Source organism: Janthinobacterium sp. GW821-FHT03C08, assembly GCF_059420905.1.
The window spans coordinates 288,769-346,439 of record NZ_JBWKUP010000004.1 but is presented as its reverse complement, the minus strand read 5'-3'; the positions used below and the strand labels follow the sequence as shown (position 1 = coordinate 346,439).

The window sequence follows — 57,671 nt, the reverse complement described above, 5'->3', positions numbered from 1 at the left end:
CCATGGTCGCCACGCAATACTTTCACGTGCCCCGCTTCCGGCTGGCGCTGGAGCGGGCCGGCATCGCCGTCAGCGGCAACGTGCATGCGCCGTATGTCGAACTGCGCGACCTGTATTCCGTGCCGCGCGAGACGGTGGGCTATGCCGTGTATTTCGCGCGCCACTAAGAGTACCTAACATAACCTACTGCGCGTCGCGATTTGCGGCCTCCGATGCTCACTGTGCATTCGCACAGCTGCGCTTCTCAGCCGCAACTCACTGCCGCTCGCTACGGTTCTGTTAGGCACTCTAAGCACCCATTCTTACTCGCTCCAGTCGCGCGAGCGCTCCACCGCCCGCTGCCATTTATGCAAGCGCGTCAGCCGTTCGTCGGCCGCCATGGCCGGTTCGAATCGGCGTCCCACCTGCCACTGGGCGGCGATTTCTTCCTGCGAGACCCAGAAGCCCACGGCCAGGCCCGCCAGGTAGGCGGCGCCCAGGGCCGTCGTTTCCGTCACCACGGGGCGCACCACGGGCACATTCAAGATGTCGGCCTGGAACTGCATCAGCATGTCGTTGCGGGCCGCGCCGCCGTCCACGCGCAATTCCGATAACGCAATGCCCGCATCGTCCTGCATGGCCGACAGCACGTCGACGTTCTGGTACGCCACGCCTTCGAGCGCCGCACGCGCGATGTGCGCCTTGCCCGTGCCGCGCGTGATGCCGATCAGGGTGCCCCGTGCGTACGGGTCCCAGTACGGTGCGCCGAGGCCCGCGAAGGCGGGCACGAAGACCAGGCCGCCCGAATCGGGCACGCTGGTGGCCAGCGCTTCCACTTCGGACGAGTCGCGGATGATGCCGATGCCGTCGCGCATCCATTGCACGGCCGCGCCCGCGATGAAGGCGCTGCCTTCGAGCAAGTAATCGGTTTGATCGGCGTCAACGCCCAGGCTCCAGCCCACCGTCGTCAGCAGCCGGTTTTTCGATGGCAAGGGGCGCTTGCCCACGTTCATCAGCATGAAGCAGCCGGTGCCGTAGGTATTCTTCGCCATGCCCGGTTTTAGGCAGGCCTGGCCAAACGTGGCGGCCTGCTGGTCGCCCGCGATGCCGGCGATCGGCACGGCCACGCCCAGCAGGTCAACGTAGGTGTGCGCGGCCACGCCGCTCGAGGGCACGACGTCGGGCAGCAGCGAGGCGGGAATATCGAGCAGCGCCAGCAGATCCGTGTCCCATTGCAGGGTATGGATGTTGAACAGCATGGTGCGCGCCGCGTTGCTCGTGTCCGTGATGTGGGCGCCGCTCATCTTGTAGATCAGCCAGCTGTCCACCGTGCCGAAGGCCAGCTCGCCCCGCTCGGCGCGCGCGCGGGCGCCGTCCACATTGTCGAGCAGCCATTTGAGCTTGGTGGCGGAAAAATACGCATCGAGCACGAGCCCCGTCTTGCGCTGGATCATGTCCGCCTTGCCCTGCTCCACCAGCTGTTCGCAAAAGGCCGCGTTGCGGCGGTCTTGCCAGACGATGGCGTTGGCGACGGGCTCGCCCGTGGCGCGGTCCCACAGCACCGTCGTTTCGCGCTGGTTGGTCACGCCGATGGCGGCCACGTCGGAGGCCGCCACGCCGCTGTCGCGCAAGACCTGCCGCAGCACGCCCTCTTGCGACGCCCAGATTTCGCCCGCGTCATGCTCGACCCAGCCCGGCTGGGGGAAAATCTGGCGAAATTCGCGCTGCGCACTGGCGTGCGGCCGGCCCGCATGGTCGAACAGGATGGCGCGCGAACTGGTGGTGCCCTGATCTAAAGCAAGTATGTATGTGGTCATGGTCGCTACTACGTCGTTACAGTGAAAGGGGCACGGACAAGCGGCCGTGCCCCGGGAAAGCGGCGGCAGGAGTTTACACGACTACCTGACCTTGCCCTCTTTCCATGCCTGCAATAATTTATCGTAGGCAATCGTTTCGCCCTTCGGCTTTTCATTCGCCAGCTTTTTCCATGGCGCGTGCTGGTCCGACAGATACTGGTTCGGGTCGCCTTTCGGATTGAGCTTGGGCGCGCACGCCTTCATGCCGGCCCGCTGCAGGCGCGCCATGACCTGGTCCATTTCCTCGGCCAAGTTATCCATGGCGGCTTGCGGCGTTTTTTCCGCCGTGATGGCCGTGGCCACGTTTTTCCACCACAATTGCGCCAGCTTCGGATAGTCGGGCACATTGTTGCCCGTCGGCGTCCACGCCACGCGGGCGGGGCTGCGGTAGAACTCGATCAAGCCGCCGTATTCGTTCGCGTGTTTCGTGAAGTAATCGTGGCGGATGTCGGAATCGCGGATGAAGGTCAGGCCGACGATGGATTTCTTCAGCGACACGGTTTTCGAGGTGACGAACTGCGCATACAGCCAGGCGGCCGCCTTGCGGTCGTCCGGCGTGGACTTGAACAGGAACCACGAGCCGACGTCCTGGTAGCCGTTCTGCATGCCCTCTTTCCAGTACGGGCCGTGCGGCGACGGCGCCATGCGCCATTTCGGCGTGCCGTCCTTGTTGACCACCGGCAAGCCCGGTTTCGTCATGCCGGCCGTAAATGCCGTGTACCAGAAGATTTGCTGGGCGATTTCACCCTGCGCCGGCACGGGGCCCGATTCCGAGAAATTCATGCCGTTCGCCTGCGGCGGCGCGTATTTCTTCATCCAGTCGATGTATTTCGTCAGCGCAAAGACGGCCGCCGGGGAATTGGTGGCGCCGCCGCGCGACATCGAGGCGCCCACGGGCGTGCACTTGTCGGCCGCCACCTTGATGCCCCACTCGTCGATGGGCAGGCCGTTCGGAATGCCCTTGTCGGCCGCGCCCGCCATCGACAGCCACGCATCCGTAAAACGCCAGCCCAGCGACGGATCTTTCTTGCCGTAATCCATGTGGCCGTAGACTTTCTTGCCGTCCAGCTCCTTCACGTCATTCGTGAAGAAGTCGGCGATATCTTCATACGCGGACCAGTTCTGCGGCACGCCCAGTTCATAGCCATACTTGGCCTTGAACTTGGCTTGCAAATCCTTGCGCGCGAACCAGTCGGCGCGGAACCAGTACAGGTTGGCGAATTGCTGGTCGGGCAACTGGTACACCTTGCCGTCCGGCGCCGTGGTAAAGCTGATGCCGATGAAATCCTTCAGGTCCAGGCCGGGATTCGTGAATTCCTTGCCCTTGGCGGCCATGTAGTCGGACAGCGGTTCGACGGCGCCATAGCGGTAGTGGGTGCCGATCAGGTCGGAATCGGAAATCCAGCCGTCATAGATGCTCTTGCCGGACTGCATGGACGTTTGCAGCTTTTCCACCACGTCGCCTTCCTGGATGATGTCGTGGCGCACCTTGATGCCCGTGATTTCCTCGAAGGCCTTGGCCAGGGTCTTCGATTCGTAGACGTGGGTGTCGATGGTTTCCGAGACGACGGAAATTTCCTTGATGCCCTTGGCTTTCAGCTTGGCGGCCGCATCGATGAACCATTTCATTTCAGCCAGCTGTTGCTGCTTGTTCAGGCTGGATGGCTGGAATTCCTTGTCGATCCAGGTTTGCGCCTGCCTGGCGTCGGCCAGGGCCGCGTTCGACACGAGCATGGCCGCAGCCGCGAAGACCGTGAACTTCAATTTCATCGTGAATCTCCTTTTTAGTTGTCATCCGGCCTGCGGTGGCGGGCCGGTATTCTCATCTACGACTTATCCCCAACGCATTACCACCAACAACACTACAAAACTGATGCCGGCGCCTATCGCCTGCTGCATTTCCGTGAACCCCGCCCAGGCCAGGTTCACGTACGCCGCCGTGAGCAAGCCGATGAACAGGCGGTCGCCGCGCGTCGTCGGCATCGGCAGGAAACCCTTGCGTGCTATGCTGGGTGAACGGATTTGCCAGATCGTCATGCCGGCCAGCATGAGGCCGATGCAGATGAAAAAGACGGCCACTTCCGGCGTCCACGCCATCCAGCCGAACAAGCTGGCGGTGCTATCCGTATTGTTTTCCATGTCACACCCTCCCCATGGCAAAGCCCTTGGCGATGTAATGCCGCACGAACCAGATCACCAGCGCGCCGGGCACGATGGTGAGCACGCCGGCCGCCGCCAGCACGCCCCAGTCCATGCCGGCCGCCGACACCGTGCGCGTCATGGTGGCGGCGATAGGCTTGGCATTGACGGAAGTCAAGGTGCGCGCCAATAACAGTTCCACCCAGCTGAACATGAAGCAGAAGAAGGCCGTCACGCCCACGCCCGACTTAATCATCGGCAAGAAAATCTGGATGAAGAAGCGGGGGAAGCTGTAGCCGTCGATATACGCCGTCTCGTCGATTTCCTTCGGCACGCCAGACATGAAGCCTTCCAGTATCCACACGGCCAGCGGCACGTTGAAGACCATGTGCGCCAGCGCCACGGCCAGGTGCGTATCCATCAGGCCCACCGTCGAGTACAGCTGGAAGAAGGGTACGAGGAAGACGGCAGGCGGCGTCATGCGATTGGTCAACAACCAGAAGAACAAGTGTTTATCGCCGACAAAGTTATAGCGGGAAAAAGCGTAGGCTGCAGGCAAGGCGACCGTGACCGACATGACCATGTTCATTGCCACGTAGATCATGGAATTGAGGTAGCCGCTGTACCAGGAGCGGTCGGTAAAAATCGTGTGGTAGTTGGCGAACGTCCATTGCTGGGGCCACAAACTCAAGACGCCCACGATTTCCTCGTTGGTCTTGAGCGACATGTTGAGCATCCAGTAGATGGGCAGCAAGGAGCCCAGCAGGAAGATGGCGAGGATGGCACGGCTGATTTTCTTGTGCATCATTTCTGGTCTCCCGTGCCGACGCGCTGCATCCACGTGTACAGCACAAAGCAGAACAGCAGGATGATCAGGAAGTAAATCAATGAAAACGCCGACGCCGGCCCCAGGTCGAACTGGCCCACGGCCTTTTGCGTCAGGTATTGCGACAAAAAGGTGGTGGCATTGCCCGGTCCGCCCCCCGTCAGCACGAACGGTTCCGTGTAGATCATGAAACTGTCCATGAAGCGCAGCAGGACGGCGATCATCAATACATTGCGCAGTTTCGGCAGCTGGATGTAGCGGAACACGGCCAGGCGCGAGGCGCCGTCGATGCGTGCCGCCTGGTAATACGCGTCGGGAATGGCGCGCAAGCCCGCATAGCACAGCAGCACGACCAGCGGCGTCCAGTGCCAGATATCCATCACCATCACCGTCAGCCAGGCGTCGAGCGCATTGCCGTTGTAGTTGTAGTCAAAACCCAGCTGGTTCAGGGTATAGCCCATCAGGCCGATGTCGCCGCGGCCAAAGATTTGCCAGATGGTGCCCACCACATTCCAGGGGATCAGCAAGGGGAGCGCGATCAGCACCAGCGCCAGCGACGCCTTCCAGCCATCGGCCGGCATGCACAGGGCAATCAGGATGCCGAGCGGAATCTGGATCGCCAGCACGGAGGCGGAAAACAGCAGCTGGCGCAGCAAGGCGCTGTGCAGGTCGCCGTCGAGCATGACCATGCGGAACCACTCGGTGCCGACGAAAACCTTTTGCGTGGGACTCAGAATATCCTGCACGGAATAGTTGACCACCGTCATCAGGGGCAGGATGGCGGAAAAGGCCACGCACAGCAGCACGGGCAGGATCAGTAGCCAGGCGCGGCGGTTGTTATCGGTTTTACCGTTATGTATCATCAGGCCACCCGCTTGTCGTTGACGTAGAACAAAGTGCGCTGCGGCGGAAAACGCAGCCGCACTGCATCGCCCACCACCGCATCGATGGCGCGCAGCTTGGCGGCCACGGTGGCGCCGCCCAGCTGGAATTCCGCCAGGTAATGCGTGCCCATGTTGCGCACGGCCGTCACCGTGGCGTCCAGGCAGTGATTGCTCCCCGCGCCGCCCTCGCCCGCCTTCACGCATTCGACGAACTCGGGCCGCACGCCCAGCGTGATCCTGCCTTGCGCGCCAGCCAGGGCCGCGCGGGCGGCGGCGGATACGGCCAGTAGCTGTCCCGCCACGCGCACGCCGCCATCGTCCAGGGTGCCATCGAGCAAGTTCATGCCCGGGTTGCCGATGAAATAGCCGACAAACGTGTGCTCGGGTTCCTCGAACAGGGCTTGCGCGCTGCCCGTCTGCACCACTTCGCCCTGCGTCATGACGACCACCTGGTCGGCAAAGGTCAGCGCTTCCACCTGGTCGTGCGTGACATAGATCAAGCTCAATTTCAGTTCGTGGTGGATTTCCTTCAACTTTCTGCGCAGCAGCCATTTCAAATGCGGGTCGATCACCGTCAGCGGTTCGTCGAACAGCACGGCCGCCACGTCGGGGCGCACGAGGCCGCGGCCCAGCGAAATCTTTTGCTTGGCGTCCACGGACAAGCCGCTGGCGCGCAATTTCAGGTCGTCCGTCAGTTCCAGCATCTGCGCCACCTGCTGCACGCGCTTGCGCACTTCGCTCTCTTTCCAGCCGCGATTGCGCAGCGGAAACGCCAGGTTGTCATGCACGGTCATGGTGTCGTAGATGACGGGAAACTGGAACACTTGCGCGATATTGCGTGCTTCCGTCGGCAGCTGCGTGACGTCCTTGCCGTCGAACAGCACCCTGCCATGCGACGGTTTCACCAGACCGGAAATAATGTTGAGCAAGGTCGTCTTGCCGCAGCCGGACGGCCCCAGCAAGGCGTAGGCGCCGCCGTCGCGCCACGCCATGCTCATGGGCCGCAGCGCATAGTCGGCGGGGGCCGACGGGTTCGGTTTGTAGGCGTGGGCCAGATCCACCAGTTCGATGCGCGCCATGTCACGCTCCTCCTTGCGCAGGAGCAAACACTAGCCCGCCATCGTCGCCAAAGATCAGCAAGGCATGGGGCTGGCAATACACGGTGCAGGCGCTGCCGATCTCCAGGTCGTGCACGCCGCCCAGCTGCGCCACCAGGGCCAGCGCGCCCCGGCGCGCATGCACATAGGTTTCCGAGCCGCTGATTTCGGCCAGGTCCACCGTGGCTGCGATGGGCACGTCGCCGTCGGACTGGGGAGATAAATGCAGACTGTGCGCGCGCACGCCGAGGATCACGTCGCGCCGCTCACCGAGGCGCGCGCGCTGTTCGCGGCTCAGGTGGATGGCCAGGCCGTCCGCCGCCTGCGCCACGCCGTGGCCATCCACGCGCGCGGGGATCAGGTTGATGGGCGGGTCGCTGAAGGTGCGCGCCACGGCGATGGAATTGGGGGCGTTGAAGACGTCCAGGGTCGGTCCCTGCTGCAGCAGGCGTCCCTCGTGCAGCACGGCCACGTGGCCGCCCAGCTGCAGCGCTTCCAGCGGTTCCGTGGTGGCGTAGACAACCGTCGTGCTGCCGCTGGAAAACAGTTCCGTCAGTTCGCGCCGCAATTCCTCGCGCAGCTTGTAGTCGAGGTTGACGAGCGGCTCGTCGAGCAGCAGCAGGGACGCATCCTTGATCAGGGCGCGCCCCAGCGCCGTGCGCTGCTGCTGGCCGCCGGACAGTTCCCCGGGCGTGCGCTGCAAATACGGCGTGATGTGCAGGCGCTCGGCCAGCGCCAGCACTTTCGCGCGGATCTGTTCCTCTGGCACCTTGCGCAAACGCAAGGGAGAAGCGATATTGTCATAGACGGTGAAGGCGGGATAGTTGATGAATTGCTGGTACACCATGGCCAGGTTGCGGCGGCTGACGGGCACGCCCGTCACGTCGACGCCATCGGCCGCCACGCTGCCGCCGCTGGGCTGGTCCAGGCCCGCCATGACGCGCATCAAGGTCGTCTTGCCCGCACGCGTCGTGCCCAGCAGCACATTGATGGCCCCTGGCACGAGGGCCAGCGACATCGGATACAAATACGTTTCAGCACCTTGCTTCCTGCTGATATTTTCCAGTACCAGTTGCACGCGCTTCTCCTCCTGTGATGTATCCTCGTGCCGCGCCGCGCCCTCTGCGGGGCGCGGTCGCCAGCGTCATCTTTTTTATCGTGGCCGCTTACGACGGCAAGGGATGCTGCGACAGCCAGGCATCGAGCCTGTCCGCCGTCCCGCGCGGCAGGTGCAGGCCCAGCTTGGAGCGCCGCCACAGGATATCGGCCGCGCTCACGGCCCATTCATGGCGCCGCAGATAGTCCACTTCCGCCCCGTACAGGCCGGCGGCGATTTCCTCGCCCATGGCCGCCACGTCCGTGCGTCCGGCCAGCAGCACGTGGATGCGCGTGCCGTAGGCGCGCGCATAGCGCGCCACCAGTGCCGCCGGCAGCCACGCATAGTCGCGCTGCAAGCCCTGCACGAACTGGCCGAACTCGCGCACCGACCGGTTCTGCGGCGTGCTGCTGAACAGGTCGCCGCCGGGCAGGCAGGCGGCGGCCGTCCAGGCCAGCCGCGCATTGCCGAGCAGCGGCGCCAGCAAGTCCAGTGCTTCCTCGGCCAGCTTGCGGAAGGTGGTGATCTTGCCGCCGAAAACACTGAGCAGCGGCGCGCCATCCTGGTCCAGTTCGAAACGGTAGTCGCGCGTGACGGCCTTGGCGTCCGCGGACGCGTCTTCCACCAGCGGCCGCACGCCCGCATACGTCCACACGACGTCTTCCGGATTGACGGGCTTGCTGAAATAGTAACTGGAAAGCTCGCACAAGTAACGCACTTCCTCGTCATCGATTTCCACCTTGCCAGCGTCACCGTGGTAGTCGAGGTCGGTGGTGCCGATCAAGGTGAAATCGTGCTCGTACGGAATGGCAAACACGATGCGGCCATCGGGATGCTGGAAGATGTAGGCATGATCATGCTCGAACAGGCGCTTGACGACGATATGGCTGCCCTTGATCAGGCGCAAATGCCGGTGCGGCGCGGCCGGCGCCGCCTGCCGCAGGAACTCGGCCGTCCACGGCCCGGCCGCATTGACGACGCTGCGCGCGCGCACGGCCAGTTCGCGCCCGTCGCCTTGCAGCAGGGTGGCCTGCCAGGTTGCGCCTGCACCCGCGCCATCGCGCCGCAGCGCCGTGCAGCGGGTGCGCGTCAGGATGGTTGCGCCATGGTCGGCCGCATCGAGGGCGTTGAGCACCACCAGGCGCGCATCGTCGACCCAGCCGTCGGAATACACGAAGCCCCGCCTGAACTGGGGTTTTAATGGTTTCCCGGCCGCATGGCGTGCCAGGTCGATGCCGTGCGAGGCGGGCAGGATTTCCCGCTTCGCCAGCATATCGTACAGAAACAGGCCGGCGCGTATCAGCCAGGCGGGACGCTGGCCCCTCGCGTGCGGCATGACGAAACGCAAGGGCCACATGATGTGCGGCGCCGAGCGCAGCAGCACTTCGCGCTCGACCAGCGCCTTGCGCACGAGGCCGAATTCATAGTATTCGAGGTAGCGCAGGCCGCCGTGTATCAGCTTGGTGGAGGCCGACGAAGTGTGGGCAGCCAGGTCGTCCTTTTCGCACAGCAGCACGGACAGGCCCCGCCCGGCCGCGTCGCGCGCGATGCCGGCGCCATTGATGCCGCCGCCCACCACCAGCACGTCGCATTCGACCGTGCCGTCCGCCGCCACTTCCACGCCCTGCCGTGCTGCCGCCATCGGAACTCCATCGCTGTGCAAGCACCGGCGCGCCAGGAAAGACTAGGCACCGCCGGCAACTGTCGTTAAGATCAGGATTGCTGTCATACGCATGCAATATGAATAAGGTTACGCCAGAATACGAACCCATAGCAACAGTTTTTCATCACTATTTGTTCGTTTTTGTTCGTTTTGATTGATAAAGAGACACGCCCATGATTTTGAATCCCCGCCAGCGCCGCCTGCTCGACGTCGTGCGCCAGAAGCTCACCATGTCCGTCGAGGAGCTGGCGCAGCAGCTGGACGTGACGCCGCAAACCGTGCGCCGCGACGTCAAGCAGATGGAGGAGGCGCGCCTGCTGGCCCGCTACCACGGCGGCGTGGGCTTGCCCTCGTCCGTGGAAAACATCGATTACAGCCAGCGGCAGGTGTTCAACAGCGAGGCCAAGCGGCGCATCGCTGCCGCCGTCGCCGCGCAGGTGCCGCACGGCTGTTCGCTGCTGATCAATATCGGCACGACCACGGAGGAAGTGGCGCGCGCGCTGGGCCGGCATGCAGGCCTGCACGTGGTGACGAACAACCTCAACGTGGCCGCCATCCTGGCCGACAACGCGGCCTGCGAAGTCATCGTGGCCGGCGGCGTGGTGCGCGGGCGCGACCGCGGCATCGTCGGCGAAGCCACCATCGACTTCATCCGCCAGTTCAAGGTCGACATCGGCATCATCGGCATTTCCAGCATCGACGAGGATGGCAGCCTGCGCGACTTCGACGCGCGCGAGGTGAAGGTGGCGCAAGCCATCATCGAGCAGTCGCGCGAAGTGTGGCTGGTGGCCGACCAGCATAAATTCGGCCGCAAGGCCCTCGTGCGGCTGGCCGACCTGGCGCAGGTGGACATGCTGTTTACGGATGCCCCGCCGCCGCCCCGCTTTGCCGACGTGTTGCGCGACGCGGGCGTGAAGGTCGTGGTGGCGGCCTGACAGGCGGCCTGCCAGCCCCGCTGCGGCCATAACGCCGCATGCTGTCGCGCGGGCAAGACGCCTTGTGTGGGCGGCCTCACGGAATGATATGAAATATTTATCAATTCGGCAAAAATGCTGTTACCATTGATGCAACATGCGTTATTGTTTTAATCTTCCTCTCCGGCAAGACGATTATTTGCCTGATATTGCTTTTTATGCACTTAAAGCAATAAAATGAAGAAAAATACATGACCCTCAAATGATTTCCAGTGAAAACAGTGTTAGAACTACCTCACGCAAGACGATTGTTCCCCAACAAACCACTCGACAGCAAGCGCGAAGGCCTGAACCATGCCGGCTGCGCCGCCCAGTGAAGGAAAAGAAATGAGCCATAATTTTGAAGCGGCCGCCACGCCGCAAGCCTCCCATCCCAACCGCGCTCCCGTCAGCGAACTGGAAGCGCACCTCGGCTACTGGCTGCGCTTCGTTTCCAACCACGTCTCCCACAGCTTCCAGAAAAAAGCCGAAGCCAACGGCGTGACCGTGTCCGAATGGGTGGTGCTGCGCGAAATGTTCCGCCTCGGCTGCACCTCGCCCACGGTGCTGGCGCAGGTGGCCGGCATGAGCAAGGGCGCCGTCTCGAAGCTGATCGACCGCCTGGAAAGCAAGGGCATGGTCAGCAAGTCCATCCTGCTGGCCGACCGCCGCCAGCACTCGATCGAGCTGACGACGGAGGGCGAGGCGCTGGTGCCCGTGCTGGCCGGCATGGCCGACCAGAATGACGAGGAATTCTTCGGCAAGCTGCCGCGCCAGTTGCGCGAAGACCTGCTCGAAGCGATGAAGGAAGTGGCGCGCACGCACCAGCTGAAGAGCGCGCCCCTCAATTGAGGACCTGCCCCGGCGCCTTCGCCGGGGAGCCACCTTGCCTGCGCCATCGCCTGCCCCAGGCGGGGCTGGCCGTGATCGGCTCCGCTTGCCTGTGCAATAATAGGGCCTGTCGTTTACTCGCGCAGCCCATACCGATGTAGTTTTCCCCTGCCAGCCTGCCCTCTCCCTGTCCGGCGCCGCCTTCGGCCTGCGCCTGCGTTTCCGCGCGCGACCGCTGCCGTGCCGCGCGCCGCATTTTTCTTTGGAAGTCCATGCCTGCACTCAGCCCGGCCGCTATCAAGGTCAATGTCCTGAGCGGCGCCACCGTCGCCCTCGCCCTCGTCCCGGAAGCCATCGCTTTCGCCCTGCTGGCCCACGTCAGCGCCCTTACCGGCCTGTATGCGGCCTTTTTCATGTGCCTGATCACGGCCGCGCTGGGCGGCCGGCCCGGCATGATTTCCGGCGCCACCGGCGCGCTGGCCGTGGTGATGGTCAGCCTGGTGGTCAGCCATGGCGCCGAATACCTGTTCGCCACCGTCGTGCTGATGGGGCTGCTGCAAATGCTGTTTGCCGCCTGCCGCCTGGGCAAGCTGATACGCATGGTGCCGCATCCCGTCATGCTGGGCTTCGTGAACGGCCTGGCCATCGTCGTCTTCATGGCGCAATTCGGCCACTTCAAGGTGCCGGACGCCAGCGGCGCGCTCACCTGGATCAGCGGCGCCCCGCTATGCCTGATGCTGGCCCTGGTGGCCGTGACCATGCTGGTCATCTATCTGCTGCCGCGCCTGACCACCGTCATCCCGTCCTCGCTGGCGGCCATCCTCGTGGTGGCCGGCCTGGTCTGGGCCCTGGGCCTGGAAACGAAGACCGTGGGCGACATGGGCTCGATCGCCGGCGGCCTGCCGCAGTTCCACGTCCCGCGCGTGCCGCTGACGCTGGAAACGCTGGGCATCATCGGCCCGTATGCGCTGATCCTGGCCACCATCGGCTTGCTCGAAACGCTGCTGACCCTCAACCTGATCGACACCATCACGGACACGCGCGGCAAGCCCAACCGCGAAAGCCTGGCGCAGGGCATCGCCAACGTCGTCAGTGGCTTCTTCGCTTCCATGGGCGGCTGCGCCATGATCGGCCAGAGCATGATCAATATCGGCAACGGCGCCCGCTCGCGCCTGTCGGGCATCGTTGCCGGCGTGCTGCTGCTGGGCTTTATCCTGTTCCTCTCGCCGTGGATCGAGAAAATCCCGCTCGCCGCGCTGGTGGGCCTGATGTTTGTCGTCTGCGCCAAGACCTTCGCCTGGGGCAGCCTGCAAACCCTGCGCAAGATACCCCGCGCCGACGCCATCACCGTGATCGGCGTGACCGTCATCACGGTGCTGACGGACCTGGCCGTCGCCGTGCTGGCGGGCGTGGTGTTTGCCGCCCTCGTCTTCGCCTGGCAGCATGCGCGCCAGATGGCCGCGCGCACCAGCACGGATGAACGGGGCTGGAAAGTCTACGCGCTGGAAGGCACGCTGTTCTTCGCCTCGACGGCCAATTTCGCGGCCCTGTTCCAGCCGAAGGACGATCCCCAGCACGTGGTGATCGATTTTGCCGGCGCGCGCGTCGTCGACCATTCCGCCATCGAGGCCATCGACGCGCTGGCGCAGCGCTACCAGCAGGCGGGCAAGACCCTGCACCTGCGCCACCTGAGTCCCGACTGCCTGGCCATCCTGGGCAAGGCGCGCCCCCTGGTCGAAGTCAACCAGCTGGAAGACCCGCACTACCGCGTGGCCGACAACCGCCTCGACTGAACGTCCCGGCGGCAAGAGTGAGGGGGCGGCGCCCACGCATCGGCTATGATGCTGGCCTGACCGTCTTCCAGGAATCCGCATGGCCCTGCACATCGAAACCCCTCTGCTCAACTCGCGCGCCCTGAGCCTGCACAGCGAGCGCGCCGTCTGGCTCAAGCTCGAAGCGCTGCAGCCGCCCGGCTCCTTCAAGATCCGCGGCATCGGCCTCGCCTGCGAGGAATACGCGCGCCGTGGCGCCAGCCGCTTCATCTCCTCTTCCGGCGGCAATGCCGGCATCGCCGTCGCCTATGCGGGACGCCAGCTGGGCATCCCCGTCATCGTCGTCGTGCCGGAAACGACGAGCGAACGGGCCAGGGCCCTGATCGCGCAGGAAGGCGCGGAAGTCATCGTCCACGGCGCCGCCTGGCAGGAAGCGAACGCGCTGGCGCAATCCATGCTCACGCCGCAAGACGCCTTTTTACACCCGTTCGACGACCCGCTGCTGTGGCAGGGACATGCCGGCATGATCGATGAAGTGGCGCGCGCGGGCGTGAAACCGGACGCCGTCGTGCTGTCCGTGGGCGGCGGCGGCCTGCTGGCCGGCGTGGCCGAAGGCTTGCAGCGCAACGGCTGGGACGACGTGGCCCTGGTGGCGGTGGAAACCGAAGGCGCCGCTTCGCTGGCGGCCGCCGTGGCGGCGCGCGAACACGTGGCCCTGCCCGCCGTGAGCAGCGTCGCCACCTCGCTGGCCGCGCGCCAGGTCTGCGCGCAGGCTTACGCCATCAGCCAGACGCGTTTGCTGCACAGCGTGGTGGTGTCCGACCGGGCCGCCGTCGAGGCTTGCCAGCGCTTCATCACCGACCAGCGCCTGGTGGTGGAACCGGCCTGCGGCGCGGCGCTGGCCGCCGTCTACGACAAGGCGCAGCAACTGGCGCCCTACCGCAACGTGCTCGTCATCGTCTGCGGCGGCGTCACGGCCACCACGCAGCAGCTCGACCACTGGAGCGCCACCCTGTAGCCGCCTATGCCTCCGCCTCGCGCAGCGCCACGCCGTCGCGGCCCTGTCCCTTGGCCGCGTACAGGGCCTGGTCGGCCAGGTCCAGCAGCTGCGCCGGCGTCAGCGCGCCCTCGCGGAAGATGGCGATGCCGACGCTGGTCGTCACCGGCAGCGGGCCGCCGGCCAGCGCGAAGGGCTGGCGGATGGCCTCGACGATCTTGGCGCCGATCTGGCGCACTTCGGCCGCGCCATTCACGCCTTCGAGAACGATCACGAATTCATCGCCGGCCAGGCGCGCCACCAGGTCGCTGGCGCGCACGCTGCGCACCAGGCGCGCGGCGAACTCCTTGAGCACCTCGTCGCCCGCCTTGTGCCCCAGGCTGTCGTTGATGGCCTTGAAACGGTCGATATCGAGATACGCCAGCGCCATCGGCGCGCGCGTGGCCCGCGTGCGCTGCATGCTCAAGTCCAGCTGCTCGTCGAAACGGCGCCGGTTGGCGATGCCCGTCAGGATATCGGTGGCGGCGGCGAACTGCAGCGCCGTGTGCACGGCCCTGGTCTTGGTGATTTCGTGGATCAGGCCATACACGCCTTCCACCGCGCCGCTCTCGCCCACATCGGGCACGTAACTGGTCTGGAAGGCGCGCTGGCCGGCGTCGCCGTCGCCGCCGATGGTGAATTCATAGTCGACCTCCTCGCCAGCGAAGGCGCGCCGCAGGTATTGCTCGCGCAACTGGTAGGCTTCCTCGCCCAGCACCTCGCGCATCGACTGCATCATGCTTTCCTGCTGCGACCTGCCGAACCATTTTTCAAACGTCGCGTTGATGAACTGGTAGCGGTGCTCGCGGTCGATATAGACGATCACCACGGGCACGTGGTCCGTCAGCAGTTTCAGGCGCCGCTCGCTGTCGCGCGTCTGCGCCTCGGCGATTTCGCGCTCGGCCACCAGCGAGTAAAAATCGCGGCTCAAGTCGCCGATCTCGTCGCGCCGCCCGATCTGCAGCGCCTCGATGCCGAGGCGCTGGCGGCGGATTTCATGCACATGGCGGCGCAACCGCTCCAGAGGCTGCAACAGGCGCAGCACCACGCGCCAGCCGGCCAGGCCCGCCAGCGCCGCCAGCAGCACGGCGGCCAGCAGGATCTTGCTGCGGATGGCGTGCAGCGGCGCGAACGCGTCGCGCATGGGATACACGGACGCCAGTATCCAGCCCGTCGAGGCGATGCGGTGGTAGGCAAACAGCGCATCGACGCCCTGCGCGGTGCTGCCCGTCAGCCAGCCCTCGAAACCCTGCAAGGCGCGCCGCGTGGGCACGCTGATGGGGCCATGCGCCTCGATATGCTGCATGATGCGCGACTTGTCCGGATGCTCGACGATGACGCCGTCGCTGGTCATGATGTACAGGTAGCCGCCCGTGCCGGGTTTCAGCGCGCCCAGGCGGCCCAGAAAATCGGGCTGGCGCAGGTTGACGCTGGCCGCCAGCACATAGCGCATGGCGCCCTGCGCGTCGAACACGGGCTGCGTCACCACCACCAGGGGCATGCCGGAAATGCTGCCGTTGAGCGGCGCGGAAATCACCGAGCGCCGGCTTGCCAGCGTCTGTTCAAAGTAAGGACGGCCCTTCACGTTCAGCCCCGCCTGCGCCTTGAAGGGGCTCACGCTGGCCAGCACGGCCCCGTCGATGCCGAGCACGCCGGCCGTATAAAACTCCTTGCCCAGCACCGTTTGCGCGGCCAGGAAATGCTGCAGGCTCGCGCCGTCGTGCGCGCCGCTGGCCGCCAGGCTGTCGGCGATGGCGCGCAGCACGTTGCGCTTCGCGTCGAGCTCCTCGTCGATGAAAACGGCGGCGCCGGCCAGCGACACGTACTGCTGGCGTCCCGTGACGTCGCGCATGCCGCGCTCGGCAACGGCCAGGGTGGCCAGCGCCAGCGAAGCCACGGCAGCGAGCACGAGCAGGAAGACGACCACGCTCATGCGCGCCTTCAGGCTGGCCGGCAGGCGCCGGCGCAGCCGCTTGTGCCAGGTCTTCACGGCCGCTGCCGCAGGTGCCGGCAAATGCGCTCGACCGCGTCGTCCAGCGCCAGGGTGCCCGTGTCCAGGGTCAGCGCCGCGTCCAGCGGCGCTTCGTAGGGCGCGGAAATGCCCGTGAACTGCGCGATGCGTCCCGCGCGCGCCTGCGCATACAGGCCCTTGGGATCGCGCGCCTCGCACACGGCCAGCGGCGTGCTGACGTGCACCTCGATGAAGTTCGCGGCGCCGACGATGGCGGCGGCCGTGGCGCGGTCGCTGCGGTACGGCGATATGAAGGCGGCGATGACGGTCAGGCCCGCCCCGTTCATCAGGCGCGCCACTTCAGCCGTGCGGCGGATGTTTTCATGCCGGTCCGCGGGCGTGAAACCCAGGTCGCGGTTCAAGCCATGGCGCAGCTGGTCGCCATCGAGCACCGTCACGGCGCGCCCCTGCCCCTTCAGCGCCTGCGCCAGCGCGAGGGCGATGCTGGTCTTGCCGGCGCCGCTCAAGCCCGTCAGCCAGACGGTAGGATGTTGTGCTGCTGTCATCACACTGCCTCTCTCTTGTAGAGCTGGCAATATAACAAAGCCGTGCGGGAAAGGACAGATTATCAGGCTGCGCTGCGCGCCTCCAGCAGCAACTGTCGTATCTCGGGCACGCAGGAGCCGCAATTGCCGCCCGCCTTGACGCAGGCCGTCACCTGCGCCGTCGTCTCCAGTTTTTGCCCGGCGATGGCCGCGCAAATGGTGTTGCGCCCCACGCCAAAGCACGAGCACACGATGGGCCCCGCGTCCACGCCCTTGCCGATGGGCTGGCCCAGCAGCACGCCGGCGCGATCAAGCGCATCCATCTGCGCATGCGCAAACAGGCTGGCCAGCCAGGCGCGCGACGGCAGGTCGGGCCGCGGCGAGACATACACGCATTGCGCGATGCGCCCCTCGTCCAGGTGCACGGCGCGGTACACGCCGGCGCTGGCGTCCGCGTAATCGAGCCAGTCGGCATTCTCGTCCGCCACGCCCAGCAGCGTGCGCGCCCAGGCGCCCAGGTCGGCGATGCGCTGGCGGCCCGCCAGTTCGTAGCGCAGGAATTGCTCGCCCTGGATGCGCGTCCAGTGCGCCACGCCATCGAGGGGCAAGGGCGTGCGGCTCAGCACAAACGCATGCCAGTGCACGCGGAACTGCTCGATGCGCACGGGCGTGTGCTTGAATTCCGGCTCGCCCGAGACGGGATCGACGACGGGGTTGACGACGGCGCCCACGCGCGCATCGGACGCATTCGCGTCGCTCCAGTGTATCGGCACGAAGACCTGGCCGCGCGCGATGCCGCCGCCATGCACCACCCGCGCCACCATGGCGCCCCAGGCGCTGGAGACGCGCGCCAGTTCGCCCTCGCGCACGCCGTACAGCAGCGCATCCTGCGGGTGGATATCGATGAACGCCTCGGCGACATGGCCCGACAGTTTCGCCGCCTTGCCCGTGCGCGTCATGGTATGCCACTGGTCGCGCACCCGCCCCGTGTTGAGGATCAGCGGATAGTCTTCATCGGGCGCGTTGCGCGGCGCGCGCGGCGGCGTCGGCACGAAGCGGGCGCGCCCGTCCGCATGGGCGAAACGGCCGTCGCCGAACAGGCGCGCCCGGCCCTGCGGCCACTGCTGCGGCGCCAGGCCATCGTATTGCGCTGCATCCAGGTTGTCCAGGCCCGCCAGGTTGAACAGGCGCGCCGTTTCCGCCCCGTTGCGGAAGGTCGACAGCCGTGCGTGTTCGGCAAAAATGGCCTGCGGCGCCGCGAAATCGAAGCCGTCATACCCCATGCGCCGCGCCACGTCGCACAGCACGTCCCAGTCGGCGCGCGCCTCGCCCGGCGCCGGCAGGAACGCGCGCTGGCGCGAGATGCGCCGTTCCGAGTTCGTCACCGTGCCATCCTTCTCGCCCCAACCCAGCGCGGGCAGCAGCACATCGGCATGGACGTTCGTGTCCGACTGCGCGCTGATGTCGGACACCACCACCAGTTCGCATGCATTGAGCGCGCGGCGCACCTGGTCGGCGTCCGGCATGCTGACCAGGGGATTGGTGGCGATGATCCACACGGCCTTGACCTTGCCCGCTTCGATCGCGTGGAACAGGTCCACGGCCTTCAGGCCCGGCTTGTTCGCCATGCGCGGCGAGTCCCAGAAGGTTTGCACGGTGTCGCGGTGCAGCGGATTGTCCAGTTCCAGGTGCGCCGCCAGCATGTTGGCCAGGCCGCCCACTTCGCGTCCGCCCATGGCGTTCGGCTGGCCCGTCAGCGAAAACGGCCCCATGCCGGGCTGGCCGATGCGCCCCGTCGCCAGGTGGCAGTTGATGATGCTGTTGACCTTGTCCGTGCCGGAGGACGACTGGTTCACGCCCTGGGAAAACGCCGTGACGACCTTGCGCGTGGCGGCAAACGCCTGATAAAACGCCAGCAGGGCCTGCGGGTCGACCTTGCACACTTTCGCCACCTGCAGCGGGTCGCCGCAGTCCAGGTGCGCGGCGGCCAGCGCTTCGTCGAGGCCACGGCTGTGCTGCGTGACGAAAGCGTCGGCGATTACGCCCTCCTTCGCCAAATGGCACAGCAAGCCGTTGAACAGCCACACGTCCGTGCCCGGTTTCACGGGCAAATGCAGGTCGGCCAGCTCGCAGGTAGCCGTGCGGCGCGGGTCGATCACCACCAGCTTCATCTCCGGCCGGGTTTCCTTGATGCGGGCGATGCGCTGGAACAAAATCGGGTGGCACCAGGCCGTGTTCGCGCCGACCAGCACCACCATGTCGGCCAGCTCCAGGTCTGCATAGCAGCCGGGCACGATGTCCTCGCCGAACGCCCGCTTGTGGCCCGCCACGGCCGAGGACATGCACAGGCGCGAATTGGTGTCGATATTCGCGCTGCCCACGTAGCCCTTCATGAATTTGTTGGCCACATAATAATCTTCCGTCAGCAGCTGGCCCGAGACATACAGGGCCACGGCGTCGGGCCCGTGCTCGGCTATGATGGCGCGCAGGCCGCCCGCCACCTTGTCCAGCGCGACGTCCCAGGAAGCGCGCTGCAGCACGCCATCGACGCGCACCTGCGGCTGCAGCAGACGGTTCTCCAGGCCCAGGGTGTCGCCCAGGGCCGAGCCTTTCACGCACAGGCGGCCCAGGTTGGCCGGGTGGCTGGCGTCGCCGGCGATGCGGATGGCGCCGTCGGGCAGGCGTGTTGCTTCCACGCCGCAGCCGACGCCGCAGTACGGGCAAGTGGTTTTCACGGGCGTACAGCTGGTCATGAAAGTATCCTGTCGGTCGCGGTCAGGCGGCCTGGCCGCGCAGGGCCTGGCCAAACAAAAGGTGGGAGCGCAGCGCGCCGATGTCGCGCCGCTGCTGGATCAGGTCGAAATACCAGGGGCCGTCCTGCACGTCGCCATACAGCACGGCGCCGGCCAGGCGGCTGCCCTGCACCACGAGGCGCTTGTAGATGCCGCGGCGCGGGTCGCGCAGCACCAGGTCTTCGCTGCCTTCGCCGCCGAGGATGTCGCCGGCCGAATACAGGTCGATGCCCGTCACTTTCAGTTTGGTGGCGCTGGCTTGCTGCACGTAGCGCCGATGCCCGGCGCCGGCCAGGTGGGCGCCGCACACGCGCGCCTGTTCCCAGATGGGCGCCACCAGGCCGAAGGTGGCGCGCCGGTGCTGCACGCATTCGCCCACGGCGTACACGCGCGGATCGTAGCTTTGCAGGCAGTCGTCGACGACGATGGCCCGTTCGCAGTGCAGGCCGGCCGCTTGCGCCAGCGCAATGTTGGGGCGCACGCCGGCCGTCATCACCACCAGGTCGGCGGGGATCGACGTGCCATCGGCAAAGCGGACTCCCTGCACGCGGTCGGTGCCGAGGATTTCCGCCGTTTGCGCCTGCATCAAAAACCGCAGGCCGCGCGCTTCCAGCGCCGATTTCAGCAGCATCGATGCGGGTGCGTCGAGCTGCTGGTTCATCAGCGCGCCGCCCATGTGCACCACGGTGACGTCCATGCCCTGGCGCTGCAGGCCGTTGGCCGCTTCCAGCCCCAGCAAGCCGCCGCCGATGACGACCGCGTGGCGGTGCTGGCGCGCCGCCCGCAGCATGGTGTCGACGTCGTCGATGTCGCGAAAACCGATCACGCCCGGCAGTTCATGGCCCGGCACGGGCACGATGAACGGGGTGGAACCGGTGGCCAGCAGCAGGCGGTCATAGCGCACCTCGATGCCGGACAGCGCCTGCACCGTGCGCGCCTGGCGGTCGATGCGCACCACGGGGTCGCCCGCGTGCAGGGTGATGCCGTTGTGCGCATACCAGTCGCGCGTGTGCAGCATGATGTCGGCCACCGTCTTGTCGCCGGCCAGCAGGGGCGACAGCAAAATGCGGTTGTAATTGCCGTGCGGCTCGGCGCCGAAGACGGTGATGTCGTACAGGTCCGGGGCCATTTTCAGCAATTCCTCGACCGTGCGCATGCCGGCCATGCCGTTGCCGACCACGACCAAAGACGGCCGTGCGGCGCTGTTCATATGGCCACCCATACCATGCCGCCAAACACGCGCGCCGGCCAGGCGGCGACGGAATGTTCGGGCGCTTCGATGCACTCGCCGCTGGCCAGGTCGAAATGCTGCTTGTAGATGGGCGACGCCACCACGACGCGTTCGCCGATGCTGCCCACCAGGCCGCGCGAGAGCACGGAAGCGCCCGCGTTCGGGTCGACATTGTCGATGGCGTACACGCGCGGCGCGGCATCGCCGACGCGGAACACGGCCACGTGGCGGCCCCCCAGCAGCGCGCACACGCCCGTGTCGGGCACGATGTCCGTCAAGGGGCAGATCGCTACCCAGTTGTCGGCGCTGGCGCTGTTCAATTCATTCATCGCATTCATGGCTCACGCCTCCACGGCAAGGATGGGGATCACGGTGCTGCGGCGTTCAAGGGGCGTGGCGGGCCGGATCTGGCCACGCTCTGCCACGAACACCACGTTTTCATCGTTTTTTTCGCTGTTGACGAAATGGCGGAAGCGCTGGCGCACGGCGGGGTTGGACACGGCTTCCTGCCACTCGCAGGCATAGGTGTCGACCACGTGCTGCATGTCCGCTTCCAGCTCGGCGCCCAGGCCCAGGCTGTCGTCGAGGATGACGCGCTTGAGGTAATCGAGGCCCCCTTCCAGGTTGTCGCGCCACACGCTGGTGCGCTGCAGGCGGTCGGCCGTGCGCACGTAGAACATCAGGAAGCGGTCCACATAGCGCACCAGGGTGGCTTCATCGAGATCGGCCGCCAGCAATTCCGCATGGCGCGGCTTCATGCCGCCATTGCCGCACACGTACAGATTCCAGCCCTTTTCCGTGGCGATCAGGCCGATGTCCTTGCCCTGCGCCTCGGCGCATTCGCGCGTGCAGCCGGACACGCCGAACTTGATCTTGTGCGGCGTGCGCAAGCCCTTGTAGCGGTTTTCCAGTTGAATGGCGAAACCCACGCTGTCGGCCACGCCGTAGCGGCACCAGGTGGAGCCGACGCAGGATTTGACCGTGCGCAAGGATTTGCCGTAGGCGTGGCCCGATTCGAAGCCGGCCGCGATCAGCTCTTCCCAGATGGCCGGCAACTGCTCCACGCGGGCGCCGAACAGGTCGACGCGCTGGCCGCCCGTGATCTTCGTATAGAGACCGTATTTTTTCGCCACCATGCCCACGGCGATCAAGCCGTCGGCCGTCACTTCGCCGCCCGGCATGCGGGGCACGACGGAATACGTGCCATCCTTCTGGATATTGCCAAGAAAGTAATCATTGCTATCCTGCAGGCTGGCGTGGACGGGCGACAGCACGAAATCATTCCAGCACGAAGCGAGGATATTCGCCGCCACGGGCTTGCACACGTCGCAGCCGAGACCCCGGCCGTGCGCGGCCAGGAGCGCGCCGAAGCTGCGGATCTTGCCCACGCGGACCAGGTGATGCAATTCCTGGCGCGAGTACGCAAAGTGTTCGCACACGTGGTTGTTCACCATCATGCCCTGCTTCTGCATTTCCGCCTTCATGATCTGCGTCACCAGGGGCACGCAGCCGCCGCAAGCCGTCCCCGCGCACGTAGCACTTTTGAGGGCGCCGATGGTGGTCGCGCCCCCGGCGACGGCCGCGCACAGCGCTCCTTTCGACACGTCGTTGCACGAGCAGATTTGCGCCGCCTCGGGCAAGGCGTCCACGCCCAGTCCGGCCTTTTGCTGGCCGTCCGCCTGCGGCAGGATGAGGAATTCCGGCGATGCCGGCAGCTCGATCTTGTTCAGCATCATCTGCAAGAGCGTGCCGTATTCGCTGGCGTCGCCCACCATCACGCCGCCCAGCAGGTACCTGCCGCAGTCGGAGACGACGATCTTCTTGTAGATCTGCTTGCGCTCGTCCATGAACTGGTAGGAGCGGCTGCCCGGCGCATGGCCGTGCGGGTCGCCCAGGCTGGCCACGTCCACGCCCATCAGTTTGAGCTTGGTGCTCATGTCGGCGCCCTTGAACGAGGCTTCGCCCGCTCCTCCTTCTTCCTCCTGCAACAGGTGGCGGGCAGCGATGCGCGCCATCTCGTAGCCGGGCGCCACCAGGCCGAACACCAGGCCGCCCCACAGCGCGCATTCGCCGATGGCGTAAATGTCCGGGTCGGAGGTGACGCAGCGGTCGTCGATGGCGATGCCGCCGCGCGGCCCCACGTCCAGGCCGCAGGCGCGCGCCAGTTCGTCGCGGGGGCGGATGCCGGCCGAGAAGACGATCATGTCCGCTTCCAGGTGGCTGCCGTCGGCGAACTGCATGCGGTGCGTGGCCGTTTCGCCGCCAACGATGGCCAGCGTGTTCTTTTGCGTGTGCACGGTCACACCCAGTTCCTCGATCTTGCGGCGCAGGACGCGCGCGCCGCCCTCGTCCACCTGCACGGCCATCAGGCGCGGCGCGAATTCCACCACGTGGGTGTCGAGCTTCAGGTCGCGCAAGGCCTTCGCGCATTCGAGGCCCAGCAGCCCGCCGCCGATCACCACGCCCGTGCGGGACCTGGCGCCCCAGGCCAGCATGGCTTCCAGGTCTTCGATGGTGCGGTAGACGAAGCAACCATCGCGCTCCTTGCCCGGCAGCGGCGGCACGAACGGCGCGGAGCCGGTGGCGAACACGAGTTTGTCGTAGATCAAGACTTCGCCCGTGCTGGCCGTGACGGTCTTCGCCGCGCGGTCGATGGAGACGGCGCGCGCATTGAGTTTCAACACGACGTTGTCCTTGTCGAAGAAGCCGGGCGTCACCAAGGAGAGGTCCTCGGCCGACTTGCCGCTGAAAAATTCGGACAGGTGCACGCGGTCGTAGGCGGGGCGCGGCTCCTCGCACAAGACGGTGACGTGCAGGTGCGGCGCGTTTTCCAGGGCCAGGCGTTCGAGGAATTTATGCCCGACCATGCCATGGCCAAGGACGACGATCTTCAGTGGGTGGTGCATTGCGCTCTCCTCAGGCCGCGGCCATGCTTGGTTCGGCCGCCAGGCCCGTAAACCGGGCGCCAATGGCGCACAGGGCCGAGATCACCACCAGCGCGCTGAGGATGATCAGGGTCTGGCGGATGTCGCCCGTGCCCTTCATCAGGAAGCCGGCCGCCACGGCGCCCACGTTGCCGCCCGCGCCGATGATGCCGGCCACGCCGCCGAGAGCCTTGCTGTCGATGAAGGGCACCAGCGCATAGGTGGCGCCGCAAGCCATGTGGGTGAACAGGCCGAAGACCAGCATGGCGATGACGGCCCAGGTGACGCTGTCGACCTTGGCAAACCACAGCAAGCCCACGCCTTCGCCTATCATCAGCATGAACAGCAGGGTCACGCGGCTGTTCAGGTTGCCGCGCAGGGCCAGTTTGTCGGACAGCCAGCCGCCCAAAGCACGGGCGAACAGGGCCAGCAAGCCGAAGCTGCCGGCGGCCAGGCCCGCCGATTTCAACGACAGGCCGAAATGGTCGACGTAGTACACGGCGGCGATGTTGTGGATGAATATCTCGATGCCGAAGCAGGCGCCGTAGGTAACGAACAGCAGCCACACGCGGTAATTGCTGCTGGCGGCCTTGAAGCTGTCCCAGCCGCCCTTTTTATTACCCTCAATGGCCACGCCAGCTGCGCGCAAGTCCGAGTAATTGCCTTCAGGGCAATCCTGCGTATAGCGCCAGTAGAGGGCCGCCATCACCAGCATCAGCACGCCAGGCACCAGCAGCGCCACGCGCCAGCCCAGCGACTCGGACACGCCCAGCATCACTACGGCACCCAGCAGCAAGGGCATCAGCGCCTGCGCCGCGCCGCCGCCTGCATTGCCCCAGCCGGCGGCGGCCGCGTTTGCCGTGCCAACGACACGCGGAGCGAACATCACGGACGTGTGATATTGCGTGATGACAAAGCTGGCGCCCACGGCGCCAATGCCCAGGCGGAAGAAGAGGAAGCTTTCATAGCTTTGCGAGGCGGCCACGCCCAGCACGGGAATGGCGCCCAGCAGCAGCAAGCCCGTGTACGTCTTGCGGGGGCCGTAGCGGTCGCACAAGGGGCCGACGATCAGGCGCACGAGGATGGTGATGGCGACGGCCGCGATATTGATGTTCGCCACTTGCGCCAGGGACAGGCCGAACTCGCCCTTGATGACGGGCATCAGCGGGGCGCAGGCGAACCAGGCGAAGAAACACACGAAAAATGCCATCCACGTCAGGTGGAATGCGCGCATGGGCGGCGTGGCGAAGGAGAAGAGCGCAATGCGCGTTGCTTTTTGGCTGGCCATGATGGCTCCCGAAGTATCCCGTTGATCAAACAAAACGGCGCCCGCCCCCGCCGATGCAAGATCAGCCAGAGCGGACGCCGTTGTCCAGGTGGTCCGTCGTTGGACCGTTGTGCGTGTATTCCGGGGATCGCCGTTGATCCGTCCCTTCTGTTTAGCAAGCGCCGTGCCAGCGCCCTGCACGGGCACGCGCCGCTATCCGCACATGGTTTGCGCCAGATCATGGCCAATTGCGGTGCAGGCGCGCCTCTTCTTGGTGCGCACAGGAACCCGAACGTGGCAGTGCTTGTCTAAACGCTATCGGACTCATGAAGCGGAGGCGGCCATGGTCGGACAAAGGCAGCTGCGGCGCGGCGTCGCGCGCGCGGTGGCGTGGGCATGCGTGGGGGCGCTCTTGCTCGCCTGGAGTCATAGTGCTGCGGCGCAAGACCGGGCCGCCCCACCGAGGGAACACAGCGAACTCGACGCCACCGTGCTGGCGCCGTTCCGCGCCGCGCCCGGCGCGTCGCGCACGCAGACGCGCACCTTTGTCGTGCGCCTCGCCTATCCCGCCGGCATGCCGGACGCGGCCGGCACGGCGGCAGGCGTGGGGACGGTGGGCACCGCGGGCAGCGATGGCAGCATCCCCCACCCGGTGCGCTGGCGCCTGACCCTATCCGGCCCCGGCCCGCAAGGGGCGCTGCAGCGCCAGTGGTCCGGCAAGGAAAACGTCGGCGCGGGCACGGTGAGCCTGGCCCTGCCCTGGGATGGACGGGCCGATGCCGATGCGCGCGAACGGCGGGCACTGGTCGCCGATGGCTTGTACCAGCTGCGCCTCGTGGCCGTGGCGGACGCGGGCACGCCGCAGGAAGCGCAGGTGGAGCAGCAATGGCAAATCCAGGTGCAGCGGGGCGCCAGCACGGCGCCCAGGGTGCCGCCCTTCCAGGCCGGCCTGCGGCAACTGTCCGGCCTCGACGGCCATCCCGCCTACCGCATCGTCTACGCCAACCTGCACAGCCAGACACGCCACAGCGACGGCGGCGCCCCGCTGGACGCCTGCCATGGCGCGCAGGAACCGCAAACGGGGTCCTTCGGTCCCATCGATGCCTACGTATATGCGCAGGGCCATGGCCTCGACGCCCTGCTGACGTCCGAGCACAACCACATGTATGACGGCGCCGACGGCACGAATGCACAGGCCACCCCTGCCGAGGCGAAGGCCCTGTACCAGACTGGCCTGGCCGAATCGGCCGCCTACACGGCGGCACACCCGGGCTTCCTGGCCCTGTACGGCATGGAATGGGGCGTCATCAGCAAGGGCGGCCACCTGAACATCTTCAACAGCGACCAGCTGCTGGGCTGGGAAAGGAACGGGCGCGGCGAACTGCTGGCCGACATCGACACGCCGAAGGGCGACTACGCGGGCCTGTACGCGCTGATGCGCGAACGGGGCTGGCTGGGCCAGTTCAACCACCCGGCTTCGGCGGGCCAGTTCCTCGTCAACGGCCAGCCGCTGGGCTATACGACCGATGGCGACGCGGCCATGGTGCTGTGCGAAGTGATGAACACGTCCGCGTTTTCCGCGAATGACGAGGAAACGGAGACGCGGCGCAGCAATTACGAGGCGGCGTGCAACCGCGCCCTGGCGGCCGGCTACCACCTGGCCTTCAGCAGCAACCAGGACAACCACTGCGCCAACTGGGGAACGGCCTACGGCAACCGCACGGCGGTGCTGGTGATCGCCGATGCAGCGAATGCACCACTTTCGCGCGAGCAACTCTTTGAAGCGCTGCGCGCGCGCCGCGTGTTCGCCACCATGGACAAGCATGCACAGCTGCTGTTCATGGCAAATGGCAGGCTGATGGGCGAACGCTTCGAGAACCGGGGACCGCTGCAGCTGTCCACCCACTTCAGCAACAGCGCGGGACGCCAGGCGGCGGCCGTCGCCATCTTCCACGGCGTGCCGGGCGGCAACGGTTCCGTCACGCAAGTGTCCGACCAGGCCAGCGTGACGCTGACTCCCGCGCCCGGCCTGCATTTCTATTACACAAGGTTGACGCAAGACGATGGCAACATCGTCTGGTCGGCGCCCGTGTGGGTGACGCAAGGTCCCGGCGCCTGAGCGCATGGCGCCAGGCGGCATCGGGGCCTCATCCGTACGCCAGCGAACGGACGGGAAGGCGGCAAGCGTGTTCTCATCAGTCATGGTCCGGTCATTCGTGTCGGCCCACATTGAAAGAGGAGTCTCTGATGAACAAGAATATCGTCGTTTCCGCCCTGGTCGCGGCCCTGATGGCATGTGGCGCGTCGGCGTCGGCCCAGGATCGCCATGAGCAGAATGAGCGCGGACCACAACAGCAAGGCCAGCGCGGGGATGCCGCGCGCGATCACACTGACAACGGCAGGCAGCATGACGACAACGGCCGCGGCCATGCCGATGCGCGCCCGGAGCATGGCGACAGCCACGCCAGCAACCGCGGCGCGGGGCCGCGCCATGACTTGCACAAGGGCAATCGCGTGCCCGGCGAATACCGCAACAAGCAGCACTACGTCAGCGACTGGCGCGGCCGCCACCTCAGTGCCCCGCCGCGTGGCCACCAGTGGGTACAGGTGGACGGCGACTACGTGCTGATGGCCGTGGCCACGGGCGTGATCGCGCAGATCGTCCTGGGCAATTAAGCACGGCGGCGGCAGCCCGCCGCGACCGGTGCCCGGCAGGCTGCCGGTGCCGGGCTGGCGCGCGCCTGCCCCCGGGACGGTGCGGCAAGCGGGAAGCCAGGCGCCGCCCGGCGCCGCAGAAAATACGGCCTGGCCGTCCAGCAGCAAATATTATAGGAAATGCATGCCACGACGACATTGATATCAAGGTTGCACTGGTTCCCCACAGCAATCCGTGGCACCATGTCTGCGCCGTTTTGCCCGCAACACGGCCTCCATCCGTCCCATCAAGGAACCTTATGTCGTCATATCGCACCTTCGCCGGCAGCATGCTGCTGGGCCTAGCCGCAGCGGGCATTGCCCATGCGCAAGCTCCCGCCCCTGCCGCCGCCAATACCGATCCCCACCTGTGGCTGGAAGAAGTCCTCGGCGACAAGCCGCTGGCCTGGGTCAGGCAGCACAATGCCGTCACCGTCAAGGAACTGGAAAGCCAGCCCGGCTTCCCCGCCCTGCAGGCGCGCCTGAAAACCATCCTCAATTCCAAGGAGCGCATTCCCTACGTGAGCAAGGAAGGCGCGTATTACTACAACTTCTGGCGCGATGCCCAGCACGTGCGCGGCATCTGGCGCCGCACCACCCTGGCGCAGTACCAGCTGGCCGAGCCAAGCTGGGAAACCGTGATCGACCTCGACCAGCTGGCCGCCGGCGAGAATGAAAACTGGGTCTGGGGCGGCGCCACCTGCCTGTATCCGAAGGGCGAACGCTGCCTCATTTCCCTGTCGCGCGGCGGCGGCGACGCCAAGGTGGTGCGCGAGTACGACGTGGCCAAACGCGCCTTCGTCGATGGCGGCTTCACCCTGCCGGAAGCGAAGGGCAGCGCCGGCTGGATCGACCAGGATACCCTCTTCGTCTCCACCGATTTCGGCCCCGGCTCGATGACCAGCTCGGGCTACCCGCGCATCATCAAGCAGTGGCAGCGCGGCACGCCCCTGCCGCAGGCGCAAACCGTGTACGAGGCCAAGGCCGACGACCTGAGCGCGGCCGCCTACAAGGATTTCACGCCGGGCTACGAACACCAGTTCATCGAGCGCCAGATCGATTTCTACAGCGGCGAAATGTTCCTGCGCGACGGCGCCACGCTGACCAAGGTACCGAAGCCGGACGATGCCACGGCATTTACCGTGCGCGACCAGCTGATCATCACCCTGCGCTCGGACTGGAAAGTCAACGGCAAGACCTATCCGCAGGGCGCCCTGCTGGCCACCGACTTCAAGGCCTTCATGCAGGGCAAGCAGGACCTGGAAGTGCTGTTCGCGCCGACGGCCACGTCGTCGTTGGACAACGTCACGCCGACGAAATCGGCCATCCTCGTGACCACCCTGGACAAGGTCAAGAACCGCCTCACGGAACTGCGCCACGTGGACGGCAAGTGGCTGCGCCGCAGCGTCGATGCGCCGAAGCTGGGCACCCTGGCCACCAGCGCGCTCGACCCGGTGGAATCGGACCAGTACTTCCTCACCGTAACCGATTTCCTCAACCCCACCACCCTGTACCTGGGCACGGCGCAAAGCGACAAGCGCACGAAAATCAAGTCCCTGCCCGCCTTCTACGATGCGGCGCCATACAAGGTGGAGCAGTTCGAATCGACGTCGAAGGATGGCACGAAAGTGCCGTATTTCGCCATCATGAACAAGAAGACCAAGTTCGACGGCAGCAACCCGACCGTGCTGTACGGCTATGGCGGCTTTGAAGTGTCGCTCAAGCCAAGCTACAGCGGCACCACGGGCGTGGCCTGGCTGGAAAAAGGCGGCGTGTACGTGCTGGCGAATATCCGCGGCGGCGGCGAATTCGGCCCCCGCTGGCACCAGGCGGCGCTGAAGGAAAACCGCCAGCGCGCGTATGACGACTTCATCTCCGTGGCACAGGACTTGATCAAGCGCAAAGTCACCAGCCCGCGCCACCTGGGCATCATGGGCGGCAGCAATGGCGGCCTGCTGACGGGTGCCGTGCTGGTGCAGCGTCCCGACCTGTTCAACGCCGTCGTCAGCCAGGTGCCGCTGCTCGACATGCGCCGCTATAACAAGCTGCTGGCGGGCGCCTCGTGGATGGGCGAATACGGCGACCCGGACGTGCCGGAACAATGGGCCTACATCAGCAAGTACTCGCCCTACCAGAACGTCTTCAAGGACAAGAAATATCCGCGCGTGCTGTTGACCACCTCGACGCGCGACGACCGGGTGCACCCTGGCCATGCGCGCAAGATGGTGGCGAAGATGGAAGAGCAGGGCCACGACGTGCTGTACTGGGAAAACACGGAAGGCGGCCATGCGGGCGCCGCCAACAACGACCAGCAGGCGCTGATGTGGGCGCTGACCTACACCTTCCTGCTGGAGCAGCTCAAGTAACACGGGCTTGACGGCCCCGCCAAGCGAGAACGCCTGCACCGGACTTCCGGCGCAGGCGTTTTTTTTGGGAGCTTACTTCGTTTGCGCGCTGGGGCGTTCGGCGATGCGGTCGCGGTAAGCCTGCAGGTTGGACAGGCCTTCCGCGCCGGGACGGTATTTCATCAGGCCGCGCGCAAATTCCAGCGCGCAGAAGGCCGTGATGTCGGCAATCGTAAAACGCTCGCCGGCGACGTAGGGCTGGCCCGCCAGCACCTGGTCGAGCCACTGCGCCGTCTCGCGCAGCTTACCCGCCTGCGCCAGGGCGAAGTCGGGAAACTGCGGGTTTTCCAGCGCCACCAGGGCCGGATGGCCATGGCGCACCCAGTTGGCGGCGGCGCTGAATAGGTGCAGCTCCACCCTGCGGTCGGCCATTTCGATAAAGGCGCGCTCCTCGAAGCCTTCGCCCATCAGGTTGGGCTGCGGCTGCAAGCCTTCCAGGTAGGTGCAGATGGCGCGCGTCTCGGTCAGCACGCGCCCGTCATCCAGTTCCAGCACGGGCACGCGGCCCAGCGGGTTTTTTGCCAGGAAGGCGGGGTCGCGGTGCTGGCCCGCCATCAGGTCGAGTGGCACTTCCTCGATGCCGGTGATACCCTTCTCGGCGATGAACATGGTGACGCGGCGCGGATTGGGCGTGCGGGGGCTGATAGTCAATTTCATGTGCTTGGGTCTCGTCTCGTTATGGTGGCAGCCAATCCGCTGCGGGACTGGCCTATGGCGGTACGGTCAGGCGTCCATCATACCAGCGCACCGGCATGGTGCGGCGCCCCTGGCGCGTTGACTTTGCACCCGTTTCGCCTTAGATTGCTGGACGGGAACGCTGGCCGCCAGTTCCAGCGATGTCCCCCACACGTCATCAACGCCCGCAGCCTATCCGGCTGGCGGGCGTTTTATCCATGAACCAAGGGCATACCATGCATCGCACACCGACTCCCCGCTTCCGGCGCAGCCAGCTGGCCGCCGCCGTCCTGGCACTGGCTTCCCTCACCGCAGCCCATGCGGACAACGCCGCTCCCGCCGCCAGGTACGTCTCGGCCAGCCATGCGCCCGGCACCACCACGCAGCTGCCGCGCGGCGTCACGCCCCTGCACTACATCGTGTCGATCACGCCCGATGCCGCCGCCGCCACCTTCCAGGGCGCCGCCGCCATCAAGGTCGCCGTCGACGCGCCGACCTCCAGCATCACCTTCAACGCCTTGAACCTGACGTTCGGCGCCGCCGCCATCGAAGGCGCGGGCGGCAGCAAGCAGGTGACGCGCAAGATCGACTTCGATGCGGACAGGCAGACGGCCACCCTGCATTTCGCCGAGCCCGTGGCCAGGGGCGAGTACCTGCTGCGCATCGATTACAGCGGCAAGATCGGCACGCAGGCGACGGGCCTGTTTTCGCTCGACTACGACACGCCCGAAGGCCGCCAGCGCGCCCTGTACACGCAGTTCGAGAACTCGGATGCGCGCAGCGTGCTGCCGTCGTGGGACGAACCGGACTACAAGGCCACCTTCGCGCTCGACGTGGTCGTGCCGAGCGGCCAGATGGCCGTCGGCAACATGCCCATCGTCCGCAGCGAAGAGCTGGGCAATGGCAAGAAGCACGTGTATTTCGCCACCACGCCGCGCATGTCGACCTACCTGCTGTTCTTCGGCCTGGGCGACTTCGAGCGGGCGACAAAGATGGCCGACGGCACGCAGATCGGCGTCATCACCAAGCGCGGCGCGCTGGCGCAAAGCCGCTTCGCGCTGGACGAGTCAAGCGCCCTGCTACGCGAATATAACGACTATTTCGGCGTGCGCTACCCGCTGCCCAAGCTCGACAACATCGCCGCGCCGGGCCGCAGCCAGTTCTTCGGCGCCATGGAAAACTGGGGCGCCGTGTTCACCTTCGAATACGGCCTGCTGCTCGACCCGGCCATCTCCACCCAGGCCGACAAGGAAAACATCTACACCACCCTGTCGCATGAAATGGCGCACCAGTGGTTCGGCGACCTGGTCACCATGCGCTGGTGGGACGACCTGTGGCTCAACGAAGGCTTCGCCTCGTGGATGGAAGGCCGCACCACGCAGCGCTTGCACCCGGAGTGGAACACGGCCCTGGCGGACGTGGCCGGGCGCGAGGCGGCCATGGCCCAGGATGCGCTGCGCACCACGCACCCCGTGATCCAGCGCATCGCCACCGTGGAACAGGCCAGCCAGGCCTTCGACGGCATCACCTATCAAAAGGGCAAGGCCGTGATCAGCATGCTCGAAGCCTACGTGGGCGCCGACACGTGGCGCACGGCCGTGCGCAGCTACATGCGCAAGCATGCGTATGGCAATACGGTGTCCGACGACCTGTGGCGCGAAGTCGACGCGGCCGCCGGCAAGCCCGTCAGCGCCATCGCGCATGACTTCACCCTGCAGCCTGGCGTGCCGATGATCCGCGTGGGCGAAGCCGTGTGCCGCAAAGGCACGACGCGCGTGACCCTGACGCAGGGCGAATTTTCCAAGGACCAGGCGGACAAGCAGCCGCTGTCGTGGAAGGTGCCCGTGATCGCCACGACGCTCGGCAGCAGCAGGCAGGCAAGGGTACTGGTGAAGAATGGCAAGGCCACCCTGAACGTGCCCGGCTGCGGCACCCTGCTGGTGAACGCGGGCCAGAGCGGCTACTACCGCACCCTGTATGCGCCATCGAACGCGCGCGCGCTGGCGGCCAGCTTCGCGCGGCTGGCGCCCATCGACCAGCTGGGCCTGCTGTCGGACAGCCAGTCGCTGGGCATGGCGGGCCTGCAGGACCCGGCCGGCTTCCTGGACCTCGTGAAGGCGACGCCGCTGTCGGCCGACCCGCAGGTGCTGGGCAAGGTGGCCGCCATCCTGAACGGCCTGTACGAACAGTATGCGGGCGACGACGCGCAGGCCAAGGCGCGCCAGCAAGCGTTCGGCCGCTACGCCATCGCGCGCCTGGCGCCCATGATGGCGCAGACGGGCTGGGAAGCGCGGCCCGGCGAGGCGTCCAGCGTGGCCACCCTGCGCGGGCAGCTGATCGCCATCCTCGGCGACATGGGCGAAGCGGGCGTGCTGGCCGAGGCGCGCCGCCGCTATGCGGCCAGCGAACAGGCCGGCGAGCAGGCCGCCATGCCGGCGCCGCTGCGCCGCGCCATCCTCGGCGTCGTGGCGCAGCACGCGGACGCCGCCACCTGGGAGCAGCTGCACGCCCGCGCGCGCGCGGAAAAGACGCCGCTGGTCAAGAACCAGCTGTACGACCTGCTGGCCGCCAGCGACGACGTCGCCCTGGCGCAGCGCGCCCTGGCCCTGGCGCTGACGGATGAACCGGGCGTGACCAACAGCCCCGCCATGATTTCGCGCGTGGCGCGCACGCATCCGGAACTGGCCTTCGACTTCGCGCTGGCGCACCTGGACCAGGTCAATGCGCGCATCGACGCCAGCTCGCGCAGCCGCTACTTCCCGCGCCTGGCCGCCGCCTCGGCGCAACCGCAGATGATCGCCAAGCTGCAGGCCTACGCGCAGGCCAACCTGCCCGACAGCGCGCGCGGCGACGCCGACAGCGCCGTGGCCGGCATCGGCTACCGCATCAAGCTGCGCGCCGAGCGGCTGCCGGCCATCGATGCGTGGCTGGCGAAACAGACGGGTTAAACGGGATTCCCGGCGCCGCGGCGCCGGGAAGCGGCGAGCGGGACAGGCAAAAAAAAACCGGCTTCGCTCGTCGCGGCAGCCGGTTGAAACGCTGTTTCAGAGCGCAGGGATAAACTGGGAAATACGGGTCAAGCGGAAATCGTGCCGGTCATTGAGGTGTCCGGCAACCTTGGGCCCGGGGTTTTCCGTGCGCCATGTAGCCACTATGCCAGCCCTTCCCCGCGGCAGGCTTAGGACTTCATTAAATCCCCGCCCCATTTCCGCCCTGCTTCCGTTTTTCCCCTTCCCTGCCCCGCCTTGATTGCTATCACAACAAGTTTACCGTGTCTGGTGCCGATGGTTGAGCTCACCGGCTAAGCTGTTGAGTCATGCCTGCATCCTATCGCTCCCGGAGCGTAGTGATGTACGCAATGCATGCTGTGTGCCAACAAGAGCATCATAGCAGCGCCATATGACCGCCCCATGACGTAGCGCTAAGGTGTGCTGCCTTCCTTCACAGAACGCTTGACACCCGTCAATTCGATCTCCACGCGGCGGTTCGGCTGCAGGCAGGCGATCAGGGCCGCGCGCGGCGCCACCTGCTCGCAGGCGACGACGGGGTCGGCCTTGCCCTTGCCGTAGGCGCTGATGACATTGGCGATGCCTTGCTCGCGCAGCAATTGCTTGATCGTCAATGCCCGCTGCTCGGACAGGGCCTGGTTGTAGCGGTCCGTGCCCAGGCGGTCCGTGTGGCCCGTCACGGACAAGGTATCGATCTGCACGTAACCCTGCTTCAGGCGCGCCGCCAGGTCGCGGAGCTTTTCCAGACCCTGCGGCAAGACGTCGGCGGGGCCGGACTTATCGAAATGGAACAGGGCATCCATGTCCAGGGTGATGCGCTCATGCTCGATGCGCGGCGGCAGGATTTCCGGCTGCGGTTCCGGCTTGGGCTGCCTGGCCGGACACGCAGTGGCGGCGGACTGGGCGGCTGCCTGCGCATCCTCGGCCAGTTGCACGTACGGATTCGCATGGCGCCAGCCCTGCTGCCTGTATTCATTACCCGCATGCACCAGTTCCACTTCGCCGCAGGCCACTTGCTGCGCCGCGCAGGCAAAGCCGGGCGAGGCGCGCAGCTTGCCGAAGCCGTCCCACAGGTCCTCGCGCAAGCGCGTCGCGTCGTTCACCAGCGGCGTGGCGTCGCCGGGATTGGGTTCGCTGCCGTCTTCCAGCGCGGCGACGATCTTCGCCGATTCCTGCAAGGCTTGCAAGGGAAAGGCGGAGCGGTCGTTGCGCGTGTATTCGTGGAAGGACACGTCGAGCCAGCATTGCGCCTTCGACAGGTAGTAATCGCCCACGCGCACGCCGCCATCGTTGAGCTTTTTGATGCGCTCCTGCAGCAGCCGGTAGGCTTGCTGGTCGGCGGAGACGGCGCGGTCGCTGATGCGCAGCTCGGGCATGGCCAGCGGCGCCGCCGGCAAGGTGGGCGTGGCGGCCTGGGCCAGGCCCATGGCCAGCAGGCCGGCGAGCGGCAGCAGTGTCATCATCGGGTTCTTCGTCGGTGTCATTTTGGGTGTCATGGTAGTTTTCATGGCCGGGCCAGGGTACGGTTGATGGTGGCGTCTTTGCCTTTGAACAGGTTTTCATCGAACTTGAAGCGCAGGCGCAGGTAGGGGCCGCGCGCCGTGTAGTCGGCGCCCGTCAGGTCCCGGTCGGAAAAGCCCGACCAGTTGTGGCCGGCCGACAGCCACAGGTTCTGCGCCAGCAGGTAGCCCACTTCCACGCCGTTGGCCCACTGGCGGCTGCCCCCTTGCGGGCTGCCCATCACGGCCGCCAGCACGCCGATGTCCCAGTTCTTGCTGACGTCATACACGGTGCGCCCGGAAAACAGCCACGCCGTGTATTTTTCCTGTCCGGCAGGCAAGTTCTTGTCGTTGTTGTGCTTGGCGGCGATCCTGCCCGTGAACCACCAGGGACGGCTGGGGTGGTAGTCGAGGTGGGTGGAGACGATGTGCGCGCGGTAATTGTCGCCATCGATTTGCGACTGGTCGCGCACCGTCTTGTACTCGTAGCGGGCCAGGCCGTTGTAACGGTTGTCGTCCACGGGACGCCAGGCAAAGCCCAGTTGCGCCCGGTCCTGCAGCACATTGCCCAGCGGCGCGCCGCTGGCGTCGTCATGGTTGCGCGTGTACAGCAGGTAATTGCGCGCGAGCAAGGTCCAGTCGCGGCTCAGCTTGCGCGCCCAGGCGAGGGTATTGAGCCACTGGTCCTGGCGCTGGTTGCCCGGCGCGATCTCGCTGTCGAACAGGCGCCGGTATTCCAGCTTGACGGAGCCGCGCCACAGGGGATTGGCGGAATAATCGAAGCCGGCCGCCACGGCCACGGCTTGCTGCTGCTGGCCGTTCATGACTTTCAGGTATTCGACATGCGTGTTCGCCGCCAGGCCCTCGCCCAGATTCCACGTGTTGCGCAGGCCGGACGCCAGCTGCAGGTCGCGCTGGTTGCTCAGGCTGTAATCGATGGCGTCGCGCATGCGGTACTCGCCGAACACGGTACCGCCCGGCATGTAGCCCGTATCGGCGCCCGCCACGAAACTGGTGCTGCGGTCGGCCGGATTGAGCGAATACGCGGAAGCCAGGCCCGTCTGGTTTTCATAGCGCGCGTACAGCCGGCTGCGTTCGGCCAGCTGGTATTGCGCGCCCAGGCCGTAGCGGTGCTGGTCCGCGTCGGCGATGCTTTTTTCCACGTCGCCGTTCAGGGTCCAGCGCTCCGTCGCCTTGTACTGGGCGCCCAGGCGCACGGTGGTGGCGTCCAGCGGCACCGTCGTGCCCGTGCCCACGCCCGGGTTGACGGGCGCAAACGTGGTGATGCTGCCGCCCGTCACGGGATCGATGGCCGTGTTCGCCGTGCCGTTGCCAAAAAAACCGCCCGTGGGATTGAGGCCCGTGCCCAGCGGCGAGGTATTCGGCGCGATGCCGGCCGTGGACGGCATGCCGCCCGACTCCTTCATGTGCTGGACGGACACGTCGAGCAGCCAGCGCTCGCTGGCGTTCCACGCCACGCCCAGGCGAGCCGCCTCGCGCCGCGCATCCGTGCTGCGCTCGTCGCTGCGGATGGCCTCGCCATACACGGTGACGGCCGGGGTCAGCTTGTAGCCCGCCTTCAGCCCCGCCTCGCCCCGTCCGCCCGTGATGCCGGCCGCCGTGTTGTTGAAATCGCGGTCCGAGCGGCTCCAAAAGGCTTTCGCGTCCAGCCTGTCGTCCTTGTGCTGCAGTTCGACCCGCGCTGCGTTGCCGCTCACTTCATCGCGCAGCTCGCCCGCCTGGCCCGACGGCGTCGTGTAGATGTTGCCGCCCGCGCTGTAGCTGGTGGACGTAGTGCGCGCCACCTCCATCACCAGCAGGCCGTGCTCGCCCAGGCGCACGCCCGCGTTGACACTGTGCAGCTTGTACGGCGACAGGGGATTCTTGTCTTCCACGGCCGCGCCGCCCAGCGAGACCATCTTGCTTAGCTGCACTTGCCCATCCACGCCCAGGGTCCAGAATTTCTCGCCGCCTTGATCTACCTCATAACTGATGCGTATCGATTGCGGGTCGCCATTCGGCGTCAGCGCGGGGATCGCCTGCTTGAACAGGATGCGCCCGCTGAACGGTTCGAAGCTGTAATCCTCGAAGCGCCGCAATTGCGTCACCTGCACGATATTGCCGTTCTGGTTCTTGTCGCGCACGACGATCTCGATCTTTTCCGAGTTTTCGATGGCGTCGTTGTTGCGCACGGCAAACGGCCCCGAGGTGCCATTCGCCCGGTACTCTTCCACCACCTGTTTCAGGCTGTCGTTGATGGCGAAGGCATTGGCGACGATGCCGTCCTGTTCGTAGTGACCCCGCCCGCCCGTCGCCGTGCGGTTGTACTGGCCCAGTTTTCTCTGCTGCAAGTTGGCCACGGCGCCGCCGCCCGTCATCTGGCTGAAGCCGTCGCCCGTGGCAAAGTCGCCGTACAGCACATAGCTTTTCTGCTGGTCGATGCGCACATATAAACGGTCGCTGGAGCGGGCATCGAAGTTGCGCACGGAACTGTCGCCGTAGACGGGATAGAACTCTTCCGGGTTGACGTCGCGCAAGAGGCGCGCGCGCGTATCCTTGTCGGAATCGTAGGCGGCCGTCAGCAGGGCATCGCCGCGGATGGTGCCTTTCAAAAACATCGCCGCCCGGCCCGCCACGTTGGCCTTGCCATTGTTGAAGGCCCGGCTCCAGCGCTGGATGTCGCGCTCGAATCCGTCGTTGAAGCGCGACGGCGCAATGTCGCTGCTCGACAGGCTGCGCTTGCTGATGATGCCGTCGATCAAGCCGACGGCCAGCATGTCGCGCAGTTCCGGCAGGAAGCTGATCGTGCCCTGGGCCGCCACGTTGCCGGCCGACACGCGCAGCAGCACGTCCTGCGGCGTGGCCGGGGCCAGCAGGCTGAAGCTCGCTTCGCCGTTTTCCACCGCCAGCTGGGTGCCGGGCGTGACCTTGTCGGCGTCGCGCCGTTCCGGGCCCAGCTCATCGGTGCGGGCGCCGGGCAGCAGAATGCGCCCGCCGCTGGCCTCGACGGTCAATAACGCCGTGCCCGCCAGGGGCTGGCCCTGCTCATCGTACAGTTTTACCGTCACCTGGACGGGACTCTGGCCATCGGCCGGCACGTCGCTGCGGTCCGTCTCGACGGCGATGCGCGCCACGCCACGGTTGATGGCGTAGTCGGCGGCGCCCACTTTGCCCGGGAAAAAGACGGGCGCCACCACGCCGGGACCGGCGGCGCTGTCCGGCAGGGGCAGCTGCGCCTGGCCAGCCAGCGGGAAGACCAGCAGCGCCAGCACGGCGGCCATGCGCCGTGGCGCGGGAGGATGTTTCTTCATGGCCTGTTTCTCTTTGACGGCAGTGGCGGGCGGCAGGTGACTGGACAGAGGTTTATTGCGCATGGCTGCCTCCCGCGGCTGGCGCCTTGGCTGGCACGCGGGGCGCCACGACAGACTGGTTGGCGCTGTCCGTCGCCTGGGCCGGCGCGCCGGCGGGCTGGCTGCCGAAGCTCAGGCCCGGTCCCGCCCTGCCCTCCCTTTCCACGCTGCGCACTTCGCCCTGCGCGCGGCGCGCCTTGACTTGCTCCAGAACGGGGTTCGAGCACGAGCCCTCGATGAAGTCGGCGCGCAGCAGCTCGCCGTTCTTGGTGTCGAGGAACAGGCTGTGCGGATCGCCCAGGTTGCGGTTCGACGCTTCCATCATGCGGCTGGCCCGTGGCAAGGTGGAAGCATCGACCTTGATGACGTGGCTGTTCGGCGTGATGCCGCAATAGCTGTACTTGCCTTCCACGTCGGTGGTGAAGTTGGTGCCATCCTCCATGTACAGGCGCACGCCGGGGATGCCCAGCTCCTCCTCGTCCTGCACGTGGTTGTTGTTGCAGTCGACAAATACCTTGCCGGCGAGGCAGGCATCCGTCGTGAACACGCCGCCCGTCACCTTCACCTTCACGCGCGCCTCGTTCGACGGCGGCCCGCTCGTGGTGCTGGCCTGGGCGCGGTTGACGCCGTCGCCCTGCAGCGCGCCCACGCCCACGCGCAGGCGGTAGCGGAAGCTGACGCTGGCATTCGGCGCCAGCGATTCCAGCTTGAAGCTCAGGTGGGGACCCGGCTTGCCGATGGGGTCGGGCTGCACCACGTTGTTGCGCGTGGTGGTGCCGTCGATGTAGCGGAAGCCGGCCGGCAGTTTATCGAGCACGCTGACGCCGAACGCCGTCGCCACGCCCGTGTTCTTCACCTCGATTGTGTACTGCAGGCTGTCGCCGATCTCGGCCTGCGTCTTGTTGACGCTCTTGCTGATCAACAACATCGGCTTGTCCTTCGTGTTGAACACCACGGGCGTAAAGCTGGGCGGCGTGGCGCCCGGCGTGGCCGGCAGCTGCAGGGTGTCGGACGAGCTGGCCAGGGCCAGCACACTGACGGGTGCCACCGGCGTGTTGCCGCCGTCGCCACCGCTGTAGCTGTGGCCGATATTCATGCCGCCGTCCGTGGCCAGCAGGGTGCTGGCATATACCTGGTTCAGCTGCGGCACGGTGGGGATGGCCGCCACGCTGCCGAAGTCCACCAGCACCGTGAAGACGATGTTGCAGCTTTCCTGCGGCAGCAAGTCGCCCTTGCCGTTCAGCAAGCCAAACACCGTGATGCCGTTGAAGTCGCCGTTCGCCACGCAGGCCGTGGCGCCGGCGGGCCGCGCCGTGACGGCCAGGCTGCCCGGCTTGAAGGTGACGCTGGTGGCCGTGGGGAAGACGGCCTTCAGGTTTTCCGCCACCTGCACCATGGTCGAGGTCGGGTAGCCGGCCGGATAGCGGTTGGCCGCCTGCACCGTGTAGCTGATCTCGAACTTGCTGGCATCGACCTGCTGCTGGGCCGACACCGCCTTGATGACATCGACCACCTGGCGCAGCAGGACCACGGGCGTGGGCGTGTCTTCGCCCGTGAACGGCACGCCGCCCACGGTTTCCGACGCATTGCCGTTATGGTTGGGGTCCACCTTTTCCGCCAGCGCGGCCACTTCCGCCGCCGTCGCCACGGCGCCCGCATACGCGCCGCCATTGTTGGAGGCGTCAAACACGAGGCTGCCCGCCGGCGGCGTGTAGCCCGGGTTGGCGGCGATGGCGCCGGCGCTGGGCGCGGGCGGCACGCTGATGCTGCCGCCGCCATTGGCGACATTGCCGCCCAGCGCGCTGGCGAACACGCTGTTGTTGTACAGCGGCGCGCTGCTGTCGGCCACGGTGATCTGCACGGTGAAGGTAACGACGCTCAGTTCGCCTTCGGCCAGGGCCGCGTCGCCGCTGAGCAGGCGCAGGTCGCTGCCACCGCAGCCGCCCGCAAAGCCCGGGTTGACGGCCAGCTGCCGGCTGCCGGCTATGGCCGGCGCGGCCGGCGGCGTGACGATGCGGCACGCCACGGGTTCGGGGAAGGCGGCGCGCAGGCTGTCGAGCGCCTGCACGTTCGATGCCGTGCCCTTGCCCACGTTGCGGATCACCAACGTGTACGGCACGTTGAAGACCTTGGCGGACAACTGCGCCACCTTGCCCACGCCCAGCGCCGCGCCGATGGCCGGATTCGCCACTTCCGTGACGGCCGTGCAATCGGACGCCTGCGCGCAGCGCGGCAGGTCGGGGCCGGTGGGCACGATGGTATTGCTCAGGGTGCCGCTGGCCGCCACTTTCGCGCTGACGGTGACGGCAGCGACGGCGTTCGGCGCCAGGCCGGCCGGCACCGTGCACACCAGTTTATTGGCCGCCAGGGGAGCGCAGACGGTGGGCGCCGCCGGCGTGACGGCGATGTCCGTCAGGCTGGTGGCCAGGTCATCCCTCAGGACGATGGCCGCCGTGGTGGCGCCGCTGCCGCTGTTGGTGGCCGTGATGGTCCAGCTGACGGTGTCGCCGATGCTGGCATTGGCCTTGTCCGCCACCTTTTTGACCATCACGCTGGGGCTGGTGACGTTGGTGCTGGTCTGGCAATCGGCCGGTGCCAGGCACAGCGGCGTATCGGGGCCGGACGGCACGACGCTGTTGCGCGCGCTGCCGGCCTGGGTGACGGTGGCCGACACTTCCACGGTGGCTTCGCCGCCATTGCCGATCAGGCCGGCCGGCACGCTGCAGGTGAGCACGTTGCCGGCCACGGGGCTGCACGTGGCGCGCACGGGCGTGACCACCACGTTCGCCAGGCCCGCCGGCAAGGTATCGACAAGGGTAATGGCAGCCCGCGTGGGGCCGCTGCCCGAGTTGGTGGCGGTGATGGTCCACACCACCGTGTCGCCCACATTGGCGGCCGCGCGGTTGGCGATTTTCTTCACGGCCACTTTCGGGCCCGTCAGGACCACGCCCGATTCGCAGCTGCTCGCCTGCGCGCAGGCGGGATTGTCCGGCCCGCCCGGCATGACACGGTTCGCCAGCCGGCCTTCCACCGTGCCCGTGGCCGTCACGCGCACGCTGCGCGTGCCCGTGCCGGCAGCCAATTGACCTGCCGCAATACTGCAGCTTTGCACGCTGTTGGCGACCCAGCTGGCCAGGGGCGGACACGTCACGCCGGCGTCCGCATTGACGGCCAGTACCGTCAGGTTCGGCGGCAGGATGTCGGCCAGGGTCACGATGCCCTGGTTGGCCACGCCGCCGCTGTTGACGGCCGTGATGGTCCAGACGATGCTGTCGCCCACGTTGGCGTTGGCGACGTTGGCCGTCTTGCTGACGCGGATGACGGGACCGGGCATGGTCACCGTGGCCGTGTTCGGCAAGTCATACTGCACTTCCGTCGAGCTGGTGGCGATGATGCTGACGATGGTCGAGACATTGCTGGCCGGCTGGATATACGCCAGGCTGAAGCTGTGCGCCTCGTTGGCCGCCAGGCTGGACGGCAGGCCCTGCAGCGTCAGCATGCCGCTGACGGCGTCATAGCTGCCGGCCGCGCCGCTCAGGGTCACGCCCACCAGGCCCTGCGCCAGCTTCAGGCTGTAGGTCACGTTCTCGGCCGTGCCGGGTCCGACATTGCTGAACGACACGATGCCATTGACCTGGTCGCCCGCATTGGTGGTGCCGGGGAAACCGTTCAAGGTGGTGGTCACGTCCACCAGCAGCTTGATGGCCGTGGTGCTCGTGCTGCAGTCGCTTGCCTGGACGCACACGGGGTTGTCCGGGCCGCTGGGCAGCACGGTGTTTTGCAACACGCCCGCCGCCGCCACGGTGGCGCGCAGCACGACCTGCGCCTGGCCGCCCGGCGCCAGGCCGGCCGACACGCTGCAGGTGGCGATATTGCCCGCCACGGGCGCGCAGGTGGCCAGTTGCGTGGACAGCACCTGCACACCGCTGACACCGGCAGGCAGGTTGTCCGTCAGCACGATGGCCGACCTGGTCGCGCCCGTGCCGGTATTGCTGGCGGTAATGGTCCAGGTCAGCAAGTCGTCCACGCTGGCCGTGGCCTTGTCGACGCTCTTGTGCACCGTCACCTGCGGCGCCACGAGGGTGGTGGTGGCCTGGCAGGCGCCGGCCGTCTCGCAGGCGGGATTGTCGCCGCCGCTGGCCAGCACGCGGTTGGCCAGGCTGCCGCCCACGCTGCCGCGGCCCGTGACGACGATCTTGCGGCTGCCATTGCCGGCGGCCAATTGACCTGCCGCAATCGTACACGCCTGCACGCTGCTGGGCGCCCAGCTGGCCGCCGGCGGACACGTCACGCCCGCATCGGGCGTCACGCCGAGGATGACGATGTTGGACGGCAGCACGTCGCTGACGACGACGGGATGCTGGTTCGCCAGGTTGCCCGTATTGACGGCCGTGATGCTCCAGGTCAGGAGATCGCCCACGGCCGCGTTGACCTTGTCGACCGTCTTGCTGACGCGGATCACGGGGCCGGGCAGGTTCGTCGTCGCCGTGTTCGGCAAGTCATTGACGATTTCCGTGGAGCTGGTGCCCACCAGGCTGACGATGCGCGAGCTGTTGCTGGCCGGCTGCGTGTAGAACAGGTTGAAGCTGGCGCTCTGCCCGCTGATCAGGGTGGCCGGCAAGCCGCTCAGCACGAACAGGCCCGTGCCGCTGTCGTAGGCGCCGCTGATGCCGGGCGCGCCGCTGATGGCGCTCAGCGAGACGCCCGCCAGCCCGCTTTCCAGCTGCAGGCTGTAGCTGACGTTCTCGGCCACGCCGGGACCCACGTTGGCAAACGTCACCACGCCGCGCACGGCATCGCCCGCATTGCTGCTGCCGGGGAAGCCGTTCAGGGTCGTCGTCACGTCGACGAGCAGTTTCGACACCACGGTGGTGGTCTGGCAATCGGCGGGAGCGGCGCACACGGGGTTGTCCGCTCCGCCCGGCACCAGGGTATTGACCAGGCTGCCCGAGACGCTGGCCGTGGCGCTCAGCTTCACGCTGGCGGCGCTGCCCGCGGCCAGGCCGGCCGGCACGCTGCACGTCACGACATTGCCTACCGGCACGGCGCACGTGGCGGGCGCCACCGGCGTGAGCAGCAGATTCGCCAGGCCCGCCGGCACCGTGTCGCTCAGGGTGGCCACGCCCGTGCTGGGACCCGTGCCCGTATTGCGCAAGGTCAAGGTCCACGTCAGCGTGTCACCCACGCTGGCCGCCGTCCTGTCGACCGTCTTGCTGGCACGCAGCAAGGGCGAGCTGACGGTGCTGGTGGTGCTGCAGTCGCCCGGCTGCAGGCAGACGGGATTGTCCGTGCCGCTGGCGCTGGCGCCATTGACGAGGCTGCCGGCGGCGACGGCGCGCGCCGTCACCTGCACCGTGGCGGCGCCGCCGGCGGCCAGGCCGGCCGGCACGCTGCACGTCAGCACATTGCCCGCCAGCGGGGCGCACGTCGTCGGCGCGGCCGGGGCGACGGCGATGTCGGCCAGGCCGGCCGGCAGGGTATCGGTCACGCTGGCCACGGCCGTGCTGGCGCCCGTGCCGCTGTTTGCCAGGGTAATCGTCCAGCTCAGGCTGTCGCCGATGTTCAGGGCCAGCTTGTCGACGCTTTTCTTCAGTGCCAGGGCCGGGCTGGTGATGGTCGTCGTGGTCTGGCAAGTGCTGGCCTGGAAGCAGGCGGGGTTGTCCGGGCCGCTGGGCATGACCTGGTTGGCCAGGCTGCCCCCGGCGCTGGCCTTGCCAGTCAGCACGATCTGGCGCTGGCCATTGCCTGCCGCCAACTGGCCGCTGGCCACGCTGCAGCTCTGCTGGCTGTTCGCCAGCCAGCTGGCCAGCGGCGGGCACGTCACGCCGCTGTCGGGCGTCACGGCCGTGACGACGATATTGGCTGGCAACAAGTCCGTCAGGATCACGGCGCCCTGGTTGACCAGGCTGCCCGTGTTGCTGGCCGTAATCGTCCAGATGATTTCCTCGCCCACGTTCGCCACGCTCTTGCTGGCCGTCTTGCTGACGCGGATGATGGAGCCGGGCATGGTGACGGTCGCCACGTTCGGCTGGTCGTTCGCCACCTCCGTCGAGGTGGTGGCGATGCGGCTGACGACCGTCGACAGGTTGCTGGCCGGCTGGACATAGCCCAGCTGGAAGCTGAAGCCCTGCCCTTGCGCCAGCGTGGCGGGCACGCCGGACAGCGTGACGAGGCCCGAGCCTGCGTTGTAGCTGCCCGTCACGCCGCTGATGCTCACGCCGGCCAGGCCGGGCGCCAGCTGCAGGCTGTACGTCACGCCTTCGGCCGCGCCGGGGCCGATATTGCTGAAATTCACCGTGCCGGCTATGAGGTCGCCCGCATGCGTGGTGCCGGGGAAGCCGTTCAGGGTGGTGGTGACGTCGACCAGCAGCTTGACGGCCGTGCTGGTGGTGCTGCAATCGCCCGCCTGCAGGCAGGCCGGGTTGTCCGGGCCGCTCGGCACGACCGTGTTGACGTAGGCGCCGGCCGCGTTGGCCACGCCCTTGACGACGATATTCAAGGCGCTGCCCGCCGCCATGCCGGCGGGAATCGAGCAACTGAGCTGGGTGCCGTTCGGCACCGCGCAAGTGGCGGGCGCCGCGGGCAGCACTTGCCAGATGGTCAGGTTGGCCGGCAGGGTATCGTTCAGGGTGATGACGCCGCGGGTGGCGCCCGTGCCCGTGTTGGCCACGGCGATGGTCCACGTCAGGGCATCGCCCACATTGATGCTGCTCTTGTCGACGGTCTTGCGCACGGCCACCTGGGGACTGAGGATGGTGGTGGTGGTCTGGCAGGACGCGGCCTGCGCGCAGGCAGGATTGTCGGGACCGCCCGGCAGCACTTTATTGCCCAGGCTGCCACCGGCCGTGCCCGTGGCGCTGATGGTGATGCTGCGGCTGCCCGTGAAGGCTGCCAGCTGGCCGGGGGCGATGCTGCACGCCTGCGCGCTGCTGGCCAGCCAGCTGGACAGCGGCGGACACGTCACGCCCGCGCCCGGCGTGACGGACAGCACCTGCACGTTGGCGGGCAGGATGTCCGTCAGGGTCACCACGCCCAGGTTGGCCAGGCTGCCCGTGTTGGTGGCCGTGATGGTCCACGTCACCGTCTCGCCCACGTTGGCCGTCATCTTGTCGGCCAGCTTCGTCACGCGGATGATGGGGCCGGGCACCGTGGCCGTGGCCGTGTTCGGCAAGTCGTTGGGCACTTCCACGGAAGTGGTGGCGATGCCCGACGTCACCATGGACAGGTTGTCGGCCGGCTGCGTGTAGCGGATATTGAAGCTGGTGCTCTGGCCATTGGCCAGGGTAAGCGGCAGACCGCTGAGGGTCAGCACGCCGCTGCCGGCATCGTAGCTGCCGGCGGCGCCCGTGAGCACGACGCCGGCCAGGCCGGGCGTCAGCTTCAGCGTGTAGCTCACGCCTTCGGCGGGGCCGGGCCCCACGTTGGCATACGTGACGGTGCCGGAAATGCTGTCGCCTGCCAGGGTATTCGGAGGGAAATTGTTCAGGGTGGTGGTGACGTCGACGAGCAGCTTGACCACCGTCGTGGTGGTGCCGCAATCGCCGGGCAGCACGCAGGCGGGATTGTCCGGGCCGCCGGGCACGAGGCTGTTGACGGCCGCGCCGGCGAGCGTCGCCGTGGCGCTGACGACGACCTTCGCCGACGCGCCCGGGGCCAGGCCGGCCGGCACGCTGCACGCCAGCGCGGTGCCGGCGACGGGAGCGCACGTGGCCGGTGCCTGGGCGCTGACGACCACGTTCGCCAGGCCTGCCGGCAAGGTGTCGGCCAGGCTCACGCTGCCCGTGCTGGCGCCCGTGCCGCTATTGTTCACCGTCAAGGTCCACGTGATGGTGTCGCCCACGTTGACCGTGGCCTTGTCGACGGTTTTCTTCACCGTCACGTTCGGGCGGGTGACCGTGGTGGTGGTCTGGCATGCCGCCGCGGTGGCGCAGGCGGGATTGTCGGGACCGGACGGCACGACGCTGTTGGCCACGGTGCCGGCGGCGTTCGCCACGGCTTTCACGACGATGCTCGCTTCCGCGCCGGCGGCCAGGCCTGCCGCTACGGTACAGCTGAGCGTGGTGCCGACGGGCACGCCGCAACTGGCGGGCGCCACGGGCAGGATCTGCAGCGCGCCCACGTTGGCCGGCAGGCTGTCCGTCAGCGTGACGGGGGCCGTGGTGGGGCCGCTGCCGCTGTTGCGCACGCGCAAGGTCCAGCTGATGCTGTCGCCAAGGTTGACGGTGACCTTGTCGACGCCCTTCGTCACGGCCACGCTGGGGCTGGTCACCGTGCTGGTGGTGGCGCAGTCGCCGGGCGTGGCGCAGGCGGGATTGTCGGGGCCGGACGGCACGACGCTGTTGGCATAGGTGCCCGCCGCCGCGGGCTGGCCCGTGACGGTGAAGCCGGCCACGCCGCCATTCGGGGCCAGGCCGGCCGGCACGGTGCACGTGAGGAGGTTGCCCACGGGCGCCGTGCAGGTGGTGGCGCCCGTCACGGCCACGTTCAGGTTCAGCAGGTTGGCGGGCAAGGTGTCGGTGAGGGTGACGGGCGCGGTGCTGGCGCCGTCGCCGCTGTTGGTGGCCGTCACGCTCCAGCTCAGGGTGGCGCCGATATTGATGCTGGCCTGGTCGACGGTTTTCTTCACTGCCACTTTCGGGCTGGTGATGGTGCTCGTCGTCTGGCAGGCGCTGGGCGCGCTGCAGGCCGGATTGTCCGGCCCGCCGGGCATGACCCGGTTCGACAGGCTGCCGCCGCCCTGCGTGGCATGCGCCGTGATGGTGACCGTGCGGCTGCCGTTCAGGGCGGCCAGCTGGCCGGCGGCCACCGAGCAGGTCTGCGTGCTCGACGCCACCCACGCCGCCAGCGGCGGGCACGTCACGCCCGGCGCCGCCGCCACGCTCGTCACCACCAGGTTCGGCGGCAGCAGGTCGGCCAGGGTCACGGCGCCCTGGTTGGCGATATTGCCGGTGTTGCTGGCCGTAATCGTCCAGATGATGTCCTCGCCCACGTTGGCCGTAGCCTTGTTCGCCGTCTTGGTGACGCGCACGTTCGGCCCCGGCACCGTCACCATGGCCCGGTTCGGGTGGTCGTTCGCCACTTCCGTGGACGTCGTGGCGATGACGCTGGTGACGGCGGAAATATTCGATCCGGGTTGCGTGTAGGCCAGGTTGAAGGAAAAGCCCTGCCCTGGCGCCAGGGTCACGGGCAAGCCCGTCAGCACGACGAGCCCCGTGCCCGCGTCATAGCTGCCGCTCGCACCCGTGACGGACACGCCGGACAGGCCCGTGGCCAGCTGCAGGCTGTACGTCACGGCTTCGGCCGTGCCCGGTCCCAGGTTGGCGTAGCTCACCACGCCGCCGATGATGTCGCCCGCGTTCGAGGTGCCGGGAAAGCCGTTCAGGGTGGTGGTGACATCGACCAGCGGCTTGCTGACGACGGTGGTGGTCTGGCAGGCGGCCGGCGTGGCGCAGCTGGCGCCATTGCCGCCCGACGGCACCACGCCGTTGACGAAGTTGCCCGCCGCCGTGGGGCTGGCGGCGATGCCCACCAGCGCGCTGGCGCCCGGCGCCAGGCCGGCCGGCACCGTGCAGACGAGCGTATTGCCGGCCACGGGCGCGCAGCTGACGGGCGCCGTGGGCGTGACGACGATGCCGGCCAGGCTGGCGGGCAAGGTATCGCTCAGGGTCAGGGCCGCCGTCGTGGCGCCCGTGCCGGTATTGCTGGCCGTCAAGGTCCACTGCACCGTGTCGCCCACCGTGGCGGCCGTCTTGTCGACGCTCTTGCTCACGCCCACGCGCGGGCTGACCACGCCCAGGGTGTCGCTGTCGACATTGTTCGCCGGCACCGGGTCCAGGGTGGTGCTGCCGGCCGTGGTGGTGATCGTCAGGCCGCCGCTGGCCGGCAGGTTGAAGGTGGCGCTGCAATTGATGCGCGAACCGGGAATGAAGGGCGCGACGGGCGCGCTGCAGCTGGCCGTGGTGCCGGCCGGCAAGCCGCTCATGACGCAGGTGGGCGCGGCCGCGTTGTCGGGGCCGTTGTTCGTGCACACGCCCGTGACGGTGATGGCGGCGCCGGCATTGTAGGGGCCGGGCGGCACCGTGGTGACGGCCTGCATGTCCGCCTGTAGGCGGCGGTTGCTGATGGTGCAGGTGACGGGCGCGTCGGGCATGGTGACGCTGCCCGCCGTGCCCGCGCCGCTGGCGATGACGGCGGCCGTATCCGTGCGCGCGCAGCTGTAGCTGCTCTGGTACTGCGCCAGGCTGCTGCCCGCGCCCGCGCTTTCCGCGAACGTCACCAGGTTGCCCACGCGCGTCACGGCGCTGGCCGTGGCGCCATTGCCGCCCGGCGCGCCCGGCGTGCCGTTGGCATTCATGATGAACAGGCCGCTGTCGCTGGCCGGCGCCAGCGCCTTGATCACGCTCAAGGTCTGCGTCGTGACGGTGGCCGTGGTGCTGCTGTTGTTGTTGCTCAGGTCGCTATCCGTTTCATTCGGCGACACGGTGACGCTGGCCGTGTTGACGATGCTGGCCGCGTCGCCCGGCGTGGCCGTGATGGTGAGGGTCAGGTAGGCGCCGCTGGTGGGCGCGCTGGTGGCCGCGTTCAGGGGCAAGGTGCCCATGGTGAGGGCGACGTTGTTGCTGCCCGCCCCCGAGCTGGTGCTGCCGCACGAGGCGGCGCCGCTGGCGGCGCAGGTCCAGCTGACATTGCTCAGGCTGGCGGGCAGCACGTCGCTGAAGGTGGCGCCCGCGCTGACGGCGGGACCGCGGTTCCACACCTTCAGCGTGTAGCTCAAGGGCTTGCCGACGGAAAACGTCGCCGGTCCCGCCTTGCTGACGGCCAGGTCGGTCTTGGCATTGGTGCAACTGGCATAGGAACTGGCCAGGCTGGGGTCGCGCAACTGGGCGGCGGGGATGATTTCCGTCACATTGTCGGGACGCGTCCAGCGCATGTGCAGATAATTGATGCCCCCCACGTTATTCCACAGTACGCGGGCCAGATAACAGCCGCCCGGCGTGGCGCTATTGAAATTGCCGGCCAGATTCTGGAAATCCGTTTCATTATTCGAATATTCGGCCACGCTGCCCACGGCCACGTTATACACGGCGCTGCGGTAATTGGTCGAATACTGGGTGGAGAAATCGACTTTCACGTCATCGTCATGCGCAACGCTGAATTTGTAATTGCCCGCCTGGGGAAAGACCACCAGCGTGTACATCACGCGGCCCATGATCCAGGCGCGGCAGGCAGGCGACGTTTGCTGCGTATCAAAGTTGCATAACTGGCCAGGACTGGCCGTCGTGCCATTGGCCCAGTCCAGCTGCGGCGACGTGCCCGTGCGCGCCGCGTTGACGGCCGGATTGGCGGCCAGCCCCATCAGGCTGGCCAGCCGCGCCGTGCTGCCGGCGTTGAAGCTGTTGTCGTAATTCGGCGTGGCCGGGCTGGCGGGAACCCGCGAAATGCCCCGGTAATCTTCCCACAGCACCTGCGCGGCGGCAGGCGCGGCGGCGCCCAGCAGCGCGGCGGCGAGCGCCAGCGGGACAAGGGCAGACCTGGAAGAACGGGGTAAGCGAACCCGGCGGAATATCGCCGCCAGGCTGCCGCTGGCGCACCCGGCGCATGACAAAGCTGCGTGGCGGCCAAGACGGCCTGCCGTTTCCTGTAGTGTTTTGATCATGTTGTCCGCTAAGAAAGTACCGCTGCAAGCTGCAGATACATATAAAAATGACATTTAATTGACATGATTATATGAACACGTAACAGTCCAAGCGTACGACAACCGTGGTTTTTTTATTTCCAATAAAGAAATTAAATTATCTCGTTGATATTTAGCAACACATTCCTCAAATTAATCATATAGTCATGCCGGCATTCTTTTTTCTGCCCCATACTGATCAGCTCGACATAATATTTAAATTATCATTTACATAATCATGCGAAACTATCAAACGCATAGTTTGTTTTTTAAAAGAAACTATTAATGTCGATTCGCAGCCATTATTTCCATTCCTGCCTTTATTAATCCGCAGCGCCTTTGCCATTTCATTGCGCACGGCGCCAGATGCATGGCCTGGCGCCCGCCGTGAATACCAGTCGGGCGGCATGGCGCCCCGTTTCCCTGCGGGCAGGGGCATGCCGCCAGGCGAATTGGTCCGGCCGGAACGGCGCTTGCGCACGCACGCACGCACGCACGGCTAGCCCGCCGCGGGCCGGATCGCTTACTATGCCCCCATCGCCTCCAACGCCCCGACGCCATGCCCATGCCGCTCTCCCGCCAGGAATACCCTTCGATGCCGTATCGCCGCGCGCTGCTGGCCTGCGCCTGCGCCATGCTGGCCGCCTGTTCGCCGTTCAGCGCGCCGCCGGCCGCCCTGGCGCCGGCCCCGGCCGCCGGGGCGGCAACCATGGCCGCGCCCGCCTGGCAGCAGCGCGGCATGCGCCTGCTGCACATCGCGCCGCAGGAATCGCTGCTGACCATCACCGTGCGCCGCGGCGGCGCGCTGGCGCGCCTGGGCCACGACCACGTGGTTGCCAGCCGCAGCCTGCAGGGCGTGGTGGCGCCCCAGGCGGGACGCGCCGCCTTCCAGTTCCGGCTGGATGAAATGAGCGTCGACGAGGATGGCTTGCGCCAGGCGGCCGGCCTGACGACGACACCGTCGGCCGATGCCATCGCCGGCACGCGGCACAACATGCTGGTGCGCGTGCTCGAGGCGGAGCGCTATCCGTGGGTGCGCGTGGAGGCCCGCCGCGCGGGCGCCGGCGAAGTGCTCGCCGCCGACATCACCCTGCATGGCGTGACGCGCGCGGTGCAGTTGCCGGTGCGGATCGAGGAAGCGGCCGACGGGCGCAGCCTGCAGGCCAGCGGCAGCCTGCTGCTCAAGCAGAGCGATTTCGGCATCGTGCCTTTCGCCATCCTGGGCGGCGCCATGGCCGTGCAGGATCAGATGGAACTGGCCTTCCGCATCACCGCCAGGATGGAGCCTAGCGCGCCAGGATCAGGCGCAGGCCCAGGGCGATGAAGATGGTGCCGGCCACGCGGTCCAGCCACAGGCCGGCGCGGGGGCGGCGGTTCAGCCACGTGCCGACGGCACCGGAAAAGTAGCCCAGCAGGCCGAACAGCACGCAAGCCTGCGCCGTAAACACCAGCCCCAGCTGCGCCGTCTGCCAGCTGGCATCGCCCCGCCCCGCGACGATGAACTGCGGCAGGAACGACAGGAAGAACAGCACGACTTTCGGATTGATACTGTTGGCGAACAGGCCCTTGCCGAACAGGCGCAGCAAGGACTCGTCGGGCAGGGCCGCCGCGCCATCGACTTTCGCGCCGCCGCGGCTGCGGATGGCGCCGATGCCCAGCCACACCAGGTACAGGCCGCCGGCCACTTTCAGCGCCGTAAAGGCGGTAGGCGAGGCGGCCAGCAGAGCCGACACGCCGATGGTCGCCAGCACCGTGTGCGTCAGGCAGCCGAGGGCGCAGCCCAGGCCGAACGCCATGCCCTGGCGGCGCCCGCGCGACATGCCCACGCCCAGGACCATCAGGTTGTCGGGGCCGGGACTGGCGGTGATGAGGACGGCGGCGGCCAGGAAGGCCAGGAACTGGTCGGGACTGAGCATAATGACTCGCAGGCAAAAGGCGACATGATACCGGAACGGGCCGGCCGGCCAGCGGGCAGCATGTCTTTGTGGCAGGAAATTGCGCGTGTGCCACCGAGAGTCGATTAAAATGGGCACTCCACAGCAAATGGCGTTGCCGCCCATTTCCACGCGACAGTCACCCTATTCACCGATGCCAGCCCACCCGCTCCCGTCCAGCCACCGCGCTTCCAGCTTCCGCGTCAGCGCCTGGCTATGCGGGTGGCTGTGCCTGTTCGGCCTGCTGGGCCTGGCGTGCGGGGCGCAGGCGCAGCCCGCGGCCACGCCGCTGCCCCTGACGGCGCAGGGCATCCACACCCTGGGCAGCGGCGCGCGTCTGTTTCTTGCCGGAGATGACGGCGCCGCCCCCGCCGATGCGGCCGCCCTGCCCGCCTGGCTGGCCCGCCAGCGCCCGGCCGCCGACGTCGACCTGTTCGGCGGCGCCTACTGGCTGCTGGCGCAGGTGCGCAACGACAGCAGCGAGACGGCCTGGGTCATCGACCCGAACGACACCCTGATCGACCTGGTCGACATCCACGTGTACGGCCCCGGCCAGCACGACGCGCCGCGCACCCTGCTGACGGGCTACCAGCGCCCGCACGAGTATTTGCTGCACTACGGCAAGAACGTGCAGCTGGCGCCGGGCGCCACGTATGCCATCCTGATCCGCTTTTCCAGCCCCTACTATGCGCGCGCGCCCATGTTCGGCGTGCAGACGCAGCAGGCGTACCGCAAGCTGGTGGGCAAGGAAAACTTCCTCATCGTCGCCTCCATCGGCGCCCTGCTGGCGCTGGGCCTGTTCAATTTCTTCATCTTTTCCATCACCCTGGAAAAAGCCTCGGCGTATTACGCGCTGTACGTGCTGACGTACGGCCTGGCCTGGGCCATGACCTTCCACGTCTTCGCCGACCTGTTCGACTGGCACATGCTGCAGCTGCATTACGTGCCGTTCTTCCTGCTGCCCGTCTTCAGCACCCTGTTCTACATGCATTTCCTGCACCTGCGCGACCATTCCCCCCTGCTGTACCGCATCAGCAAGGTCAACCTGGTGCTGCCCCTGCTGCTCCTGCCCAGCTGCTACTTCGCGCTGCAGTATGCGCACGCGCTGGCCACCATCGCCATCAGCCTGTGGATGCTGCTGGCGCTCACCTGCGGCATCGTCGTCTGGCGCCGCGGCTACCAGCCGGCGCGCTTCTTCGTGCTGGCCTTCGTCGCCCTGATGCTGCCCGGCTTTTTGATCCTGCCCGCCAACCTGGGCCTGATGCCGGCCATGGTGGCCAACGCCCAGCTGGTGACCCTGCTGGGCGGCACCCTGGACGGCCTGCTGCTGGCCTTTGCCCTCGCCGACCAGATCCGTTTGCTGCGCAACAACCTGGAACAGCGCGTGCAGGAACGCACCCTGGCGCTGACCCTCAGCAACGACGCCCTGCTGACGGCCAAGGAACACGCGGAAGTGGTCAGCCGCCACCGCATCGATTTCCTCTCCGCCATGAGCCACGACATCCGCACGCCGCTGGCCGGCGTCATCGGCATGCTGAAGTTCGCCCTGCGCGACCAGTCCGTCAAGGGCCGCACGCAGGAATACCTGCGCATCGGCCTGCACAACGGCGAGTCGCTCCTGACCATCCTCAACGACATCCTCGATTTCTCGAAGATCGACGCGGGCAAGCTGACACTGGAAACGCTGGACTTCGACCTGCTGGCGCTGATCGGCGACGCGGCCGGCATCGTGCAGGGCCAGGCCGACGCCAAGAGCCTGCTGCTGCGCCGCGAACTGGCGCTGGACCTGCCCCGCTACGTGCGCGCCGACCCGACCCGCCTGCGGCAGATCCTCATCAACCTGCTGGGCAATGCCCTGAAATTCACGGCCAATGGCGAAGTGCTGCTGGAAGTGCGGCGCGCCCGCGCGGCGCCGCGCCGCGATGGCTGCAGCCAGATCGACTTCGTCATCAGCGACACGGGCCCCGGCATCGATGCCGCCACCTTGCCCCGCCTGTTCCAGAAATTCGAGCAGGCCGACCACTCCACCACGCGCCGCTACGGCGGCACGGGCCTGGGCCTGGCCATCTGCAAGGAACTGGTCGAACTGATGGGTGGCACGATCGGCGTGGAAAGCCGCGTCGGCATCGGCTCGCGCTTTCATTTCAGCCTGCCGCTGGCCGAGGGCAGCGCACCGGCCGCGCATGACCGCCTGGCGCCGCGCCACGCGCGCCACGCCTGCCGCCTGCGCATCCTGTGCGCCGAAGACGTGCGCACCAACCAGATCATCATCGGCACCCTGCTGGAAAGCATGGGCCACGCCGTCACCATCGTCGACAACGGCGAGCAGGCGCTGCGCGCGCTGGCCACGGACGCCTACGATTGCGTGCTGATGGACGGCCGCATGCCGCTGATGGATGGCGAACAGGCCGCGCGCGTGATTCGCGACGGCGGCAACGCGCAGTTTGCCATTCCCGACGCGCAGATCCCCATCATCGCGCTGACGGCCAACGCCAGCGAACATGACCGCCAGCGCTACCTGGCTTGCGGCATGGACGACTTCCTCAGCAAGCCCGTCGATGAAGCGCTGCTGTTCGACAAGCTCGATACCGTCATCGACCTGCTGCTGGCGCGCGGCCACGCGCTGCCGCCGGCACTGCCCGCCGCGGACGACGCGCTGGCGCGCCAGTTCGGCCTCGGCGGCGCCAGCGGGACGCCCGGGGAGGCGGCGCCGTCACCGGCCGACCCCATGGCCGCGCCCGTGCACATCCTGCCGCTGGCGGGCCTGTCGCCGCAGCACTTGCAGCGCATCGCGCAAGCCTTCCTGATGGAAGCGCCGCGGCGCCTGGACCTGGCCTGCCACGCCGTACGCGACGGCAACGCCAGCGCGGCGGCGGCCGCCTTCCATGCCCTGAAAGGCAGCGCCGGCTACCTGAGCCGCCCTACCCTGCACGGCCTGTGCCACCAGATGGAAACCCTGGCGTCGGACGGCCAGCTCGATAGCGTGGAGCAGTTCCTGCCGCAGCTGCAGGCGGCGCTGGACGAGGCGCGCCGCGACCTGCGCGCGCCGGCCGACGCCGTCGACTAGCTGCCGGCATCGGCGGCCAGCCAGCCATTCGCCCGCAGCCACGCCAGCAGCAGTGCCGGCCAGGCGGCCGGTTCGCTGCCCTTGCGGCCCAGGCCCCAGCCATGGCCGCCCTGCTGGAACTGGTGCAGCTCCACGGGCACGCCCGCGCGGCGCAGGGCGGCGGCCATCAGCATGCTGTTCTCGGGCGGAGAAATCGGGTCGTCGAGCGCCTGCGCGAGGAAGACGGGCGGCGTGCGCGCATCCACGTGCAGTTCCACCGACAGCGCGTCGCGCGCCGCCTGCGCGGGATGGGCGCCCAGCAATTCCTTCTTCGCATGCGTCGTGTCGAACGGCGCCTGCATGGTCAGCACGGGGTACAGCAGCACGGCAAAATCGGGCCGCGCCGAGACGCGGTCCGCCGCATCGACAGGTGCCTGGCGGGCCGCATCCGGCGCGACGGCTGTCATGCCGGCCAGGTGCGCGCCGGCGGAAAAACCCAGCATGCCGATACGCGCCGGGTCGATGCGCCACTCGGCGGCGCGCGCGCGGATGACGCGCATGGCGCGCTGGCCATCCTGGAACGGCGCGGCCACCCCGCCGCCCTCCCGCGGCAGGCGGTACACGAGTTCAAAGGCCGTGATGCCCTGCGCCTGCAGCCAGCGGGCGGTGGGGCCGCTCTCCTTGCCCGCCTCGATATGCGCATAGCCGCCGCCGCTGACCAGCAGCACGGCCATGCCGTTCGGCTGCGCGGGGCGGTGCACGAGCAGGTAGGGCTGCGCCACCTGCGTGATGGAGCCTTTCGCGCTGTCGCGCTGCGGGCCGGGCGCCGCGCCGCCGGGCGGCGCGCCGGGCCACAAGAGTAGCGCACCTGCCGGCGCGGCGTGCGCCGGCAGGTGGAGGAAGGCCAGACAAAGCAGCAGCAGGCGTTTCATGGGCAAGCTCGCGCAGGATTCAATGAAACGCCATCATACCTAGAAGTCCGTCTCTCCCTGGATCACGGCCGGATAGCCCGTCATGGCGCGCGACGTCTGCATGCCCGCCATCACGGCCGCTTCCACGCAGCCCGCGTTGATGCCCGTCCTGATCCAGTCGCCCGTGAGGAACAGGTTGGAAAAGCCCGACTGGTCGGTGGCCAGCCGGTACTGCGTGCTGTTCACCACCGACATGACATAGCGCTCGGACGGGTCGACGTTGGCGCGCCAGTACTGGCTGTCGAAACGCGCCGCGCCCGCCCCCGCCTTCGCGTCGACCAGCCATTGCCATGGGAACGCGCCCGGCGCGCCCGCCTCGGGCCACAGGGCGCCGATCTCGCGCTCGAGCTGGTGCAGCGCCCCCTCCTTGGCGCGCTGCGCGCAGCGGGCGGGGAAATCCGCGTCGGTGACGGGCGGATAGCTGTCGACGGGGAAGGCGCTGCAAAAGTAGGAGACGTTTTTCGGCTCCTGCCCCGCCGGCCAGTCCTCGTGCGCCAGCAGCTGGTCCATCGGTGCCCACGTGTCGTACGGTTCCGTGAAGGCCGACAGCACGGGCTGCTGGCCTTGCGGCTGCATGGTCCAGCCCATTTGCGCCAGGTTCTTGTTGAGCCATACCTGGTACGCCTGCGTGGCCACGGTTTTCACCTTCTCGGCGCTCAGGCGCAGGGCCGGGCTTTGCGCCAGCAGCTGCGGGCACAGGGCGGACAGGGAGCCGATGGAAATGCCGAACACCACCTTGTCGAAGTCCACGCCTTTTCTTAACACCGTGGCGGGCAGCTGCCGGCCGAACGCCTGCTGGTACTGTTGCGGCCAATCGCTCCAGTACGACTCCAGGTTGACGTCCTTTTCCTGCAGCAGGGCCGCCTGGGCCGGATCGAGCTGCGCGTAGTCGGGCGCGCTGGGCCAGCAGGCCAGGCCCTTCACGTCCACCAGCGGCGCATAGCCGGCGCCCGGGTCCCGCAGTTGCACCTGCTCGGTGATGCGGATGCTGTCGATGTCGCCCGCGCCCGGCACCAGCTCTTCCACGCGCTGGAAGAACTTGAACTTGACGCCGCGCTTTTCCAGCACTTCGTACAGGGGCGTGAAAATGGTGTCGCCCATGCCCGCCTGCATCTTGAACATGATGCCGCCCTTGTAGGCCAGGCCGATGCGCGCCATCGCCCGCAACAGCGTTCCCGCCTCGATGTTCGGCTTGCCGAAATCGCCGCCCTCGTAGGCGAACACCAGGTCGTAGAAGCCGCGCACGGGCGCCGAATTGACGCTGAACTGCTCGTCGCCGCCATGCTTGCGCAGCCAGTCGCGGAAATCGATGTCGTTGATGACGTCGAAGCCGTTCCTGAAGACGCCATCCTGGAACATGCCCTTCATGACGGTGATGCCCAGGTCCAGGCAGATGAACAGGCGGCGCAGTTCGTCGTCGCCATCGATCAGCGCGCGGTAGCGCAGGCGCAGCCAGGCGCGGATGCCGTTCAGGGTACTGGCCAGCAGCTGATGGCGGGCCTGGTCGTGGCGCGTGGAGTCGGGCGCCAGGTCGGCCACCAGCGCCACCAGCGCGCCCACGGACAGGCCCACG

The 57,671-nt window shown here is 67.1% G+C and carries 33 protein-coding genes (2 of these 33 only partly in view); 11 read left to right on the top strand and 22 right to left on the bottom strand.

Features of this window, described 5'->3' with window-relative positions:
- A protein-coding gene (locus tag AC07VL_RS07820) for a YdcF family protein (RefSeq protein ID WP_494805330.1) crosses the window boundary here: on the top strand, positions 1-167 show its 3' end. It extends 394 nt beyond the left edge of the window; 167 of the gene's 561 nt are visible here — the last part of the coding sequence; the start codon falls outside the window, past its left edge; it ends in the stop codon at positions 165-167.
- 135 nt (positions 168-302) lie between these two features.
- On the opposite strand, the gene glpK is transcribed toward AC07VL_RS07820, so the two are convergent.
- From glpK to glpD, 8 genes are all read right to left on the bottom strand, one after another.
- On the bottom strand, positions 303-1,796 hold the full coding sequence (gene glpK, locus AC07VL_RS07815; RefSeq protein WP_494805329.1) for a glycerol kinase GlpK: 1,494 nt from the start codon (positions 1,794-1,796) through the stop codon (positions 303-305).
- Positions 1,797-1,877: 81 nt separating this feature from the next.
- Complete coding sequence (locus tag AC07VL_RS07810) at positions 1,878-3,605, bottom strand: ABC transporter substrate-binding protein (RefSeq protein ID WP_494805328.1); 1,728 nt, start codon at positions 3,603-3,605, stop codon at positions 1,878-1,880.
- 63 nt (positions 3,606-3,668) lie between these two features.
- Positions 3,669-3,974, bottom strand: a complete 306-nt coding sequence (locus AC07VL_RS07805) for a DUF2160 domain-containing protein (protein ID WP_494805327.1) — start codon at positions 3,972-3,974, stop codon at positions 3,669-3,671.
- Position 3,975: 1 nt separating this feature from the next.
- Positions 3,976-4,779 carry a carbohydrate ABC transporter permease gene (locus AC07VL_RS07800; protein ID WP_494805355.1) on the bottom strand — a complete coding sequence of 268 codons (804 nt, stop codon included), beginning with the start codon at positions 4,777-4,779 and terminating at the stop codon, positions 3,976-3,978.
- On the bottom strand, positions 4,779-5,663 hold the full coding sequence (locus tag AC07VL_RS07795) for a carbohydrate ABC transporter permease (protein ID WP_494805326.1): 885 nt from the start codon (positions 5,661-5,663) through the stop codon (positions 4,779-4,781). The genes AC07VL_RS07800 and AC07VL_RS07795 overlap by 1 nt, the downstream gene beginning before the upstream one ends.
- The gene (locus AC07VL_RS07790) at positions 5,663-6,763 is read right to left on the bottom strand and encodes an ABC transporter ATP-binding protein (RefSeq protein WP_494805325.1); all 1,101 of its coding nucleotides are present in this window, start codon (positions 6,761-6,763) and stop codon (positions 5,663-5,665) included. The genes AC07VL_RS07795 and AC07VL_RS07790 overlap by 1 nt, the downstream gene beginning before the upstream one ends.
- Before the next feature lies 1 nt (position 6,764).
- Positions 6,765-7,859, bottom strand: a complete 1,095-nt coding sequence (locus tag AC07VL_RS07785) for an ABC transporter ATP-binding protein (protein WP_494805324.1) — start codon at positions 7,857-7,859, stop codon at positions 6,765-6,767.
- Positions 7,860-7,947: 88 nt separating this feature from the next.
- Positions 7,948-9,519, bottom strand: coding sequence for a glycerol-3-phosphate dehydrogenase (gene glpD / locus AC07VL_RS07780; protein WP_494805323.1), 1,572 nt, complete (start codon positions 9,517-9,519; stop codon positions 7,948-7,950).
- 194 nt (positions 9,520-9,713) lie between these two features.
- On the opposite strand from glpD, the gene AC07VL_RS07775 reads away from it, so the two are divergent.
- The 4 genes from AC07VL_RS07775 to AC07VL_RS07760 all read left to right on the top strand — a co-directional run bounded on the left by AC07VL_RS07775 (position 9,714) and on the right by AC07VL_RS07760 (position 14,114).
- Positions 9,714-10,475, top strand: a complete 762-nt coding sequence (locus AC07VL_RS07775) for a DeoR/GlpR family DNA-binding transcription regulator (protein ID WP_494805322.1) — start codon at positions 9,714-9,716, stop codon at positions 10,473-10,475.
- A gap of 366 nt (positions 10,476-10,841) precedes the next feature.
- Positions 10,842-11,345 (top strand): MarR family winged helix-turn-helix transcriptional regulator, encoded by a 504-nt coding sequence (locus AC07VL_RS07770; protein WP_290602175.1) that lies wholly within the window; start codon positions 10,842-10,844, stop codon positions 11,343-11,345.
- A gap of 251 nt (positions 11,346-11,596) precedes the next feature.
- Entirely contained in the window at positions 11,597-13,117 is a 1,521-nt protein-coding gene (locus tag AC07VL_RS07765) for a SulP family inorganic anion transporter (RefSeq protein WP_494805321.1), read from the top strand.
- A 79-nt stretch (positions 13,118-13,196) separates the two neighbouring features.
- Entirely contained in the window at positions 13,197-14,114 is a 918-nt protein-coding gene (locus tag AC07VL_RS07760) for a pyridoxal-phosphate dependent enzyme (RefSeq protein WP_494805320.1), read from the top strand.
- 4 nt (positions 14,115-14,118) lie between these two features.
- On the opposite strand, the gene AC07VL_RS07755 is transcribed toward AC07VL_RS07760, so the two are convergent.
- The 7 genes from AC07VL_RS07755 to AC07VL_RS07725 form a co-directional block, all read right to left on the bottom strand.
- Positions 14,119-16,122, bottom strand: coding sequence for a diguanylate cyclase domain-containing protein (locus tag AC07VL_RS07755; RefSeq protein WP_494805319.1), 2,004 nt, complete (start codon positions 16,120-16,122; stop codon positions 14,119-14,121).
- Positions 16,119-16,649, bottom strand: coding sequence for an adenylyl-sulfate kinase (cysC, locus tag AC07VL_RS07750; RefSeq protein ID WP_494805318.1), 531 nt, complete (start codon positions 16,647-16,649; stop codon positions 16,119-16,121). The genes AC07VL_RS07755 and cysC overlap by 4 nt, the downstream gene beginning before the upstream one ends.
- A 62-nt stretch (positions 16,650-16,711) precedes the next feature.
- Positions 16,712-19,381 carry a molybdopterin-dependent oxidoreductase gene (locus tag AC07VL_RS07745; RefSeq protein ID WP_494805317.1) on the bottom strand — a complete coding sequence of 890 codons (2,670 nt, stop codon included), beginning with the start codon at positions 19,379-19,381 and terminating at the stop codon, positions 16,712-16,714.
- A 22-nt stretch (positions 19,382-19,403) separates the two neighbouring features.
- Complete coding sequence (locus AC07VL_RS07740) at positions 19,404-20,630, bottom strand: NAD(P)/FAD-dependent oxidoreductase (protein ID WP_494805316.1); 1,227 nt, start codon at positions 20,628-20,630, stop codon at positions 19,404-19,406.
- Entirely contained in the window at positions 20,627-20,989 is a 363-nt protein-coding gene (gene nirD, locus AC07VL_RS07735; RefSeq protein ID WP_409028308.1) for a nitrite reductase small subunit NirD, read from the bottom strand. Before nirD ends, AC07VL_RS07740 begins: the two co-directional genes overlap by 4 nt.
- 3 nt (positions 20,990-20,992) lie before the next feature.
- On the bottom strand, positions 20,993-23,557 hold the full coding sequence (gene nirB, locus AC07VL_RS07730) for a nitrite reductase large subunit NirB (RefSeq protein WP_494805315.1): 2,565 nt from the start codon (positions 23,555-23,557) through the stop codon (positions 20,993-20,995).
- Between the two features lie 10 nt (positions 23,558-23,567).
- Entirely contained in the window at positions 23,568-24,863 is a 1,296-nt protein-coding gene (locus tag AC07VL_RS07725) for an MFS transporter (RefSeq protein WP_494805314.1), read from the bottom strand.
- 322 nt (positions 24,864-25,185) lie between these two features.
- On the opposite strand from AC07VL_RS07725, the gene AC07VL_RS07720 reads away from it, so the two are divergent.
- The 3 genes from AC07VL_RS07720 (at position 25,186) to AC07VL_RS07710 (ending at position 29,902) form a co-directional block, all read left to right on the top strand.
- Positions 25,186-26,961, top strand: coding sequence for a CehA/McbA family metallohydrolase (locus tag AC07VL_RS07720; protein ID WP_494805313.1), 1,776 nt, complete (start codon positions 25,186-25,188; stop codon positions 26,959-26,961).
- Positions 26,962-27,089: 128 nt separating this feature from the next.
- The gene (locus AC07VL_RS07715; protein WP_494805312.1) at positions 27,090-27,518 is read left to right on the top strand and encodes an RcnB family protein; all 429 of its coding nucleotides are present in this window, start codon (positions 27,090-27,092) and stop codon (positions 27,516-27,518) included.
- Positions 27,519-27,796: 278 nt separating this feature from the next.
- Complete coding sequence (locus tag AC07VL_RS07710; RefSeq protein ID WP_494805311.1) at positions 27,797-29,902, top strand: prolyl oligopeptidase family serine peptidase; 2,106 nt, start codon at positions 27,797-27,799, stop codon at positions 29,900-29,902.
- Positions 29,903-29,974: 72 nt separating this feature from the next.
- Here the strand turns inward: AC07VL_RS07710 and AC07VL_RS07705 are convergent, their stop codons facing one another.
- Complete coding sequence (locus tag AC07VL_RS07705) at positions 29,975-30,598, bottom strand: glutathione S-transferase family protein (RefSeq protein ID WP_494805310.1); 624 nt, start codon at positions 30,596-30,598, stop codon at positions 29,975-29,977.
- A 254-nt stretch (positions 30,599-30,852) separates the two neighbouring features.
- Between AC07VL_RS07705 and AC07VL_RS07700 the strand changes: the two genes are divergently transcribed.
- A complete protein-coding gene (locus AC07VL_RS07700; RefSeq protein ID WP_494805309.1) occupies positions 30,853-33,564 on the top strand; it encodes a M1 family metallopeptidase in 2,712 nt (903 codons plus the stop codon).
- 473 nt (positions 33,565-34,037) lie between these two features.
- On the opposite strand, the gene AC07VL_RS07695 is transcribed toward AC07VL_RS07700, so the two are convergent.
- Genes AC07VL_RS07695 through AC07VL_RS07685 form a run of 3 tightly spaced genes read right to left on the bottom strand, consistent with a single transcriptional unit; the run spans position 34,038 to position 50,129 of the window.
- Positions 34,038-35,120 carry an OmpA family protein gene (locus tag AC07VL_RS07695; RefSeq protein ID WP_494805308.1) on the bottom strand — a complete coding sequence of 361 codons (1,083 nt, stop codon included), beginning with the start codon at positions 35,118-35,120 and terminating at the stop codon, positions 34,038-34,040.
- 8 nt (positions 35,121-35,128) lie between these two features.
- On the bottom strand, positions 35,129-38,497 hold the full coding sequence (locus tag AC07VL_RS07690; RefSeq protein ID WP_494805307.1) for a hypothetical protein: 3,369 nt from the start codon (positions 38,495-38,497) through the stop codon (positions 35,129-35,131).
- Positions 38,487-50,129, bottom strand: a complete 11,643-nt coding sequence (locus AC07VL_RS07685) for a hypothetical protein (RefSeq protein ID WP_494805306.1) — start codon at positions 50,127-50,129, stop codon at positions 38,487-38,489. Before AC07VL_RS07685 ends, AC07VL_RS07690 begins: the two co-directional genes overlap by 11 nt.
- 583 nt (positions 50,130-50,712) lie before the next feature.
- Here AC07VL_RS07685 and AC07VL_RS07680 point away from each other — a divergent pair.
- Positions 50,713-51,471, top strand: a complete 759-nt coding sequence (locus AC07VL_RS07680; RefSeq protein WP_494805305.1) for a YceI family protein — start codon at positions 50,713-50,715, stop codon at positions 51,469-51,471.
- Here AC07VL_RS07680 and AC07VL_RS07675 read toward each other — a convergent pair.
- Positions 51,434-52,063, bottom strand: coding sequence for a LysE family translocator (locus tag AC07VL_RS07675; protein ID WP_494805304.1), 630 nt, complete (start codon positions 52,061-52,063; stop codon positions 51,434-51,436). The genes AC07VL_RS07680 and AC07VL_RS07675 overlap by 38 nt on opposite strands.
- Before the next feature lie 172 nt (positions 52,064-52,235).
- Here AC07VL_RS07675 and AC07VL_RS07670 point away from each other — a divergent pair, with 172 nt between their 5' ends.
- The gene (locus AC07VL_RS07670) at positions 52,236-55,148 is read left to right on the top strand and encodes a hybrid sensor histidine kinase/response regulator (protein ID WP_494805303.1); all 2,913 of its coding nucleotides are present in this window, start codon (positions 52,236-52,238) and stop codon (positions 55,146-55,148) included.
- Here AC07VL_RS07670 and AC07VL_RS07665 read toward each other — a convergent pair.
- Positions 55,145-56,059, bottom strand: a complete 915-nt coding sequence (locus tag AC07VL_RS07665) for an alpha/beta hydrolase (RefSeq protein WP_494805302.1) — start codon at positions 56,057-56,059, stop codon at positions 55,145-55,147. The two genes, AC07VL_RS07670 and AC07VL_RS07665, sit on opposite strands and share 4 nt — an antisense overlap.
- A 39-nt stretch (positions 56,060-56,098) precedes the next feature.
- A protein-coding gene (locus AC07VL_RS07660) for an NAD(P)-binding protein (RefSeq protein ID WP_494805301.1) crosses the window boundary here: on the bottom strand, positions 56,099-57,671 show its 3' portion. Its footprint extends 1,565 nt past the window's final position; 1,573 of the gene's 3,138 nt are visible here — the last part of the coding sequence; the start codon falls outside the window, past its right edge; the stop codon is at positions 56,099-56,101.

Coding starts and splice junctions, on each gene's coding strand:
- glpK (WP_494805329.1), bottom strand. CDS start 1,796: ATGACCACATACATACTTGCTTTAGATCAGGGCACCACCAGTTCGCGC.
- AC07VL_RS07810 (WP_494805328.1), bottom strand. CDS start 3,605: ATGAAATTGAAGTTCACGGTCTTCGCGGCTGCGGCCATGCTCGTGTCG.
- AC07VL_RS07805 (WP_494805327.1), bottom strand. CDS start 3,974: ATGGAAAACAATACGGATAGCACCGCCAGCTTGTTCGGCTGGATGGCG.
- AC07VL_RS07800 (WP_494805355.1), bottom strand. CDS start 4,779: ATGCACAAGAAAATCAGCCGTGCCATCCTCGCCATCTTCCTGCTGGGC.
- AC07VL_RS07795 (WP_494805326.1), bottom strand. CDS start 5,663: ATGATACATAACGGTAAAACCGATAACAACCGCCGCGCCTGGCTACTG.
- AC07VL_RS07790 (WP_494805325.1), bottom strand. CDS start 6,763: ATGGCGCGCATCGAACTGGTGGATCTGGCCCACGCCTACAAACCGAAC.
- glpD (WP_494805323.1), bottom strand. CDS start 9,519: ATGGCGGCAGCACGGCAGGGCGTGGAAGTGGCGGCGGACGGCACGGTC.
- AC07VL_RS07775 (WP_494805322.1), top strand. CDS start 9,714: ATGATTTTGAATCCCCGCCAGCGCCGCCTGCTCGACGTCGTGCGCCAG.
- AC07VL_RS07770 (WP_290602175.1), top strand. CDS start 10,842: ATGAGCCATAATTTTGAAGCGGCCGCCACGCCGCAAGCCTCCCATCCC.
- AC07VL_RS07765 (WP_494805321.1), top strand. CDS start 11,597: ATGCCTGCACTCAGCCCGGCCGCTATCAAGGTCAATGTCCTGAGCGGC.
- AC07VL_RS07760 (WP_494805320.1), top strand. CDS start 13,197: ATGGCCCTGCACATCGAAACCCCTCTGCTCAACTCGCGCGCCCTGAGC.
- cysC (WP_494805318.1), bottom strand. CDS start 16,649: ATGACAGCAGCACAACATCCTACCGTCTGGCTGACGGGCTTGAGCGGC.
- AC07VL_RS07745 (WP_494805317.1), bottom strand. CDS start 19,381: ATGACCAGCTGTACGCCCGTGAAAACCACTTGCCCGTACTGCGGCGTC.
- AC07VL_RS07740 (WP_494805316.1), bottom strand. CDS start 20,630: ATGAACAGCGCCGCACGGCCGTCTTTGGTCGTGGTCGGCAACGGCATG.
- nirD (WP_409028308.1), bottom strand. CDS start 20,989: ATGAATGCGATGAATGAATTGAACAGCGCCAGCGCCGACAACTGGGTA.
- nirB (WP_494805315.1), bottom strand. CDS start 23,557: ATGCACCACCCACTGAAGATCGTCGTCCTTGGCCATGGCATGGTCGGG.
- AC07VL_RS07725 (WP_494805314.1), bottom strand. CDS start 24,863: ATGGCCAGCCAAAAAGCAACGCGCATTGCGCTCTTCTCCTTCGCCACG.
- AC07VL_RS07720 (WP_494805313.1), top strand. CDS start 25,186: ATGGTCGGACAAAGGCAGCTGCGGCGCGGCGTCGCGCGCGCGGTGGCG.
- AC07VL_RS07715 (WP_494805312.1), top strand. CDS start 27,090: ATGAACAAGAATATCGTCGTTTCCGCCCTGGTCGCGGCCCTGATGGCA.
- AC07VL_RS07710 (WP_494805311.1), top strand. CDS start 27,797: ATGTCGTCATATCGCACCTTCGCCGGCAGCATGCTGCTGGGCCTAGCC.
- AC07VL_RS07705 (WP_494805310.1), bottom strand. CDS start 30,598: ATGAAATTGACTATCAGCCCCCGCACGCCCAATCCGCGCCGCGTCACC.
- AC07VL_RS07700 (WP_494805309.1), top strand. CDS start 30,853: ATGCATCGCACACCGACTCCCCGCTTCCGGCGCAGCCAGCTGGCCGCC.
- AC07VL_RS07695 (WP_494805308.1), bottom strand. CDS start 35,120: ATGACACCCAAAATGACACCGACGAAGAACCCGATGATGACACTGCTG.
- AC07VL_RS07690 (WP_494805307.1), bottom strand. CDS start 38,497: ATGCGCAATAAACCTCTGTCCAGTCACCTGCCGCCCGCCACTGCCGTC.
- AC07VL_RS07685 (WP_494805306.1), bottom strand. CDS start 50,129: ATGATCAAAACACTACAGGAAACGGCAGGCCGTCTTGGCCGCCACGCA.
- AC07VL_RS07680 (WP_494805305.1), top strand. CDS start 50,713: ATGCCGCTCTCCCGCCAGGAATACCCTTCGATGCCGTATCGCCGCGCG.
- AC07VL_RS07675 (WP_494805304.1), bottom strand. CDS start 52,063: ATGCTCAGTCCCGACCAGTTCCTGGCCTTCCTGGCCGCCGCCGTCCTC.
- AC07VL_RS07670 (WP_494805303.1), top strand. CDS start 52,236: ATGCCAGCCCACCCGCTCCCGTCCAGCCACCGCGCTTCCAGCTTCCGC.
- AC07VL_RS07665 (WP_494805302.1), bottom strand. CDS start 56,059: ATGAAACGCCTGCTGCTGCTTTGTCTGGCCTTCCTCCACCTGCCGGCG.